We start from the raw sequence: 57,671 nt of genomic DNA, 5'->3' as shown, positions 1-57,671 counted from the left end.
TGAATACCTCTCTACCATTCATTACGATGTAATCTTCTTGGTAAAGATGCTTTCCACCTGTACCGTCAGCTCCAAGCTCAAAAGAAAGTATACCTCTGCCTTCCGTTACTTTCCCCATCACTACTGCACCGGCACCATCGCCAAACAATACAGCTGTATTCCGGTCTTGCCAATCCGTAATTTTTGATAATTTCTCAACACCAACTACTAACACATATTTATAGCTGTCGCTCTCAATAAATTGCTTAGCGGTAATCATTCCGTACATAAATCCTGCACATGCTGCACTTATGTCCATTGCTGCAGCATTAATTGCACCTAATTTTTCCTGTAAGATACAAGCGACTGATGGAAACGGCTGATCTGGTGTAACGGTCGCAACTAAGATTAACCCAATTTCCTCAGGTGAAATATTTGCATTTTCAATCGCCTTTTTGGCAGCTTCGAAGCCTAAATCAGATGTATTGACATCTTTTTCAGCTATTCTTCTTTCTTCAATACCTGTTCTTGTGCGAATCCATTCATCCGAGGTGTCGACTATTTTTTCTAAATCCGCGTTTGTTAACACTTTATCAGGAAGACATCTACCGATACCGATAATTCCTGCATTCATGCTTTCCAGCTCCTTTATATAACTAACTTTATTATCAATTATTATGACTTGGTACTAAAATTTTAACAGTAGTTTCCCGTTTTATCAATCTTTTTATCCTATTTATATAGATTCCACCTTATCGTCCATACATTCTATATTTCTTTTCATAATTATATTAATAAGGGTGAAAGGAGGTAAGAATGATGCCGAATAAAGAAGAAGAAAGAGATCCCTTCTCTGCACTAATGTTTCCGTCCAGAAGGGAACGAAACCAAGAAACTGAGCATAAAGAAAGTGCTGAAGGAATATCTGAGCATGAGTGGCTTTTTGGAAAGCGACGCCCTCATCAAAAAGAGGAACCGTTGAATGATAGCCCTAAAAACCAGTCTGCCATTGAAAAAGCAGTAAACAATGTGAATATTCCCGAGCTCATGAATCATTTTGACACCTTAATGACATCTGCTCAAAATCTGAAACCTTTATATAAACAAATTAAGCCTGTCATTTCATCATTTTTAAACTCCAAGAAATAAATAAAATAAGGCTGATATCTCTTTTGTTAGAGAATCAGCCTTGTTCCTATTCTTCTTGTTTTGCATCTTGGACGCCTAGATCATAAGCTTCCTGCATAACTTTTGTAAACAACGTCATAAATGGCTGGATGAGCTCCATTGATAATTCAATCCCAGCACTTTCTAATTGCTCCTTAGCCTCCGGTAAATATTTCATAGCAATACCCATAAACTCCATTGTTTTGTCTTGTGACATGTTAGATCCTCCTATTGGTTTGGCAGTTCACCAGTTTCTTTATACTTTGTAATTAAAGCCGTTATCTCTTCTTCGAATGCCTCATCAACATCGGGACTGAACTTCCCTAACGAGATGACACCATCTTGAAAATCAAAGGAAAGGTTACCTGATTCCAACACGTTCTTGCTGTATTTTTCAGCAACTAGTTCATATAGTCTATCAACATGCTGAACCGTGCTAGTCAAAACGGTTGATTCTCCTAAATCAGACTGATCAGAGATAAAGCCAATGGCGTATAACCCATTTTCTTTTATTTTCTCTATAACTGGCACATTGTATCCGTCACCAGCTGGATAGATTACATCCACCTTTTTCTTCACCATATGATCCAAAAAGCTTAACGCCTTTTCATCGTCATCCCAATGTCCGACATAATCTATTTGGACATCTACATCTTTATTTTGGAACAAAGCTCCCTCAAGGAATCCTTTTACCTCAGGCTGCCATTCGTAAGCAGCAATGATCCCTATTTCATTGGTTTTTGTCATCTTCCCTGCTACCATCCCACCAAAGAACCCCATTGCATATGCTTCAAAGTTTAAGCTAGTCGTATTTTCCTTTTGTGCATCACTGTTAAAACTCACAAAATGAATCTCAGGGTACTTATCAGCAAGTTTGTTGAAATAAGGTCCATACTCATTCCCATGTCCAAAAATGAGATTGACTCCTTTTTGATCAAACTCCTTTACCGCTCTTTCAACGATTGCCTCTGAGTTCATGTCCTCTTTATAATAAACGTCCACTTTAAATCGAGATTGAATTTTTAGCATTCCTTTATAACCTTTCGTCCCCCAAACCTGATCATTGATTGTTTCTGGCACCAATAATCCGACCTTTTTCAGTTCGCCAGAAGACATAGGTTGTCCACAGCTTGTCAGGAAGGTAAGGCTTAAAAGAAGGAACACCCCAACCCGAACAAACATCTTTCGCATTCTCTTTTCCGCCTTTCAAAGGACACTCAAATAAAATATGAAAGTCCGTATCTCTTACTATTTATCTATTACATTCTACCTTTAACATATAAAAAATGAAAAGTTTTTTTTGCTTTATTGTAAATCAACTACATCTAAGATTGCCTTAAATATAGATGGAAACTCGTTTCGATCATATGACAAGGGTACAAAAAAACTCATGGTATTCCCCGCATATTGCTTCTTACTCCGTATCTCCCATTCAGAAAAGGGATAGATGAATATGATTGAATAATCAGGGTTGTTAGAAATAGTTTCTAACTTCCCTTTTAGCTCTCTATTTTCCATCCAAACACGCTTGACGTTTTCATCAAAGCCATTTACAAATAAAAACATTGATGATTCGGTGAAATCATCCTGTTTTAACCACTCATTCAGATCCACTTCTTCAAAATTAGCATTCCTACCTATCTCCATCCTTCTAAGGTTATATTTTGTTTCGTTTCCTATTTCAAGATGAATGCCACTAACTTCATAGCCTTCTTCTAGTAAACTAGCGGTCATTTCAAACCCTAGCTCCTCCAAAGCGCCAAGTACAAGTACCTTGTCCATAAAAAAAAGCCTCCCTGCTACTCGATATACCAGTATATGCACAGGGAAGCCTCACTATTCTTAGATGTTTATCATAGTACTTTTTCATGCTGTTTCAAAAATTTGGTTACTTGTTGAGCGATTTGCTGCTTTTTCTCTGGCAACATATAACAAACAGTTACAGGTGCATTCATATCCTCCCACCTCACTGACAGTTCTTTTAGTAAATTGGATTGTTTATATGCTCGATTTCCAGACAGGACATGAATGATTTTGGTAGGGGTCTTCGGTTTCACATGTCGTTCATGCTCACTGATGAGTAACTCGACAATTTGATGTTGCTCTTGTTCGTAGGATTGAGACAGTTCTTTCATAAGCTTCTTATAAAAGAATTTATGCTCCTTTTCCTGCTCTAAATGGTCTCTTAAAGAAAGAACAGGGTTTATAAGTACCGTTGAACGGATATTTTCCTCCATCATATCAATTAGCTTTAAGGCAACAAGTGCTCCCATCCCTTCAGCTAAAATATGAATACTCTCATTAATTATTTCCGTACGGATAATATACTCATAGAGTCTTTTCGCTAGCTTAACTGCCTTGTCACTCCCCCAATTCTTCCCGTAAAGGTTGGAATAAAAGATCGTGTAGCCTGATTCTCTAAGCTTTTGGATAAGTGTCCATTTCCCTTCATTTTGAGTCCAGAAACTACTTTTCTCATCAACAAAATGTCTTTCGTCACCAATAACTAAGATACCGAAACCGCGTGGTTTTTCGGGATAATGAATCATATTCCATTCGGTATCCAATTTAAAGTTTCGGTTCTCCATACTAAAAACTCCTTCAACGTCATTTTGCTCATAATAATGTATGAAGTATTACTTAAAATGAAAGGGAGATTAGCCTAAATTCGTGAGATTGACTTATAATTTTGTTCCTTGTTTTGTCAATATTCATTTATTATTTGATAGCTATATGGTAAGATGAATGAAGATTTCAATATGTAAGAGGTGAAAAAAATGAGTTACTTTTGGACATTTTTCTGGACGTTCTTATTAGTACAAATGCTTTCATACGTAGTATCGTCCATGATCGGAGCTGCGTTTCATTTTGAAACCGGTGCCATTGTTGGTGTGATTGTTACGGTACTAATTTTTGTAATTGGTGCTGTCTTACCAAATGAACCAAGTGGTCATGAAACACATTAATTCTTACTAAATATGTTTGAAAAAAGTCATCCAACATTTAAAGGATGACTTTTTAATTTCTCAAAGAATATTTAGTTTTATTTTACCGTCTACCAATTCAATCTGTACAGTGTTTTTCTCCTTTACCTTCCCTGAAATGATCTCCCTTGCTAAAAGCGTCTCTATATTCCTCTGAATGTACCTCTTTAAGGGTCTGGCACCGTAAACAGGATCAAATCCATGAGTAGCAATATATTCTCTTGCAGAATCTGAAATTTCCACGTAAATATTTTGCTCCTTCACCCGTCTGCTAAGGTCATTTACTAATTTGCTAACAATTTCTTTAATCGCTGATATATCTAGAGGGTTAAAGGTAATAATTTCATCAATTCGATTTAAAAATTCCGGGCGGAAATGACTTCTTAATAACTCAAGGACTCTTTCCTTCCCTTCTTCCTTATTCGATTGATTTTCTAATAAAAAATGAGAACCGAGGTTGGATGTCATGATAATAATCGTATTTTTAAAGTCTACCGCTCTTCCTTGAGAATCTGTTATTCTTCCATCATCTAACATTTGTAATAAAATATTAAACACTTCAGGATGAGCCTTCTCTATTTCATCTAGAAGAATGACTGAATAAGGCTTTCTTCTTACTGCTTCTGTTAGTTGTCCACCTTCTTCATAACCGACATATCCAGGAGGAGCTCCCACTAGTCTAGAAACAGCATGCTTTTCCATATATTCAGACATATCAATTCGAATGATTTGATCCTCACTATCAAATAAGGCTTGCGCAAGGGTTTTCGCTAACTCCGTTTTTCCCACTCCTGTTGGTCCAAGGAAAATAAACGAGCCAATTGGACGATTGGGGTCCTTGATTCCTGCCCGCGCTCGTAAAACAGCATCTGAAACGAGCTCGACCGCCTCAGGTTGTCCAACTACCCTTTGTTGCAGTATGCTTTCTAACCGAAGGAGCTTCTCTCTTTCTCCCTCAACTAACTTTGCAACAGGAATACCTGTCCAACGCGATACAATATTTGCGATTTCCTCTTCTGTCACTTCTTCACGGAGCAAACGGTCTTCTTGTTTCGAATTCATCTCTTCTTCTAACATGTGAAGCTCTTTTTCCACTGTCGGAATCCTGCCATGTCTCAGCTCAGCAGCTCGGTTTAAATCATAATTATTCTCTGCATCCTCAAGCTCTCTTCTTAATTTTTCTATTAGCTCCCGTTTTTCTTGGACTTTTTGAATTGCTTCTTTTTCTGTAAGCCACTTCGCCTTCATTGTGGAGACTTTTTCTCTTAAATCTGCCAGTTCCTTCTGCAAATGGTGAAGTCGTTCTTTACTCTGACTATCTTCTTCCTTCACTAGAGCAGCCTCTTCTATTTCTAATTGCATAACTCTCCTTGATACTTCATCTAATTCAGTCGGCATTGAATCAATTTCGGTACGAATTAACGCACAAGCTTCATCAATTAAGTCAATCGCTTTATCTGGCAAAAAGCGTTCGGTTATATAGCGATCAGACAGGATGGCTGATGCGACGATTGCTCGATCATGTATATTTACTCCATGGTGGATTTCAAACCGTTCCTTTAACCCTCGTAAAATGGAAATGGTATCCTCTACATTCGGTTCCTGAACGATTACCTGTTGGAAGCGGCGCTCTAATGCTGGGTCTTTTTCAATGTATTTCCGGTGCTCATCGAGTGTGGTAGCACCTATACAGTGAAGTTCGCCTCGAGCTAGCATTGGCTTTAACATATTACCGGCATCCATTGCTCCTTCTGTTTTACCTGCTCCCACAATTGTATGAAGTTCGTCGATAAACAGAAGGATACGACCATCACTTTTCTTCACTTCATTTAATACTGCTTTCAGACGTTCCTCAAATTCTCCACGGAATTTTGCACCAGCAATTAAAGCACTCATATCAAGCGAGAAAACGGTTTTATCCTTTAGCCCTTCTGGAACATCCTTTCTTACGATTCGCTGGGCAAGTCCCTCAACAATTGCCGTTTTTCCTACTCCTGGTTCTCCGATTAAAACAGGATTGTTTTTTGTTTTTCGAGACAAAATCCGAATAACATTTCGTATCTCCGCATCTCGTCCAATTACAGGATCGAGTTTACCCTTTTTCACCTCTTCTACTAAGTCACGTCCATATTTATTTAATACATCGTACGTTGATTCCGGATTTTGTGAAGTCACCTTTTGATTCCCCCTAATCTCATAAATAACTTCAGATAATCTTTCTTTACTAATTTTACGTTTCTTCAAATATTTACAAAATGTTGTTTCATCTAGTCTGGCTGCTGCTAACAATAAATGTTCAACAGACATATATTGATCCTCTAGTGCATCCTTCTCTTTTTCTGCTTCAAGGAGAAGTTTTTGTAGTAGTGATGTTATATATATATTGGATTGTGTATTGCCGCCTAATACCTCAGGCCTTCTCTTTCTTATTTGCTCGAGCTCTTCTAGGAATGGTTCCACTGGTAGGTGTAGGCGTTCCATAATGATAGCAGCTAAACTATTGTGTTCTTTGAAAAGAGAAATAAATAGGTGAGCTTCATCAATTTCTTGATGGTTTGATTTTCTAGCTAGCGCTTGAGCCTCCGAAAACGCCACCTGCACTCGTTCAGTCATTGATTGAAAATCCATAAGGCTCCTCCTTTGACCTTTTTTGACCTTTATTTAATTTCTATTATAATCCATTTTTCACATAAGTAAAGCCATCCATGTAGGATGGCCTTACTTAGTTATGAGTGTACTTTGGTGCATATGTCCATTGACGCTCGTCATTTGTTGACTCAGGGAAACGTTCCCCTGCTTTTAGCTTAATTTTTTTAGGATTTGTCACATTGGAGCCTGTATCACCAATCTCTATATAGACACCATTGTTTGGTGCCTTATCACCTGAACGAAAACGGTGGTTTTGTCCCATATTCCCACTCCTTTCTAATGTTCGGTTATAGTATTGCCAAAATAAAAAAATCCCTGCGAAATCGCAGGAATCCTTTTTTATCCAAGTAATTCAACTAATAATGCTTTTTGGGCATGAAGTCGGTTTCCTGCTTGATGGAAAACAACTGAATTTTCACCGTCAATTACCTCATGGGAAACTTCTTCCCCACGATGAGCAGGCAAGCAATGCATGAATAGATAGTCAGGTTTTGCATGCTTTACAAGTTCTCCATTCACCTGATAATCTGCAAATGCTTTTAGACGAATTTCGTTTTCTTCCTCTTGCCCCATACTCGTCCATACGTCTGTATATACAACATCCGCTTGATTTGCTGCTTCAACAGCGTTATTCGTAATTGTTACAGACCCACCCGTTTTTTCGGCTATTTCTTTTGAATAAGCCACAATCTCTTCGTTTGGTTCATACCCAACCGGACTTGCGACAGCAATATTCATGCCCATTTTCACCGCACCAATGATGAGAGAATGCGCCACATTATTTCCGTCACCAATATAGGCAATTTTTAAGCCTGTTAATGAGCCTTTGCATTCCAAAATCGTTTGAAGATCCGCAAGCGCTTGACAAGGATGATACAAATCTGTAAGTCCATTTATTACAGGAATTGATGCATGCTTAGCAAGCTCTTCAACCGTGTGATGATAATGAGTACGAATCATAATTCCATCAATATACTCTGATAACACCTTTGCCGTATCAGAAATCGGTTCGCCTCTTCCAATCTGCAAGTCTTTTCCGTTTAAATACATAGCTGATCCACCAAGCTGAATCATTCCAGCCTCGAATGATACACGTGTTCTAGTGGAAGACTTATCAAATATCATTCCTAGTATTTTTCCTTTTAGTGGCGTATATGATTCTCCAAGCTTCATTGCATTCTTAATTTTTATTGCGTTTGATAACAGATCATTAATCTGTTCTGAAGAATAATCCTTTAAGGTTAACATATCCTTTAAGCCAGCTTTTTTCTCATTCGTTTTAACCGAAATCATGTAAGCTTCACCTCTCTTTTCTTTAATAGCCATTCATTAAGTGAATGTACGGTAAATTCCTTTGCTGTCTGCCCAGCTAGAAAAGCTACCAACGTTTCCTCTTCTGTAAAAGTAAGAACACGATTTTTTGTTGCTGTTTCCCTTACTTTTTTGTCCTCTATTCCTTGATCAGGATTGTAATAGGCAATAATTTCTTCTTCCTTTACCAAGCTTGCAGTCAATTCAGAAGCCTCTATAACAGCTTCTTCTTTTACGCCTGCTTTTTTCAAATCTAGAATATAACTTGGTTTGACGGCTACTTTCCCAATAGATCGATCCTTTAATAAGGTGTGGAAGGACTTCTTCATTGCTTCCTCATACGTCATTGCTAAGCTAATTCCTTCTCCCGTTGATCTCATCTCTGGACTCACTTTTGAATCTAGACCTTTTAATGCATAATTTGAAAAGACTGGGTACTTCACACAAATATATGGGAGATCATTTAAATTCATCAACTCGTCATTTTTCGACAACCGGTATTTCCCAAGCAATATTTTTGTCGCAATTTGAACTAATGGTACACCAGTTACCTTACTTATAATCGGTACGGTTCTACTTGCCCGTGGATTTACCTCTAATACATATACATCCTCTTGATCAATAATGAACTGTATATTTAAAAGACCCTTATAGTTTAGATGAGTGGTGATTTTCGTCGCATAGGAAAGCATTTTTTCCTGAACCTTTTTCGATAAAGTGTGAGGTGGTAACACAGATAAACTATCACCGGAATGAACACCCGTTCGTTCAATATGCTCCATCACCACAGGTGCGAGAACACTCTCTCCATCACTGACTAGATCAAGCTCTGCTTCTATTGCTGGTAAAAATTGATCAACAAGGTATGGGAATTGTAAATCTGTCTCTTCAATAAATGCTTGAAGCTCACTTGATTCCTTAATAGTGACCATACCTCTTCCACCGATAACATAAGAAGGTCGAATAAGGATTGGATATCCAATAGAATTGGCTGCTTCAATAAGCTCCTCAACATTGTTTACAAATTGGCCTTCCAGTCTTGGGATCTCTAGTTCATCAAGAAGCTGGTAAAATTTATCTCTTTCTTCTAGTACATCGATAACCTTCGAACCAGTACCTAAAATAGTTACTCCCGCTTGTTCAAGACCTTCCGCTAAGTTTATCGCAGTTTGACCACCTAGTTGAATGATAACCTCATTTGTTTCCTCAGCTTCTAACACATTTAAAATATCTTCCACAGTTAATGGTTCAAAATACAAACGATCAGCTGTAGCAAAGTCCGTACTAACTGTTTCCGGATTATTGTTAATCATGATGGTCTCTATTCCCTCTTCTTTTAAAGCAAACACTCCGTGGACGGAACAGTAATCAAATTCAATGCCTTGGCCAATTCGAATCGGACCACTGCCAACGATGACTACCTTTCTTTTATTTGAAGGAATTTGTTCATTTTTCCCAAAATATGTGGAGTAAAAATAATTCGTTACTGCAGAAAACTCAGCTGCACATGTATCAACCATTTTATAAGCTGGAAGAACCTTGTTTTTCTTACGTGTTTCTCTTAGCTCAGCTTCCGTCACATTCCAAGCTTCAGCAAGAAAACGATCACTAAATCCTTTTTCTTTAAAAAGCTGTAATTGTTCTGTTGTAACATTTTGAATCGTTTCTTCATAAATTTCCTTTTCCAACTGAGCAAGCTTCTTCATATAGAATAAGAAAAAGAAATCGATCTTCGTCAATTCATGCAGGGTATTTACGTCTTCCCCACGTCTCATTAACTCCATTAAGATGAAAAAGCGTTCATCGTTCTGTTTCGCAAGTTCAACATATAATTGGTCTACACTCAAATTCTTTAAAGAAGACATCTCCAAATCCTGAACCTTAATTTCAAGAGAGCGAATGGCTTTTAAAAGTGCTCTTTCAAAATTACGGTCGATCCCCATTACCTCTCCGGTTGCCTTCATTTGTGTACCCAGCTTTCTTTCAATTGTTGGGAACTTATCGAAAGGCCACTTAGGGAATTTTACAACGACATAATCCAATGCTGGCTCAAAGCTTGCAAATGTATCACCTGTTACAGGATTAATTAACTCTGACAACTCATAACCCACTGAAAGCTTGGCAGCCATTCTTGCGATTGGATAACCGGTTGCTTTTGAAGCAAGAGCAGATGAACGACTTACCCGTGGGTTTACTTCAATTAAATAATAGTTCTTACTCAGTGGGTCTAGTGCGAATTGTATATTACATCCACCAACAATACCTAGCGCGGAAATGATCTTAATCGATGCAGATCGGAGCATTTGATACTCTTCATCTGTTAATGTTTGAGAAGGAGCAACAACGATAGAATCACCTGTGTGTATTCCGACTGGGTCTAAATTTTCCATGTTACAAATGATAATGCAAGTATTAGAAGCATCACGCATTACTTCGTACTCAACTTCTTTAAATCCGGCAATACTTTTTTCGATTAAGCATTGATGGATTGGACTTTCCTTTAGTCCTCCTTGGACCAATTGGAGGAATTCCTCCTCATTTGATGCAATTCCTCCACCTGTTCCACCAAGTGTGTATGCAGGTCTAATGATAATCGGGAACCCGATTTCTTTCGAAAAACTGATTGCTTCATCCACGGTATGAACAATCTTACTTTCTGGTACTGGCTCTCCAAGCTCGTTCATTAGCTGACGAAATGCGGAACGATCTTCACCTTTTTTAATTGACTCAATCGAGGTGCCAAGAACCTTTACTCCGTATTTCTCAAGGATTCCATGCTCGGCTAATTGAAACGCAAGATTCAGTCCCGTTTGTCCACCTAGTGTTGCAAGCAACCCATCAGGTTGTTCTTTTTTTATAATTTTTTCAATAACGTCTACTGTAAGTGGCTCGAAATATATAGCATCAGCAAAATGACTATCTGTCATAATGGTAGCCGGATTGTTATTTACTAAAATAACTCGGTACCCTTCTTCTTTTAAGGCCATACAGGCTTGTGTGCCTGCATAATCGAATTCTGCCGCTTGCCCGATGATAATCGGTCCCGAACCGATGACTAATATGGATGTGATTGAATGATCTTTAGGCATATGCAACTTGACTCCCATTATTTTCTTTAATTAGTTGTAAAAATTCGTCAAAGATATATTCACCCTCTGAAGGACCTGGATTTGCTTCTGGATGAAATTGTGTTGTTATTAACTGATAGCTTTCGTGGTAAAAGCCTTCAATTGTTGAATCATGCAAATTATAAAACCGCGTTTTTAGACCAGTACCAGATAAGCTTTTTTCATCCACGTAATAGCTATGATTCTGTGAGGTCATAAATACTGTCTTCGTTTCCTTATCCATTACTGGATGATTTGCACCACGGTGTCCAAACAATAATTTTTTCGTATCTGCCCCTAATGCTAAGCCCGCTAGCTGGTGCCCTAAGCAAATACCTAGAGTTGGATACGCTTTAATGACCTTTGAAATCGTAGGCAATAATTTTTTTAGATGCTTCGGATCTCCAGGTCCATTGGATAATAATATGCCATCCGGATTAAGCTTTTTAATTTCATCATATGAGCTATTGAATGGAACAGTTGTAACCTTACAACCTCTATTTAGGAGCGATTGTTGAATGGATTTTTTATTTCCAAAATCCATTAATACAATGTGAAAATCTCCTCCATGTCCTTCCGTTGAAACCTGTGTACAAGACACTTTAGATACCTTTTCCATATCTCCTAGTTCAAAGGCTTCTGGTTTAATGGAATCCATATTAATGATGGCCGGCATTGATCCCTCGTTACGGATTTGCTTCACTACTTCTCTTGTATCAACATGTTCAATTAATGGAATATCCCATTTTTGTAAATATTCACTTAACGAGAATTTTGCTTGGTAATGAGAGTGATTCATACAAGCCTCATATACAATGACCCCAGCAACATGTGGTTGTTTACTTTCAAAATCTTCAAGGTTAATCCCATAGTTACCGATTAGAGGATACGTAAATACTATGATTTGATCCTTATACGATGGGTCCGTCAAGACTTCCTGATACCCAGTCATTCCTGTATAAAATACAATTTCCCCTGACACTGGTTTATTGTTCGTGTTGACAACCCAGTTTCCTTCAAACGTGTCACCACTTTTTAAATGCACATATGCTTTCATTGTTCCACCCCGTAAATTGTGAATATTTATATCCACGACTTAATTTTTATGCATACTTCTATAAAAAAGAGAGCCTCTCTAGGCTGTAATATATGATTTTTGCAGTACCGTTTTAATTATATTAACGGCTACTTTTATTTGTTCCTCTGTTGCAGTTAATGGAGGCAACAGTCTGAGGACCTTTTCACCAGCTGGTAAAGCTAACAACCCGTTATCTCTTAAGTCCTTTAGAATGGATCCAACCGAATGTTGTAATTCGACACCAATCATTAACCCTGAACCACGAATATCCTTCACAACAGAAAGATCCTTTAGTTCCTGTTCGAGTAAAGTTTGAATGTATTGTCCCTTATGAACAACTGATGCTAAAAATTCAGGGGTAAAAATCTCTTCCATCGTTGCAATTGCAGCACTGATAGAGACTGGATTACCACCAAACGTTGAACCATGACTTCCTGGTCCAAAAAACGATACCAGCTTCTCTGTACCGATTACTGCTCCAATAGGAAATCCACTTCCTAATCCCTTTGCAGAAGTCACAATATCAGGAGATAAATCGTAATGTTGAAAGGCAAACGGCTTTCCTGTTCGGCCTATACCTGTTTGGATCTCGTCAATTACAAATAACGCACCGTATTCTTTACAAAGTTTCTCTACTTCTTTTAGAAACGCTTCTTCACCAACATGAATACCGCCTTCACCTTGAATGACCTCTAGCATTACAGCAGCCACTTGATTAGACATTTCTGCTTTAAGTGATTGGATATCATTAAATGGTACGTAAACAAATGTTTCAAGCATGTTTCCATAACCTTCTTTAATTTTGTCTTGCCCAGTGGCTGACATCGTTGCAAAGGTTCTTCCATGAAACGATTGTTGAAACGTAATAATTTTTGGTCTTCCCGTTGCTTTTCTTGCGAGTTTAATTGCACCCTCATTTGCTTCTGCCCCGCTATTTGCAAAAAACACTGCCTCTAATCCAGCAGCATCGGCAAGCATTTTTGCGGCAGTTACTTGCTTTTCTTGAGGAAATAAATTCGATACATGCCAGAATTGATCAAGCTGATTCATCACAGCCTTCTTCACCGTTTCTGGCTGATGTCCAAGGTTACAAACTCCGATTCCAGAAGTAAAGTCTAAATATTTCTTATTATCTATATCGAATAAGTAGGAACCTACAGCCTTAGCTGGCTCCACTTCCCATCTTGCATATGTTGGAAAAAGACCACTCATTGAAGTATCCCTTCCTTTCTACAAATCTGAGTTCCAAGCCATTGTCCATTTTCAAAAAATCCTTTTTTCCCGTTCACGATCATTACGCTCTTAAGCCCCATGTCTATGGCGGACACTGCAGACTCAACCTTTGGAATCATGCCGCCATATATCGTTCCATTATCTATTAATTCAGTAACTTCCAGTTTATTAAGCTCTCTTTTTACTTGGTTGTTTACGAGAATTCCATCCACATCTGTAACAAATAAACATTGCTCTGCTTCTATTCCAATTGCAACTGCAGCAGCCGCATAATCTGCATTGACGTTAAGCTTGACGTTTTGTTTATTAATTGCAATTGGTGTAATCACAGGTATATGTCCTGCCTCAATCATCAATTGAATGAATTGCCTATTAATGGATTGGACCTTACCAACATAACCAAGGCTATCCTTGTTTAAGTATTCTGCTTGGATTAAGTTAGAATCACTACCATTTAGACCTACAGCTGTCAAACCAAAATCATTTAGTTGTTCGACTAACTTACGATTTGTTTTACCTGTAAGCACCATCTCAGCAATTTGTAAAGTTTCCTTCGTTGTTTTTCTTAGTCCGTTCACAAACTCTGGCATAATATTTAGCTTCTCAAGCATGTCGTTAATGTCTGGTCCCCCACCGTGAACAATCACTACAGAGAAGCCTTTCTTCTTCATCTCTCTAATACTTTCAAAAAAACTAGCTGAAAGCTCATTTAAAACACTTCCACCACATTTAATTACGATCGTTGACAACTTGTGTGTGCCCCCTTACGTTCGATAACTCGCATTAATTTTCACATAATCGTAAGAAAGGTCACAACCCCATGCCTTTCCAACTCCATTTCCGAATTGTAAATCGACGAAAATATGAATCGTATCATTCTCTAAATATTTCTTTGCTTCATCCTCTGAAAATACTTGAGGTACACTATTTAGTAACATCGTTGTTTCACCTAGCTTAATATCTACGGTATCAACATTCACTTCCACACCCGCTTGACCAACAGCACCAATAATACGTCCCCAGTTAGCATCAGCACCGAAAATAGCCGTTTTCACTAGATTTGAACCAACAATTTGCTTTGCAATTTTACGCGCATCTTCATTGGAAGCTGCCCCTTTAACACTCACCTCAATAAGCTTCGTTGCTCCCTCACCGTCACGAGCAATTTGCTTCGCCAAGTCTTGGCTAGTTTGCTTCAATAATTCAATAAAAGATTCCCAATCCTTATGACCTTCATGAAGTTCCTCATTGCCAGCTTCTCCGTTTGCCATTACAAGTACCATATCGTTCGTAGATGTATCTCCATCAACGGTTATTTGATTAAAGGACTTATTCGTTACACTTTTTAGTGCCTTCTGAAGGGACTCAGGAGAAATTGCTGCATCACAGGTAATAAAGCCAAGCATAGTAGCCATATTAGGATGAATCATTCCAGATCCTTTAGCAGCTCCCCCCATCGTAACCTGTTTTCCGTCAATCTCTGTTGTGTAGCAGCTGCTTTTCATGCAAGTATCTGTTGTCAGAATCGCCGTTTGAAATCCTTCAGCATCTTCTTGTGTTTCACCAAATTCTATTTCTGAGATTCCTGCTGCTATTCGATCCATTTGGAGGTATTCGCCGATTACTCCTGTAGAAGCAACCGCTACGAGCGTTTCCTCAAGCTTCAGTTTATCGGCTGTCAGCTTTCTCATGGAGTAAGCATCTTGTAGACCTCTTTCTCCTGTACAAGCATTTGCGCATGCACTATTGACAATTACCGCTTGAAGCTTTCCATTTTCCTGAACACTATGCTGTGTTACCTTAAGCGGTGCGGCTTGAAACTGATTTAAGGTATAAACAGCTGCGCTGCTTGCAGGTACTTCACTATAGATTAATCCAACATCTTTTCTAGAATAACGAAGTCCAGCGTGTACACCACCTGCATAAAACCCCTTTGGTGAGACTACGCTACCACCATTTACTTTTTTTACTTGTGACACTTCCGATAAAACTTCCATCCCTTAACCTCCTATTACGGATACAGTGGCATAAACTTCAAACCTGAATGACTCTCCAAACCAAACATGATGTTTGCATTTTGTACGGCCTGCCCTGCAGCACCCTTCATTAAATTATCTATTACCGATACAATTGTTAATCGATTTGTTCTCTTATCCACGTGTAACCCTATATCACAATAGTTCGAACTTGATACATCCTTGATTGATGGAAAATAGCCCTGTGGCCTTACTCGGACGAACGGCTCATTTTCATAATACGACTGATATAATTCTATAACTCTTTCTGTCTCCCAGTCTTCTAAAAGCTGGACATACATTGTGGTCATAATTCCTCTTGTTAACGGAAGAAGATGTGTACTGAAGGTAATTGGTTGAATATCACTATTCCAGAGTTTTAATTGCTGTTCTATTTCAGGAATATGCTGATGTTCATTCACCTTGTAAATTTTAAAATTCTCATTGATCTCTGCATACAATGTTGCTCGACTAGCTGCCCTTCCTGCTCCAGACGTTCCAGATTTCGCATCAACGATAATGCTCCTTGGATCAATTAACCCGTCCTTTGTTACAGGAGCTAACCCAAGTAAAGTAGCTGTTGGATAGCACCCTGGATTGGCAACCCAATTTGCGGCTTTCACCTGATCCTTGTTCCACTCGGTTAGGCCATATACAGCCTCTTCAACAATAGAATCATTTGCGGGAGTTTTTTTATACCATTCTTGGTATTCAGAAGAATCCTTTAACCTTAGATCCCCTGATAGGTCAATTACCTTAATATCTTTTCCAATGAATTGATCAACGAGACTTGAGGAAACCCCTGATGGAGTAGCAAAAAAGACTAGATCACTTTCCTCAGCAATTTTATCAGCATCGATGCTGCTCATTTTTTTATCAATAATTCCATAAAGATGTGGGTATTCATCTGAAATGGCAATCTCTTCTTTTGTTGAATGAATGGAATGTATGTCGAATTCAGGGTGTGAGTGCAATATACGGAGCAACTCAACTCCACCATATCCAGTTGTTCCGATAATTGATACTTTCATTCCTTACCCCTTCCTGAATAATATTGCATATTTAATCATTCGATTTAATTTTTATAAGTTTTAATGTACCTTATTATAAAAATAGCTAACAATAAAATCAACCAATTTTTTAAACTATTTTCAATTTTTTTAGATTATTTTTAATGTTAGTACTTCTAACAAAAAATCTGTATAAACAATTACTCTTATTAGAAGGTTTTAAGGTTGACGAAATTGATATTTCTTTTTACAGTTAGACTAGTTAATTAAAGTGGCTAGCAAAGCGGTCAGGCAGGTGACATCTCCATGAATACTTCCATACAGCTACAGGACTTTATAAAAGTGGCAAGGTATACACGTAAGATGGAAAAAGGAAATTATTTATTTCAAGAAGGGCAAAATGCGGAGGAGTTATTTGTCGTTCTTAAAGGAAAAATCCAAATAAGCAAAATGGTCCCAGATGGAAGAGAGCTGACCATTCGAATGTGCTCAACTGGTGAGCTTATTGGGGAAATCCCTTTATTTTGTTCTTCACCTAAATACATGTTAGACGCAAAAATTGTAGAAGATGGTGAGGTTGCCGTCATTTATAAAAGTGACTTGGAGGAAAAGCTTAGCAAGGACCATTCCTTATCTTTGCAATTTATGAAATGGCTAAATGGTCAGCACAGGAGAAACCAAACCAAGTTTAGAGACCTTATTCTCCACGGTAAAAAAGGAGCATTATACTCCACACTCATTCGTTTATCTAATAGCTACGGGATTGTTCGTGAACAAGGAATTGTCATTGATCAACCTTTGACTAATCAAGAGATCGCTAATTTCTGTGGAACCTCTAGGGAGGTAGCTAATCGATTGTTAAGCGAGTTACGTAAAAACAACATTATCTCTATTGATAAAGGGATTATTACCATCCATAATCTAATGTTTTTACGAGATGAAATTGATTGTGAAGATTGCCCAATAGACATTTGTAAAATTGATTAAAAGCACCCGGAAGGAAAATACCGAGTGCTTTTATTTATGAGAATAGTAATGCCACTGTCATCATTCCAAAAAACAGAACAGCATTTCCAATTTCTAAGACTCCTACTTTTTTAACTGAATAAGGTTTTCCATAGAAATAATAGGCTCTTAGCAAGCTAGGCAAGATTGCTAAGGCAATCATCCACTGCCCTGCTATTAACCAGAAAGTAAACACTAACAAATGATATCCCCAAGAAATCCATTTGTATATCTCACTCTTCTTCTCACGAATCATTGTTTTTACATAGAATGTACTTCCTGTAAAAAATAGAATAGAAGTGAAAAAGGCAAGCCAGGCTTTGTCACTAACAAATCCTTCCCCTAAAAAGCTACTTGCTAGTCCAGCAATTCCAAATACAACAATAGCACTAAGGTCATTCGAAAGTGCACGATCTCTATTTTTACTAGAAAAATAAGCATTTATGCAAAAAAACGGGATCATGATCAGACCAAAAAAAATAATAAAAGGATTTGTCTCCAAAGGGAATAGCAGAAATAATAAAGCAGGAAGCATGTAGATCATTGTCCATTTTCTATAAAAAGAGATTTTCTTTTTTTTGAATAATAACAACATAGGATATGTCGCCAAATATAGCAATAACCAGCCTATAAAGAAGGGAATATGCTGCCAAAGGAAGTTAGAGGCAATTATACCTAACCAAAAAGGAATAATTAACATCGCCCAAGCACCATGTTGCTTTGGTAAAAATAAGTTCATTGTATCCACTCCTAGTGTTGTAACTATCTATACTATAAAAGAATTTGAAAGGATAGTAAGTGAATTGAATCACAGCACAAAAAACTGCAAAGCACTTTACTCTTTGCAGTTTCTGTCATTTCTCTTTTTATTTATATATTGTACAAGCCAGTTTAAAGTAGAGTCTTCATCCCAAATGGGAACATTCGTATTCACATCTAATGGTTCACGACATACAAACGCACAAATATTCTCTAAACTATTGAGAGCTTCAAAATCTGCTTCATTTCTCAAAAGAACAATTTTCTGATAGGTCGCTTCTTTATGCCCTTCTATTACAATAATATCTGGGCTCATACTACTTAACATATCAATCTTTTCTTGTAAGTGCCATTCATCCTTTTCTACTTGAAGAAGTAGTCTCCCTTCTCCCTCAACTAGTGCTGCAAACGCACCAGAGTGTATATGCTCCGAAGAGTCCTTTTTTTCAACTATGTCAGGTTTCCCACCATGCCCATGATGCTTAATAGTAGCTACCCTTACGTTAAGCTTCGATAATACCTGTAGTAGTTTCTTTACAAATGTTGTTTTCCCGCTGTTTTGAAAACCCACTACTTGTACAAGTAATGGCTTTACCATGGCCATTCGCTACCTTCATAATCCTCTAATAATAAGACATCAACAATCGTATTCGCTTCATAGCCTCTTGTTCCACCAGGAAGGATGATAAACGAATTAGCCCCTGCTAGGCTCATCACGATATTTGATTTGTCCACTCCACTAGGTGCAGCAACTAACTTTCCATCAGCGATTGTTACACTACTCCTCACAAAGCGTGTAAAAGGGTTTGCCTTTGGAAAATCCACTTCAAGAATGGCCTTTTCCCTTCTTAAATGTGGCTTCGGAGAAAACAGCATGGTGCGTATAATTGGTCTAGCAAATAACTCGAAGCCTACATAACAAGCAGAAGGGTTGCCAGATAAACCAAATAAAATTTTCCCATCTAAATGCGCGACAGTCGTCACACTTCCTGGTCTCATAGCCACTTTATTAAAAAGTACTTCTGCCCCTAGCTTCTTATAAATTTGTGGTAAATAATCAAAATCTCCAACTGAAACACCACCAGTCGTGACCAATAGGTCAACCTCATCTATGGCGTGTCTAATCGACTCATAGCATAAATCAAAATCATCAGGCAGCTTTCCGAAATATTTAACTGCGGCTCCTGAACGCTCGATTTGAGCAATGATCATATGAGTATTAGAATTTCGAATTTTCCCTGGCTGTAATTCATCGCCTACTTCTAGAAGCTCTGTACCTGTGGCAAATAGACCAATCACCGGCTTTTTAGCTACGGCTACATCCTTATAACCAAATGTTGCAAGCATCGCTTGAATACCGGGATTGATTTTTGTACCTTTTTTTATAAGAACTTCTCCTTTTTTTGCATCCTCTCCAGCGAAAGATACATTATCTCCAGGCTTAAAAGCTCTCTTAATTGACATATATGCCTTCCCGTTTTTTTCGCTAGTTTTTGCAAGTTCTAACATGACAACTGCGTCACAATTGGTTGGCATTTGTGCACCTGTCATGATTCGAACGGCCTCAAATTCACCAATCTCCTTATTGGAAACATATCCAGCACCAATATGGTCAACCACTTCAAATTCAACAGGGTTGGTGAGCGAAGCATTTACTGAGTCAACCGAACGTATAGCAAAACCATCATAGGGAGAACGATTAAAATGAGGAACGTCTGACGTGGATATTAAATCCTCTGATAGGTATCGGCCATAGCTTTCATTTATGGAAACTAGCTCTTTTTTGCCATGTATAGAATATGTCATCACTTTTTTTACTGCTTCACTAATTTTTATTGGTGTTCTTTTTTCAACCAACTATATCAACTCCTATATAAAAAGGATCCTCTGTTTACCTGTGTTTATTATAAACTTCCATAAAACGATCCAACAGGACAAACATCACTTACTAATTTATTTTAACGTACTTCCATTAATGATTTGAAGAAAATATGAAACATTCATTAAAGTGTGATTCACATCACCTTAAAAGAATACGAAATGATTTATTCTTAATTTGTAAATAAAAAGTATTTTTGGAGGGCTAATTAAATGACATATCCATTTCAAACTGACTCATTAGTAAAAGATATAGTAAATGAATTCCCAAAGGCTGCAGACGTATTTAAAAGAAACCGAATTGATTTTTGCTGTGGCGGGAATATTCCTTTAGACCAAGCCGCTTCCGAAAAATCGGTAGATGCTAGTGCAATCATCCAAGAGCTTCAACAGCTTTTTGATACGTATGAAGGATCGAAAGAAGATGTAGCCGTATGGACAGATTCAGCATCTGACGTAATTATTAACCATGTAATTGAACATTACCACCGTCCATTAGAAGAAGAACTAGCTAATTTAAGTCCTTACGTTACAAAGGTGGCAAAGGTTCATGGTGGCCATCGTCCAGAATTATTAAAGGTGTACGAATTATTTTATGAACTAAAAAAGGAATTGCTTGAACATACAGCAAAAGAAGAAGAACTTGTATTTCCAATGCTTCAAAAGCTCGACTCTACCACTGGCGAAACCCGTACCGAAATGATTAAAGAAATAACTGAGCTAGAAAAAGAGCATGATCATGCTGGTGCCATTTTGAAGGAATTAAGAGATATTACATCAGACTTCCAACCACCAATGGATGCATGTGGTACGTACCGTTTAGTATACAAAAGACTTGAACTATTAGAAGAACATACATTTATGCATGTCCATCTAGAAAATAATATCTTGTTCCCAAGATATATCTAATAGGATAGGAAAAATAAACTACTTCTGTCAAAGAAGCAATGTCGACAAAAGGCAGTGGGAAGCTCTTCTCACTGCCTTTTGTCATTTTTTTGTTTGAGAATGGTGGGAAAAAGGCTGATTTTTATCTATATTTTAAAATAAAAAAGACCATAGGCATACTCGAAATCCCTCGAGTTTGTCTACAGTCTGAGACTACTTCGTAGTTTTTGTTACCCACCTATATAAGACATTTCGATTTTCTTTCTATTTGCTCTTGTTTCTTCCGTTCGCTCATCGGAATAACGATCATTTCTTCCATTCCAAATGTCTGTTATTCTTTGTTCAATCTCCAAATCAGAGACACCACTTCTCATAAAGTCACGAATATCGTGTCCGTTTCCATTAAACAAACAAGTAAAGATTTGACCATTAGCAGAAAGCCTAGAACGAGTGCAGCTAGAGCAAAACGACTCAGAAACGGAAGTAATAAATCCGACATCTACGTTTGAGCCCTCGTACCGATATCTTTTTGCCACTTCTCCAAAATAATCCGGATCAACAGGCTCTAGCAAATAATGCTCATTCAATCGTTCATAGATTTCTTTTTTGGTCACAACATCATCCATCTTCCACCCATTTGTACTCCCTACATCCATATACTCAATAAAACGTAGTTGAAGTCCATTATCTTTACAAAACTGGGCCATAGGAACAATCTCTTGATCATTTAAACCTTTTTTAACAACCATATTCAGTTTGACACCTAATCCTGCTTTTTGAGCGGCTAAGACCCCTTCAATCACAGGTCCTGTTTTAACCCCACGACCGTTAATTTCACCAAAAAGCTCGTCATTTAAGCTATCAAGACTGACATTTACCCTCTTAAGACCAGCAGATTTTAACTCCTCGGCATACTTTGGTAGAAGAACACCGTTCGTTGTTAACCCTATATCTTTTAAACCCTCTATTTTAGAGAGCTTTTCTACTAATAACGGGAGCTGTTTTCGAAGCAGAGGCTCCCCACCTGTTAGGCGTATTTTTTCCACTCCAAGTCCAACAAAAATGTGAGCCAAACGCTCAATTTCCTCATAACTTAGCAATTCATTTCTTGGTAAAAAGGCAAAATCAGGACCAAACACCTCCGCAGGCATGCAATACTGGCACCGAAAATTGCATCGATCAATAACTGATATTCTTAAATCACGTAACGGACGGTTTAATTGATCAGTAATTTTTTTCATTATATTCAACTCCATAGCAAGAGTATCTTGCATGCATTGTAGTTTATTTTATTACAATGGGTACCCCTTTTACAACATAACTATTTTATTAAACGTGAACATATTGTTACATCACACGTGAAGTTATTGACAACAATTCTTATTACCCTCATTCTAGATGATAGAATCATTTATGTCTAAAAAAGGGTGAACGAAAGATGGCAGCAGCTATGAAAGAAACTCATTCAATAGAGATTAAAGAACTTCTTCATTTGGCTGATCGCCGCTTTATTGGAGAAAAAAATACATTTATCTTTCAAGAAGGTATGGAAGCAGAGGAAATGTACGTCATCCTGTCAGGGAAAGTACAGATTAGTAAAATTACATCGGATGGCAGAGAGCTTTCTTTACGGATTTGTGGTAAAAACGACATATGCGGAGAGCTAACACTTTTTACTCATTCCCCTAAATATCTGCTTAGCGCCAGAGTACTTGAAGATGCAGAAATTGCTGCAATCAATAAAGATGTGCTCGAGAAAGAAATATTTCAAAACAGTTCTCTTGCTCTAGAGTTCTTAAAATGGATGAGCGATCACTTCAGAAAAACACAAACGAAGTTCCGTGACCTCGTGTTAAACGGAAAGAAAGGCGCCTTATACTCTACTCTTATCCGCATGACTAACAGTTATGGTGTAGAGGTTCAAAACGGTATTCTTATTGATCTTCCACTAACGAATCAGGAGCTTGCAAACTTTTGTGGAACTTCCCGTGAAAGCACAAATCGCATCTTAAATGAACTAAAAGCAGAGCAAATTATTTCCATAAAAAAGAGCAAAATCACCGTTCACAACCTTCAATATTTGAAAGATGAAATTGGTTGTGAAAATTGTCCAAAGGTATATTGCAGTATTGATTAATCATAGAGTGCAGCGGCTACTGCACTCTTATATTATTTTGTTCTTAAAGCCTTTGGCACATAAACACAAAACGGTTCACTTTCTAAGTAATCCCCTGTCATTGCATATGCTCTTGAGCGTGAGCCACCACATACATATCTAAACTCACATACTCCACATTTCCCTTTATATTTATCAGGATTCCTTAAGTCTTTAAAAATAGGTGACTCCCTGTAAATCTCTGCTAGCGGTTGCTCCCGTACATTCCCTGCTTTTATTGGTAAAAGTCCACTTGGATACACATCTCCGATATGAGAAATAAAGACAAAGCCGTTTCCGTCATTTACTCCCTTTGGAGCTCTTCCTAATCCATCAATACTTCCTGTTAAGCCCTGACTAGTTAAGGCATCTAAGTAGGAGATATTCTCTTTTTTCTTCTCTTCTTTCATTTTTTGCTGAATAAAGACACGTCGATAATGCTGGGCCGCTGTTGTTTTTATATCAAAAGGCACACGTTTGCTCAGCTCTTGAAGCCAAATGAATACTTTTTCATGCTCCACTGGGGATATCATATCTTTTTCTTGTCCTCTTCCAGTTGGTACTAAAAAAAAGACACTCCACAATACACATTCTAGCCTTTCAACTAATTCAGCCATCTCGTCAAGATATTCGTAATTGTAGCGAGAGATTACCGTGTTGATTTGAATCGGTATTTCAAGCTCATGGAGGTACTGAATTCTTTCAATCGTTAAGTCAAATGAGCCTGCTGTACCGCGAAAATGATCATGTATTTCAGCAGTCGGACCGTCTAAGCTAAAAGCCCAACGAGAAAGACCCACCTCTTTTGCTCTTTCAATTGATTTTTTCGTTACATTGGGTGTAGCACTCGGTGTCATTGAAACGCGAACACCTTTTTTTACTGCATATTCAGCAATATCAAACACATCATTCCTCAAGAGTGGATCCCCGCCTGTAAAAACGAGCATTGGATTATTCATCTCATGTATTTGATCTATTAATTGTTTACCTTCTTCAAAGGTTAGTTCCCTTGGATCTGTTTTGTACTGAGCTTCTGCACGACAGTGAAGACATTTTAGCTGACAAGCTCTTGTTAATTCCCAAATAACAATAAACGGATCTTTGTTAAAGTCTCGAACGACATTCATGATAAGAGCCTCCTGACAAAGCACTATTACATCTATTGTATGGGTATCCTGACTTTTTTTAAGTGAAATAGCTCACACTCTTATATATTTTTAGGGTAAATGAATAGAAAAAAGCTAACCGATTAAGCGGTTAGCTAATGTCCTATCGAATTCCAAGTGCAATTTTCGCGTATCTTGACATTCTCTCTTTTGACCATGGTGGGTTCCAGACGATATTTACTTCTGTCTTTTTCACTTCTGGAATATCACTTAGAGCTTCCTTCACGTTTTCCACAATAGTACCTGCTAACGGACAACCCATAGAGGTTAACGTCATTGTAACAGTTGCTGTACCTTCCTCATCCATCTCAATATCATAAACAAGGCCAAGGTTCACAATATCGACTCCAAGCTCTGGGTCAACAACCAATTCCAATGCCCCCATAATACTATCTTTTAAATCTTGATCCATTATAATCACTCCTTAAAATTGAACTCTATTTACATGATAACAAAATGGTTTACATAAGTTATAATATAATGATTATTTTTCGGCTGAAGTGACGTATATCATACTCGGTATAAGCAAATGCTTTTCAAACCATTCAACGGTTTTAAACACTCCATCTCTTGTCACCTTATGATCTGCTTTTTCATCACTTATAAACTCTAGAAGCTGAGGGGTTTGATGATAATATTGTTTAATGCTATCGTAGTATTCATACGCATACGAAAATGGAACAACATTGTCTCTTTTCCCGTGCCAAAATAATAGGGGTCTTCCCACTAATTTTTCGGGTTGTAGACTCAGATCCCTTTCTCGAAGACGATCAAGTAGGTCTTCTAACACTGACTTCTCAAACGGGAGTTCTTTTCCCTGTTTCTGTAGCTCAGCAATTTGTGCCTTAGCAAGCTTTTCGTAATAAGGCATACCCATCAGACTAACAGCAGTATATATCCACGGATACTTTGTTAATGCACCTAGAGTAACAATGCCACCCATTGATGTGCCAACAACACCAATTTTTTCCGAGTCGATCAACTGGCTATCTTCAAAATGTTCTTTAATATCATTTAGCTCCAATATCGTTTGTAAAACAATTTCCCAAAAATGAAATTGCAATTGAGATTTCGTTTCTTCGGTCTGTCTCTCTCCGTGATAAAGACAATCCGGAAGTACTACACGAAATCCTTTTTGAGCAAGTAAATAGGCATAATGTAAATTATGTTCTTTTGCACTAGTAAACCCATGAATAAAGATAATGAGAGGGAGCTTCTCATGAAAAATATTTGTCTGAGCCAAATGTAATAATGGAATCTCCCCTATTTGTTTATTTTCAACAGAAATCAAAAAGTAAACCTCCAATAATAAGTTGAATATTTTTACAGAAGGGAAGCAGTATTGGTAACATAAGAATATGTACAATATTCTTTTATTAAGAATTTCTATATTTTAGTGTATCATGTGGACAAGTATTTTCCCAAAGGTTTACACTTAACCTACTACGAGGAATCGAGGGATAGACATGAAAGAAAAACATTTAATTGCTTTAGACCTTGATGGTACTTTGTTAAAAGACGATAAGACCATTTCAGAAAAAACGAAAAAAGTCCTAAACTCTGCGAGAGAGCAAGGGCATGAGATTATGATTGCAACAGGAAGACCATATCGCTCGAGTGAAATGTATTACCATGAATTAAACCTTACCACTCCAATTGTAAATTTTAACGGTGCATTTATTCATCATCCCCGTTCTAATCAATGGGGAACGTACCATACGCCTTTAGATATAGAAGTGGCAAAGGATATTGTAGAGGCACTGGACTCTTTTTCCTTTCACAATATTATTGCTGAGGTTATTGATGATGTGTATTTTCATTACCACGATGAAAAACTTCTGGATATATTCGGTTTAGGAAAACCGAATATAACAACAGGGGATTTACGAAGATTCTTAAAGGAATCACCAACTAGTATGCTCATACACGCCGAAGAAGAGCAGGTACAGGACATTCGAAAGCATTTATCAGATGTTCATGCAGAGGTTATTGATCACCGTCGTTGGGCTGATCCATGGCACGTAATAGAAATTGTGAAATCAGGTTTAAGCAAAGCAGTGGGACTGAAAAAAGTATCCGAGTTCCTACATATTCCAAAGGAAAGAATCATTGCGTTCGGCGACGAGGACAATGACTTTGAGATGATTGAGTACGCTGGTCGTGGAGTTGCTATGGGAAATGGCATTGATCAACTTAAAACCATTGCTAATGAGGTAACACTGACAAATGAAGAAGATGGAATTGCGATCTACCTCAATGATTGTTTAAACTTAAAGGCATTGTAACAATATATACAAACCCTCCCATTTTTTCCTCTAGTAAGCGAGCGTGTATGTGAGCATACTAACACTTGAGGTAGCAAGCCTGCTACTTCAAATAGCTCGGATATGGAGGGATTTGCAATGGGTAAACGCAATAAATCAAAACGCTTTGTACAACAAGGTGTTGATGCAGTATCCAAGCATGATGAACGTATCCCATATCATACAACGTATGCAGAAGCAGAAGCACAAAAAATGGAAAATGTAAAAGAATCATCACTTGGTGGAATATAATGGGGAACAGACTATTTATCGAAGCCAGACGAGCAGTTGACCTTGCTAAAAACGCAACGGGCAGCGGCCAGTATGAAGCGATTGCAAGAGCCAAAAATGCTTTATCTTCTGCATATGCAAACTCCACTGTGGCTGAACAAGCACAGCTGCGAGAAATGCAAAACGAGCTAGATATATAAAAAAGAGAAGGCTGACGCATTTGTCAGCCTTCTTTTTTGAATCATCCTGCATTTCCTACTCTAATGACTTGGTAGCGTTTATTTGTTACTCATTGATGTCATAAACTTCTTTTTATGACGTGTATCCTTCACTTTTTCTGTGGCCACGCGCCATAAACTTCCTCTTATGACGTGTACCCTTCCCTTCTTCCAAGTACTTACGTCATAAACTCCTTTTTATGACACGAACTCACCTCTTGAAACACATTCTCGCGTCATAAACTTATTCAAACACTTCCAACACGACTGGGTGGGCTTGGGTTATTACACCCTTATCCGTTTTCGAGTAAAGATTCATAATCAAGGTACTGTTTTTGGGAAGTTTCTTTTTTGGAATAGAAATGGTAATCACAAAAGGATATGCCTCACCAAAAGCTTTTCCCGTTTGTATTTTTGTTTCCTCAATATACTGTGTATGCCCATCTTCAACGGAATAATAAAAATAGTCTTTCCCTATGTGAGCATCCCCTCGTACTTTATAATTCCCGCCTTCCCCGTCCACAACAATGTTCTTAAAATCAGATTCCTCTTTTGCATAGCCCATTGTTGTTGGAATGAGCATGAAAAAGATAGTGATAATAAAGAGTACTTTTTTCATTATGTTCCCTCCTATTAGTTATTCCTTTCTGAAAAAGCCAAAAATCCCTGCAGTTTGAACGATATTGGTAAATGCATTGGGATCAACTGACTTAATAATTCGTTCGAGATCAAACAATTCGTAACGAGTAATGACCGTTATTAGCATTTCTTTATTTTCATTGGTAAATGCACCCTTTGCCGGTACAGTAGTAATTCCTCGAACAAGCTTAGAATGAATTGCCTGTTTCATTTCCTCCGACTTTTTTGTGATTATCATTGCTGTAAGCTTTTCATGACGAGTGTGGATCGTGTCAATTACCCTTGTAGAAACGTATAAAGTGACTAATGTATATAGAGCCTTTTCCCACCCATATAAAAAACCCGCGGTAACAATGATTGCACCATTTAAAATAAAGAAATAGGTTCCGACTGGTTTATCCTTCATTCTAGATAAAACCATCGCTACAATATCCATCCCCCCTGTAGAAGCTCCCCACTTTAAGGTGATTCCTGTTCCAACTGCCGCAATCACTCCTCCAAATACCGCATTCAGTAAGATGTCCTCTGAAACATTAATGATTGGGACGATTTCTAAGAAAAAAGACATGAGGAATACACTGATAAAACTATACACCGTAAAAGAACGACCAACTTTTTTCCAGGCTAATATGGTAACAGGAAGGTTTAGGATAAATAACCAAACTCCTGTAGACATAAAATTCCCTAGTACACCCGATAATAGCTGTGCCACTCCTACAAAACCACTAGAGTAAACATTAGCCGGAATTAAGAAAAAATTCATTGCCACTGCATTTAATATAGCTCCGATGGTCACGATTATTATTTTTTTCGTATGCAGATAAATCAATGACTTTTCCCTCCTCGAAAACTCTATTTTTCCTATTATGAGCAAACTCTCCTCCATTTAATTGTAATTCACCTATAATTTCTTTAAACTAAAGATAAGATTACAAAGTTATTGGAGTGTGATAGGCATGTCGATCAAATTAATGGCTGACTCTGCTAGCGATTTGCCGCTTAACTTTTTTGCTGAAAATAACGTAACGATGCTCCCTCTAAAGGTACATGTAAAGGACCAGGAGTTCGAAGATTTGTTGACGATTAATCCTGAAACTGTTTATGAGAGCATTCGAAACGGAGATTTACCAAAAACATCTCAGGTCTCTCCTGCTGTTTTTGAAAAATATTTTACGGAACTAGCCCAAAATAACGAATCTGGTTTATACATAGCTTTTTCATCAGAATTATCTGGAACGTATTCAACAGCGGTGATGATACGTGACCAAGTCAAAGAACAATATCCTGATCTTGATTTAACCATTATTGATTCAAAATGTGCTTCTCTTGGATGTGGATTGGTTGTTAGAAAGGTTGCGAAACTCCTGAAGGATGGTGCAACAAAGGAGCAAGTCACCAGGGCCGCTGAGTTTAATTGTAAGCATATGGAGCATCTCTTTTCAGTTGATGATTTAGATCATTTAGCGAAAGGTGGCAGGGTTTCTAAAGCGTCTGCTTTCGTTGGAGGTCTACTAAATATTAAACCTCTTCTAAATGTAGAAGATGGTAAGCTTGTCCCTATTGAGAAAATTCGAGGTAAGAAAAAGTTAATGCGTCGAATCATTGAAGTCATGAAAGAGCGAGGAGACTCTTTACAAGAACAAGTTATCGGAATTAGTCATGCAGATGATAAAGAAACCGCTGAAGAAATGAAAAATATGATCATCGAAGAGTTCAAACCACAAGAGGTTTATATATCTGATATTGGAGCCGCAATTGGATCACATACAGGTCCAGGTACAATTGCCATATTCTTTCTAAATAAGCTTCAGTCGTAACTTGCATACTTCCCTTTATCCGACAGAAACTAGTAGAAGCCTTGTACTTTAAGGTAGTTTGTTTTATCGAGGAAAGGGGATTATTATGCCACATACTTCTGATAATGATAAAAAAGCACAAGATAAAAACGCCATGAGACATGAAAAAAACATGTTAGCTGAAAAGAACCGAAAAGCAGGAAAGCATTCGTATTCCAAGAAAACGGATCATCTATAAGAAAAAAATGACGTGGTTACTCCACGTCATTTTTTTCTTCTTTTTTATATGTCCAGAATTCTTCTTGATACACTAACCCATTCTTCATCAATTTACCTAATGCACGCTTAAATGCAGCTTTACTAAGTCCAAATCGTTCCTGAATGTCTTCTGGCATACTTTTATCACTATAAGGCATTGCACCGTTTCTAAGGAGAAGATACTCATAAATTTTATTTGAATCTTCATCAAGAGCTTCTTGCTTACGAGGAACTAAAGAGATATTTACAGTTCCATCCTCTTTCACATCGATGATTCGCCCTTCTACTTTTTCACCTAGTCTAGGCTCGACTTTCCTTTGCGACTCATGAACAAAGCCTTTAAATCCTTCTACGGTATATACCCAAGTTCCTACCTTAGCTGTTCTGTAGACATGACCTTGAATATTTTTATTAAAATCCTTTGACGTAGCCTTAATACTTATATCTGTAATGATGGGGTCTGTTGCGGCTTTTACATATATTCGGTTATTTTTATTTACCCGAAGAGTGATATATAAAAGATCATCAATAGCTGGCCAAACAGATGTGTGGACAGGAAGATCCTCTTCTCCTAATAACACATCCTTTTTTATACCTATATCAATAAACACACCAATTCCCGGCTTTACTTCAACTACCTTTGCCCATCCGTACTTCCCTACTTGAACTTCTGGTATGTATGTGGTTGCTGTGATACGATCGCGAGAGTCGATATAAAGAAATACCTCAACCTCTTGATCCTCAGTTAATTCCTCTTTTTCAACCATTTCATTTTCATGTAAAAGAACATCTTCTTCTCCATCCGTTAAAAAGTATCCAAATGCAGCCTGTCTCGCTACCGTAAGTGTGGTAACCTGTCCAATGTACTCAGTTAGTGACATACACTACCTCCTAAAATTTATCTTTATCTATACATTAACCTTATCTATCGTTTATAAAACGTTGAGAAAGTTGTTTGAACTGCTATATTTTACTATAATGAACCCATAAAGGGAAACTGAATAAAAGCTACATAAAAATATTTTGATTATATTGGAGGATCATATGTCTAAAGAAAGTTCATTTGATATTGTATCGAAGGTTGATTTTTCAGAGGTAACAAATGCGATTACACAGACAATGAAGGAAATATCTACTCGCTATGACTTTAAGGGAAGTAAAAGTGAAGTATCACTAGACAAGGAAGAATTGGTACTTATTTCTGATGACGAGTATAAGCTAGATCAGCTTAAAGATGTATTACTAAGTAAATTAATTAAGCGTGGAGTTCCAATTGGAAATCTCGATTACGGGAAGCTTGAAGGAGCTTCTGGAGGTACAGTTAGACAACGTGCCAAGCTTGTTCAAGGAATTGATAAAGAAAATGCCAAAAAAATAAATACAATTATTAAAAATAGTGGCGTAAAGGTAAAAAGCCAAGTCCAGGACGACCAAGTTCGCGTAACTGGAAAGAATCGCGACGATCTCCAAAAAATTATTGCTCTTATGAAAGATGCAGACTTAACTGTAGAAGTACAATTTACAAACTATCGATAATATAGAAAAATCTGCCTAACTCTTGGGCAGATTTTTTTTCATATGTTATAGCCTACTTAAACTAAAAAAAGTTGTATACTACATATAAGAATTTGTTTTGGAGGCTCTTCAATTGAATTACAAAAAGATTAAACCCAAAAAAATATATGAAGAAGTTGCTGATACCATACACGATATGATTAAGGAAGGACAATTTAAGCCTGGGGATAAGCTCGATTCAGTCCAGCAACTAGCGGAAAACTTTCAGGTTGGACGCTCGACCATTAGAGAAGCATTAACCGCTTTACGAGCGATGGGGTTAATAGAAATTAAGCAAGGCGAAGGAACATACGTTAAGGAGTTTGAATCTGAGCAAGTAAGTCTTCCCCTTTCTACTGCTATATTAATGAATTTACAGGATACTCAAAATTTACTCGAGGTCCGAAAAATTCTAGAAGCGGGAACATGTTTCACAGCGTCACAAAAAAGAACAGAGCAAGATCTACAAACCATTGAAACCGCCCTTAAGGAAATGCAACTTGCTAGCGGGAATGAAGAGCTTAATGAAAAAGCGGACCTTGCCTTCCATATGTCAATTGCCGAAGCTACTCAAAATCCTTTACTTGTAAATTTAATGAACCATGTATCCGGATTAATCGGTGAAACGATTAGGGAGACTCGCCGTCTCTGGCTCTTTTCTGAGCAAATCTCCGTTGACCGACTTTATGAAGAACATTACAAAATTTATTTAGCTATTAAAGATAAAGACGGAGAAAAGGCACGAGCACTTATGCTAGATCATCTTGAAAAGGTAGAAAGTGTCCTTTATAAATATTTAAAATAAAATGCACTTTATTAAGAGATGAAGTGCATTTTTAGAAAATTTCTTGTAATCCCTTTCAAGAAATACTATAAATATAGTATTATTGTTATTAATTAATCTTTTTTTGAACAGGTCATCAGATGACCTGACTTTAAATAGGATAGGAGAAAAAAATTCATGAAAGTTACCCTTTTTGCCACATGCCTTGTAGATATGTTCCAGAGCAATGTAGGAAAAGCAACTGTTGAATTGCTAGAGCATTTGGGCTGTGAAATTGATTTCCCAACCGCTCAAGTTTGCTGTGGTCAGCCCTCATATAATAGCGGATATGTAAATGAATCGAAGGAAGCAATGAAAACGATGATTAATACGTTTTCACATGCTGATTACATTGTCTCTCCTTCAGGCTCATGCGTTACGATGTTTCATGAGTATGAGCATATTTTCAAAGACGATCCGATTTGGGGTCCAAAAGCAAAAGACCTTGCTTCTAAATCCTACGAATTAACACAATTTATTGTTGATGTACTAAAAATAGAGGATGTTGGTGCCCGCTTTAAGGGAAAAGTGACTTATCATACTTCCTGCCATATGACTAGATTACTAGGAGTAAAAAAAGCTCCCATGATCCTTCTATCAAATGTAAAAGATTTAGAGTTCACGGAATTACCGGGAAAAGAGCAATGCTGTGGATTCGGAGGGACATTTTCTGTAAAAATGGCACAAATCTCCGAACAAATGGTGGACGAAAAGGTAGCTCACGTGGAAGAAACCGGAGCGGATTATTTAATCGGTGCAGATGCTGGTTGTTTAATGAACATCGGCGGGCGTATTGAACGAAACTTAAAACCAATTAAGGTATTACATATTGCCGAAGTATTAAATAGCCGCTAATGAGCTGGGAACTTGGGGAGGGATAACAATGTCAATGAAAATTAGCACATCTGATTTTAAAGAGCGCGTAGATAAAGGAATTCATGACTCCTTCATGCGAGGAGCTGTAGTTGGCGCACAAGAACGAATGGGTACGCGAAGACTAGACGCAACGAACGAACTAGGAAACTGGGAAGAATGGCGCAAGCATGGTGAGGAGATTAGAAAGCATGTACTGGAGCATCTTGATTACTACTTGAAAGAGCTAAGTGACAATGTTTCCAAGCGAGGCGGACATGTATTTTTCGCTCAGACTGCTGAACAAGCCAATGAATATATTCGTGGCGTGATTAAAGAAAAAAATGCCAAAAAAGTAGTTAAAGCAAAATCGATGGTTACAGAGGAAATCCATCTTAATCAATGTCTGGAAGAAGCAGGTTGTGAAGTGATAGAAACGGATCTCGGTGAGTATATACTGCAAGTTGATGACCATGATCCTCCTTCACATATCGTCGTCCCTGCTCTTCATAAAAATAAAGAGCAAATCCGTGATGTATTTACTGAAAAGTTAAACTATCAAAAAACGGAAAAACCAGAAGAACTTGCCTGGCATGCTAGGGATATGCTTCGTCAGGAGTACTTAACAGCGGATGTAGGAATCACTGGTTGTAATTTTGCCGTTGCAGAAACAGGATCGATTAGTTTAGTCACCAATGAAGGAAACGCAGATCTTGTTACCTCCCTTCCGAAAACACAAATCACCGTAATGGGCATGGAAAGACTAGTTCCAACATTTGAGGAAATGGAAGTTCTTGTTAGTCTCCTAACTAGAAGTGCGGTTGGGCAGAAACTGACTAGCTACATTACTGTCTTAACTGGTCCAAGTGAAGAGCTTGATGTGGATGGCCCGGAAGACTTCCATCTAGTTATCGTAGACAATGGACGTTCAAGTATACTCGGTGGTGAATTTCAATCAATCCTGCAATGCATTCGCTGTGCAGCCTGTATAAATGTTTGTCCTGTTTATCGACATGTTGGTGGTCATTCATACGGGTCTATCTATTCTGGGCCGATTGGTGCTGTATTATCACCTTTATTAGGTGGGTACGATGACTATAAGGAATTACCATACGCATCAACACTTTGTGGTGCTTGCACAGAGGTTTGTCCTGTAAAAATACCTTTACATGAATTGTTGCATAAGCACCGACAAACAATTGTTGAAAAAGAAGGAAAAGCACCGATTTCTGAAAAATTAGCCATGAAGGCATTTGGTTTGGGTGCTGCCTCTCCTTCCCTTTACAATCTTGGTTCTAAGTTCGCACCAACTGCTATGCTGCCTTTCACTTCAGGTGACAAAATATCCAAAGGGGTCGGTCCTTTAAAGGCATGGACAGAAATTCGTGAATTCCCTGCGCCAAACAAAGAAAGATTTAGAGATTGGTTTAAAAATAGGGATAAAGGTGGGGATCAATCATGACAGGTTCAATTCAAAATCGTGATGAGTTTTTAACTCAAATTGCTACCTCGCTTGGTCGGGATAGTTGGATGAAAAACGCACCTGTTCGCAACTGGCAGCATCAGCCCCAACATCTTGTTTTAAAGGATGCAACAGTTGATGAATTGGTAGACGTTCTGAGGTTACAATGTGAAAAAATTCATACGACTCTCGTTGAAACGAATTCCAAGGAATTAGAAAAGACACTTAAAGAAACGGTTGCCAATCATGGTGGCGGACCCATTGTATCTTGGAAGGATGAACGTTTTTCAAAATGGGGTCTCTCTCCTCTGATAAATGAAATTTGGCCAAATGAAGGTATTTCTTTTCATGAGTGGGATTATACAAAAGAAATGGAAAATATCTCTTTTGCTGAGAAAGCAAACGTAGGTATCACAATTAGTGAAATTACTCTTGCAGAATCAGGTACCGTTGTTTTACTAAGTGACAAGGATAAGGGGCGAACAGTTAGCTTTCTCCCTGCTACTCTCATCGTCTTAGTTCCCAAAAGCACACTGGTACCAAGAATGACTCAAGCAGCACAAAAGCTTCGTTCAATCCATGAACAAGGGAATCTGGTTGCTTCTTGTGTAAATTTTATTACTGGCCCAAGTAATTCTGCTGATATTGAGTTAAATTTAGTAGTTGGAGTTCATGGTCCTGTTAAGGCGAGCTATATCCTAATAGATGATTTATAGGATCTCTAAAAACGGCATCTTAGGCTCTTACCGTAAAGACAATCATCTCCGCATAGCATAAAACCCGCTGTAATATTGGCGGGTTTTACTGGTTATTATATATTCTTATTGAACTATCCCACCCATTTGTTTAAGGACATTTATTCACATTACTATTTATCAATAACAATCGATAATTTATAGTTTGCATGCTTGTTTAACCCTTCTAAAAATTCACTCATTCGTTCATTGGAAGGAAATTTACATTCAAGAAGATAACAACCATCTCCACTGATTTTATAGTTATGTATAAGATATTGTTCCTGCGTTTTGAGGAACGATAAATACGGCTGATGGTTAGTGCTCTGTGTAATGATAGTTAGATAAGCATGTATATAAAATCCCAATTTGACTTGGTTAACTTTAATTGTATATCCCTCAATAACTCCTCTATCCTCTAATTTTGCCACTCTCGCTGAAGTAGCTGGTCCAGTCAAATGGACTTTTTCTCCCAATTCTTTCATCGTAATCCGACTATTCTTGGATAGTTCATCCAGGATAAGAATATCCGTGTTATCCAACATTTTATTTAACTCCTTTCATAAATAAAGTAAAACCACCAAAACACTTTATTTAATCTATGTATCCGTCATTAGGTCCTAGTTTAGAATATACATTGTTCGAAAGAGATTACAACAAAAAGGAGCTAATAAATATGAATATACAACAAATTCGTAATGCAACAACAGTTGTTGAATACGCTGGGAAGAAGTTTTTAATTGATCCTATGTTAGCAGAAAAAGGTGCTTATCCTCCTATGCCAAATCCAGCTTCACAAGCACCACAAGGCGACCAAAACTTTCCTTTAGAAAACTTACCAACATCCATTAACAATATTGTCAACGTAGATGCAGTCATCGTGACTCATACTCATCCTGACCATTGGGATAAAGCAGCTAAAGAAATATTACCAAAAGAGATCAAAATATTTGTTCAAAATGAAGAGGATGCAACCAAGATTCGAAATGCTGGTTTCCACAACGTAGAAGTCATACTAAAGGGTACAGCCTTTGAAAGTATTCAATTAATAAAAACTAAAGGCGAGCATGGAAGAGGCGAAATCCTTAAACTTGCTGGTGAAGTGTGCGGTGTTGTATTCAAACACCCAACTGAAAAAACAGTATATATTGCTGGCGATACTGTGTGGTATGAAGGAGTTCAAGAAGAAATCGACACACATAAACCAGATGTCATTGTTGTAAATGCTGGAGATAATCAATTCATTCAAGGTGGTTCGTTAGTCATGGGGAAAGAAGATGTCTTTGAAGTATATAAGGCTGCTCCTAACGCTAAAATTATTGCTGTCCATATGGAGGCTGTTAATCATTGGACATTATCGAGGAAAGAATTAAAAAGTTTTGCTAAAGAAAAAGGAATCTCCCTTAATGTTTTAGTACCAGATGATGGGGAATCATACACATTTTAAGTAATAATGGATAAACATAAACGAGAGATATCCGTTCGCTTGAGGCTATATAGAAATAGTTTGTCGTTTGTACGAAACAATAGACAAGAAAACGATGAAGCACTAAAAAACTTCTGTCATTTCCAAAAATAAATAGATGGTTCTTAGACAAGAGACTCTTTAAGGGTCTCTTGTCATCCTCCCTGCTTATCGGCTGGTTTTGTACTACAATACTCAGATTTCTTGATAAACTAACCTCCCTCAATAAACATAGTGAAAACCTCCTTTTTACAATAAGGAATCCCGTAGCAAAAGGTATTATCCTTAGAATCAATCCCCCTATTTTAGAAACAAATTCTACTTATTAGGTATGTAAGATTTATTTTTGTTTGTGTTATAATTTTAGCTCATGATTATGACGAAATAGAAATACAAATACTAAATAATCATGTAAAATTAAACTTTACATGTATTTTTATGTTAAGAGTAATAGGAGTAACCTTGTATGATTATTGGATTATTGGTTTGCGCTATTGGAATAATCCCTATTGTGTTGGCGCTTAGTGTTAATAAAATTTATAAAGAGGCGAATCTAACACTAGGGATCAACTTGTTTATGGTGATGATATCGGGTTGGCAACAAGGGATAGGTGTACTTTACTTCACGGCTCTGTTTGACGAACAGACAGCTTTTTGGTTATTTAGAATTTTAAGGTTTGCTCCAACCTTCTCCGTACCAGCTATATTTTTCGTTGCCTATTGTACGATAAGAAGTTTTTCGGTTACCTTAAAAAACGACTCTATCTTAAATAGAGTAGTCAACTATATATTTACTATGAAAATGTTGATTGCTTTGATTATATGGACTTCTTTTGTTTATTTCATTAGTTGTTGGACAGACTTTGGAATGAAAGGCTTGGAAAAAAGGAGTATTTCCGATTCGACTATTGAGTTTTATTTTCCTGTATACGGTGAATGGTCTGGGCTTTATATTGTTCATATGGCTAATTTAATTATATTTTTGCTCTTTTTATTTTATATCTCTACAAAGATTCGCAACAAAAACATTAGCACTTTCTTAAAACATTTCTCCCTTTACACATTACTGTTGTTTCTACTCGGGTTGTTTAACTTTAATCCTGAAACAGGAATTATCATGGGGAGTTTAGGAGTAATTATTTTTTCAATAATGGTTATATTTGAATTCATTAAATTGAACGCCATTATTGAAGTTAATTATTACCAACTTAGGGAAAGGCAAAAAAAGTTGGATTTTACGGGTAACTTTGTTGGTAGTCTTATCCATGAGATGAAAAATACATCGACCATTATCAGAGGTTTCTCTAAGCTTATCAAGGAAGATAAAGAGTTGACTGAGATGCAGCAGGGGTCCCTGGATATGATATATAAAGCGACGGAACAATTAGAACAGCTCTCATTCAATTTTAACGAATATATTATTCATTCTAAAATGAGCTTTCAAGCGGAGAACATTGTCTCTATCATTAGAGATTCGATTGAATTGTCTACGGAATTTACCAATCAAAACAATATCGAAATTAAGTTAGTTGACTCCTATCAATCTCTAATGGCCTTTGTGAATAAATCGTATTTGCAGCAAGTGTTTATCAATCTAATTAAAAATAGTTCAGAAGCGATTCCCCCAGATAGAGAAGAACGAAAAATAACGATTCTTACAAGTATTAATGAAGATTATATTCTGATTGACTTTTTCGATACGGGAAAAGGAATCTCGGAATCTGATTGGGACCGTATTTTTGATCCCTTTGTATCGTCAAAAGATAATGGAACAGGAATGGGACTTCCGTTTGTAAAAAAAATCATCTTTGAACACCGTGGAGATATTGTTGTTGTGAATAGTACATCGTTAGGAACCCACTTTAAAATTATCATCCCTCAATTAGGAAGTGACATATAGCTAGAGGTTAATTCACATAATTGTTTAAAATCTTGAATTAAAGAAAAAAGCCGGACTCCTTTGCCTTACTTGGATGTTCGGCATTTCCTATAACTTTGTGAAGGAATTCCTCACATTTTTTTTAGACCCAAAGTATCACAGAATTTGATGACCTTATCATGATGTATTAAAATCCATGAAACTCTTCGTGCAGCCTTACGAATATATTTCTTTACTATGTCAATAGAGTCGACCCCGTCCCAATAGCGGCCAAGAAAATGGACAAACACATCTAAACTTCGTAGCTGGATTAGAAGCGGGAGGGCATTAATTTCTTCTTCTGTCAGCCTAATCTTACTGCCATATCCCGTTAAGAAGGAAGCAATCTTTTTTAAAATAATGGTCTCATCCTCTTTATCGTCTATAAAATCGGAAATACAAACCGCAACTTCCATTACTCGTAAATCATTGGTAACAAATTCAAAATCAAGAATGGCAGAAATCTTTCCATCTCCAGCCGAAAGAATGTTGGAAGCATTTAAATCTCCATGGACGAGCTGATGAGGAAGTCTTTTTAAAAATGGGATTCTGTGTTGAAATGAAACTAGTTGTTTGTAGATAATTAATAATTCTTGAGCTACTTCAACAAAGTCCTTCGGTGGATTTAGGGAAAAATCTTTAATCTGATCAATAGAACATCTGGGGTGTGTACTATCCATATCATAATACGGTCTATATACCGGCAGTTGATTTACACTGACCTCGGCAAGCTCTGCAGTAAGTTGGCCAGCCGCCTTACCAAATGAATATATTTCTTCAAAGTCCTCTAGTGCAGGATTCGCCCCATCGATAAATTGAAACACTCCTGTAAGTGATCCGGATGGAGTTTTGACAATGGTTTTCCCATCTTTTGTTCTCATCGGAACTGGTGTGGATAAGGACATAGGCCGTTCTTTTAATGCGAGTAATACAGCATGTTCAAAGTTTACCTTGTCTTCATCTTGATGAGTTTCATAAAATCTCAGTACGTATTTCTCATTGTTTGCCAGAATAAATACAGTTGTATTGTTTACCCCACTTGGCCCGGGGACAATCTCCCAGTTCTCAAATGGGAAGTATAAAGGGACTATTTCTTGAATATATGATTTATATTTTTTCATTTTACTTCAAAAATCCTTTTTAAAAAGAATCTATCACGTAAGAGAAAAAGAAGATAGTATTTTTGATAAGAAAAATTATCCTGCCCCTTTTGTTCAATATGCAGATAAATAACCATGAAGTATATATTGTTAAAAGTATCAAAAACTAAAAAAACTACATATATGAAGAGGTTGATAAATTTGGAACAAGAAGAAAAATTGAAAACTACTGCAACAGCAATGGTGAGTGATTTCAAGGTACAAACTTTTGGAGGTGCTGAACAAACGACCGATACTGTGGTTGCTATGGACAATGTTGAAAGTATTATAAATGATTGGAGCTCTATGTCTAAAAAGGTAGCAAACCTTACAATCGCCCAATATGGTCCTCCAAACGAAGCAACTCAGAGTAGATTAATCTGGTATAACAATGGATAATGGAAACGTACAATTGTTTATCGTGATGAAATTCCACACGATTTTCCACAACCCCATACCGATGTTATTGAGAACTATATTAACTACTCTGTTCCACCTGAAATGTTTAGCGAACTTGCTAAATTTGATGGAAGTGTCATTGTCGAAAGAACAAGAGGAGAAGTATCATCCCGATGCGATATGGAAGCCGCTAATATCCTTGCCCTTAATTTGATGAACGACATTGTTACAGGAAAGTTAAACGTTGAAGAAGCGCGTGATAAATATTGTGAGGTGACTTCTGCCTTTATGATGAATAGACGAGCTCCTTACGCTGAAAAACTGCAATTTAATGTATCGAAAGAAGAAATGTATGATACGGACATTGTAATGATTGCTGATGAAATGGTGGAACAAGCCATAAAAAAAGTTAACGATATAGTTGATGATAGTATAGCTAATAACAGGATTCATTAACAATACGATAATTATCAAAAAACTGTCTGTAAGGACAGTTTTTTTTTGGAACAAACCTCCCCTGCCTCGTTTGTTTATAAAGCAGATAGACTTCAATTGAATAGCCATTAAACAATATCCCTTAACTTGAATTGTTTTAAGAAATGGTGTTATCGACTTGACTCATTAAAAATATTCCTGTTATTCTTAGTCCATTCTATGAATACATAGCAACTTTCCCCTATTGGAGGATTACATGAAATTGATAAGAAATACCATTAAAGGGTTAACATTTAAGCAAATACTATTGTTTTCTATTACCATTATTTCTTTTCTTGCCTCAATTCTTTTTGTTTATCATAATGATTCCTTTTATGATCGGACAATCGCAAAGGTTGTTGATACACAGCTAAAAGAGAAAATAGAAGTAGTAGATTCTCAGAATAATAAAGACCAGCTTTTTACTCAAAGTATCATTGCGGAAATAAAGAACGGAGAACTAAAAGGAGAACGCATCTACTTAATGAATGAGTATTCGGCTTCTGGAGCTTTTGATCAAGACTATGAAGTCGGAAATGAGGTATTCATTTCAATAGATAAAGACAGGAAAGAGTCCTACTTAACTGGAACCATTTATGATCTCAAACGGGATAAATATATCGTATGGATGACATGGATCTTTATTTTTATCTTAGTAGTAGTAGGAAAAATGCAAGGAGTATTTTCAATTGTCAGTCTAGCGGTTAATGCTGTTTTATTATCCTATGCATTAGATGTTTACTTACATACATCTACGATTAGTTTGCTTTTATCATGCGGCATTGCTGCGGTCTTGTTCACGGTAATTTCTTTGCTACTAGTAAACGGGGTTAATGAAAAAACATACGCTGCGATCATCGCTACCTTACTAGGAACATTTATATCTTTTCTCATCACCTCTCTTGTAATGTGGATTACAAAAGAGGAAGGTCTTCATTATGAAGAAATGCAATTTTTAACGCGTCCTCCACAAATGGTGTTTATGGCAGGTATGTTAGTTGGTTCTCTAGGTGCTGTTATGGACGTGGCGATTACGATGTCTTCTTCTATATTTACTCTTTATGAGCAAAACCCTCAGATCTCCATGAAAGCGCTGAAAACATCAGCAATGGACATCGGGAGAGATATTATGGGAACCATGACGAATATTTTATTTTTCGCTTACGTTAGTGGGTCCATTCCAATGCTCATATTGTATATGAAAAATGGAAACCTCATGGGGTACACCCTATCGATGAATCTTTCATTAGAACTGGCGCGAGCTTTCGCAGGAGGAATTGGCATTGTTTTAGCAATTCCATTTGGCTTGTATACCTCTATTCTCTTCATCAATCGAAAGAGGGCAAAACAATGAACACCTTAGTTTGTCTTGGTGGTATTTTATTTTTGTTAATGGTACTCGTTGGTGGTAAAAAAGGAGCAAGGTCTTTTATTGCCATCTTCCTTAATTTTTGCGTCATCCTGTTTACAATTTTTATGATGACAGACCCACTCGCCAATCCTGTAATCCTAGCGTTAATTGCCTGTACGGTTATTAGTTGTATCACTCTTTTTTATATTAATGAGGTAAATAGGAAAACCGTAACGGCTTTTCTCTCAACTATGATTACTTTTACGATTCTTATTCTGTTTATCGTCGTCATAACTGATCAAGCCAAAATTCAAGGCTTTGGCGAAGAAGAGACAGAAGAATTGACTGCTTTTTCTCTTTACTTAGGAGTAGATTTTGTTAAAATAGCTGCCGCTATGATGATTATGAGTACAATCGGTGCGATCACAGACGTGGCCATTTCCATTTCTTCCCCCATGCAAGAGATGAAAAACCATAACCCAACTATTAATAGAAAAGAGTTATTCACGTTCGGACTAAGTATAGGAAGAGATATACTAGGAACCAATACGAATACATTGTTTTTCGCTTTTTTTGGTGGATATTTAGCGATGCTCATATGGTTTAAAGATTTATCTTATTCTCTTGGCACTATTGTAAATTCAAAGGTTTTTAGTGGAGAAATGATCAATATTTTATGTGCCGGTATTGGTGTAGCCTTAATTATCCCTATAACATCCTGGATTACAGCCTTCTTTTTGGATAAAGAAAAGAAAAAGAAATGAATGTGAAAGAGATACTCCTTCTAGAGGAAGTATCTCTCAGACTTTTTAGACCATTTGATGAAAAACAAAATATACGGGAATACTCAGGACTGAAATGAGACTTTAGATTGGTTCTCTTTATATAGCACAATATTGTTTTCTATCATACTCCGTTTAACATCAATTATTCGTTGATTGCTGCTCCCTTTAAACAACAGACTAATATCCCTATTCTGCATTTCAAACTTCCCATCAACTAATATATCAATAGATGATAATAACTTCCTATAGCTTGGGTTGGGAATAAGGCTTTCATATAAAAATCCTGTATAGCACCATATGTTCTTTCCTGCTTGCTTTATTTTTCTAGCAAGCACCTCTACTTCTTTAGCCTGTAAGAAAGGTTCCCCACCACTAAGTGTTACTTGTGTTAACTCGTTCCCCATTATTGCCAGTAGAATTTCGTCCATACTCATTTCTCTTCCACTAGAAATATTCCACGACTCGGGATTGTGACATCCTTGACAGAAATGCGGACATCCGGCAAAGAAAATAACGGTACGTAAACCCTCTCCATCTACTATACTGTCATGAAGGATATTCATTACTCTCACTTTTTAGCCTTCTTTCAATCTATTTGAAATTAACTATGTCTCAATCTAGCTTTTTCTTCACTTCGCTTTGAATTATTCCATTTATCTAGACTACCAACTAGGTATCCCGTGATACGTCGAATACGTTCAATTCTTGATTCCTCATGATTTCCACACTTTGGACATGTGTGATCTATGATGCCCTTATGATTACAAACTAAACATCGATCAACAGGGTGATTAATACTTCCGTAACCTACACCGTACTTTTGCATAGCTCTCACCAAGATATCAAGCGCATCAATATTCTTACTAGCATCTCCGTCTAGCTCAATGTATGTGATGTGTCCTGCGTTTGTTAGTTCATGGAAAGGGGCTTCTTTTTGAATCTTTTCGATAGCTCGAATAGGGTAATAAACTGGAATGTGGAAACTATTCGTAAAATACTCTCTGTCAGTGACTCGCTCAATGATTCCATGTTTACTTTGACATTTACGAAGAGCCTTACCCGCAAAAGATTCGGCAGGAGTTGCAAGTAATGTGTAGTTTAAACCATATGTTTCAGTTGCAAGATCCATTTTGTTTCTCATAAACGATACAATGTCATATCCTAACTGAAAGGCCTCCTCACTTTCTCCATGGTGTGTACCAATCAGTTGAACCAATGTCTCTGCTAATCCAACAAAACCTACCGACAAGGTTCCTTGTTTGAGAATCTCCGCTAGATTTTGATTCGGATCGAGCTCTTCCCCATTCGAAAACACACCTTGTCCATAAAGAAACTTAAATTGAGAAGCCTTCTTCTGTGCTTGATATAGATATCGTTCATATAATTGTCTAACGGAAAGGTCTACATAATGGTTAAGGTTCCCCATGAATTCTTCTACACTATTAGACTCTATTGCTAAAAGTGGGAGATTAACGGTTGTAAATGATAAATTCCCTCTCCCTACAGGAGTTTCCTGTCCATTTACATTTGAAATCGTTCTTGTGCGGCACCCCATAGTTGCTATTTCACTCTCTGGGGTTCCGTTATAATATTGTAGGTTAAACGGAGCATCAATGAACAAATAGTTCGGAAATAACCGTCTAGAGGTTGTTTCTAGAGATAAACGGTATAAATCATAGTTTGGATCACCCTCGTTAAAGTTCACTCCGTTTTTCACCTTAAACACAATAATGGGAAAGATAGGCGTTTCTCCGTCACCAAGTCCTTTCTGTGTTGCCAATAGGATATTCTTCGTAATCATTCTTCCTTCTTTAGAAGTATCGGTTCCTAAGTTTATTGAGATAAAAGGGACTTGTGCTCCACCACGCGAATGCATGGAATTTGAATTATGTATAAATGCTTCACAAGCTTGGAAGACCTCTCTCTCTGTTAGTTCCCATGCTTTTTCCACCAGTTTCTCTTCCAGGTTGTCGCCTAACAGCATTACTTCCCTAATGAGTTTTTTGTAATTTTCAAAGGTTAGACGTACATATCGGGCAAGATCATAATCAAATGTTGGAATAGATTGTCCACCATGTTGATTGTTTTGATTTGACTGAAAAACAATGCTAGTTAAAGCGAGGGCGCTAGTAATGCTTTTAGGTTCCCTCATATGACCATGACCTGTATTAAAGCCATTTTTCAGGATCTTTGCTAAAGGAATTTGACAGCATGTAGTCGTACCACTTGCGTAAAAGTCGAGGTCATGAATATGGATATATCCGTCGTTATACGCTTTCTTTACATCCTCAGTCAATAAATGATCAATCGTGTATGCCTTTGATGATGCAGAAGCAAAGAGTAACATCATTCCCATTGGTGACATCCCGTCAACATTAGCATTTTCTTGAACTATGTCTTTATTGCTGCTTTCAACAATTTCTTCTAATTCACAATATAGTTTCTTAATAACCCTTCCTCCTTAACACAACATATAGAAATCACTTAGAAATATTAACACGACATATAGATTATATCTGTGACAATTGTTTGTGTTTTGAATTAATAAATTGGCAATTTTTATTTGATATTTTTATCTTTTGATTGGTAATGTGTACTCCGTGGTGTATGGTAGTATCTCTAATTTCTTTAACAAAGAGTGGAATAAAGTTTCTCGAACAGGACGCAATTATCAAACTGATTCCTGCAGCCTAGTACAATTAACTTCAAATTGTTTTATAACAAAAATAAAAAGCTCGGAGAAGGTACCGACCCCCGAACCGAGCTTTTACTTTTGTTTATAGTATGTAATGGCCAACGCAAATGCTAAAACCGTTCCCTTTACGATGTCCATTGCGAAATAAGGAACAGACATCATCACGAGGCCATTTGCTAATATCCCGATCAATACTGCACCTACGAAGGTTCCAAATGCATTGGGCTTACCGGCACCTAAAACAGAAAATCCGATAAATGCTGCTGCTACAGAATCCATTAAGTAAGGCGCGCCTGAGTTGATTTCAGATGTCATCACCCGTGAAGCTAAGACAATCCCGCCAATTGCTGCAAAAAGTGCCGAAAGCAGGTAGGCTGCTACTTTGTATTTATTAACCGGAATTCCTGATAATCTTGCTGCTTCCGTATTCCCCCCAATCACATACATGTATCTTCCGTGTTTTGTATACGTTAAAAAGATATGAACCACTACTACGACAACGACCATGATCAGAATAATCCAAGGTACCTGACCGATTTTTGAGAAAAACGGACTAATCAGACCTTCAGCCATCTTCCCATCGGGCATCACCATGTTTTGTGAGACCGTCGCTCCCTTTGTATAGGTCAATGCTGTTCCCTGGATAATAAACATCGTCGCAAGGGTCAATAACATATCAGGAATCCGCATTTTTACAATCATAATGGAGTTCAATATCCCTACAATTAACGCTGCTGCCATTGCCGAGATAATGGCTACAAAGGTATTTTGCGAAAACCAGACAAACATGGAAATAACGACCGCGTTTGATAAGGATGCCACCGATCCAACGGAAAGATCGAATCCATTAACGGTTAAGCTAATTGTAATTCCGATTGCAATGATTGTGACAATTGATATAGATCGCAAGATATTGACAATATTATTTCCCTGTATAAAAGATGGATTGGCCAACGAAAATAGGATAATGAGTGCAATGATCGTAATAATCGTTCCATATTTATATAAAAATTGGAAGAGATCAAAAGACATTTTTGTTGGGGTCTTTTTCTTTGCTGATATGTTTGCCTCCATCTTACCTGCCCCCTGTTGAATAGAATAATAGTTCTTCTTCATTTGTTGAGTTTGTTTCTAGTTCCTTCACTGACTTTCCATCATAAAGAATGTAGACCCGATTGGTAATTCCCATGATCTCTGAAGCTTCAGATGATGCATAAATAATAGCTTTTCCACGGCTTGCCAGCTCGACAATGAGATTAAAAATATCCTTTTTGGCGCCAACATCTACACCTTTAGTCGGCTCATCAAAGATATATACATCTGCCTCAGCTACCAGCCATTTTCCAATCGCAACCTTTTGTTGATTACCTCCAGAAAGATTTTGAACTTTTGTTTCTTCTGACGGTGTCTTGATTCCCAGACGGTTGATCAATGCTTTTGCAACTAACTTTTCTTTTTTCCGATCTAGAAAGCTTAATTCTTTTGAAAAACGTCCTAAATTCACAACAGATAAATTTGATTCAACCGATTCATTTACAAGAATACCTTCTTTTCGGCGCTCTTCAGGGACCAAGGCAAGTCCATTCTTAACAGCTTCATACGGATTCTTAACGCTAACCCTTTTTCCGTTCACCTTGATTTCACCCGCCACTAATTTGCCTTCAGCCCCAAACAGGGCTTTACAGAATTCAGTCTTACCGGCACCTACAAGCCCGGCAATTCCCACAATCTCTCCTGCTCTGACTTGCATGCTGAAACCTTTAATTTTCTCTCTATCTGTAAGTCCTTTTACCTCAAGGACCGTATTTCCAAAGGTTATAGATCTTTCAGGAAATTGTTCACCTAGTTCTTGGCCAAGCATATGCTCCACTACTTTGTTTTGAGTGGTATCCGAGACTCTCTGTCTCTCGACAACTTCCCCATTTCGCATAATCGTAATCTCATCACAAATCTTAAAAATCTCAGGAAGTCGATGTGATATAAAAATAATTCCAACATTACGTCTTTTTAATTCTAGTACTATACGAAATAATTCATTCGTTTCTGTATGACTAAGTGGTGCTGTCGGTTCATCCAAAATGAGAAATTTACATTCTTTCGATACTGCTCTAGCGATTAAAACCATTTGTTTTTCTGCCAATGTCAATTCACTTACTAGTTTTTTTGTATTCAGAGTCAAATTTATTTCCGATAGGATGGTGGCCGCTTTCGAATGCATTTGCTTCCAATTAACCCATTGTTTTTTTCCCATGTTATGTACCGTGTCCATTAACATGATATTTTCAGCTACCGTTAAATATGGGATTAGAGCTGTATCCACTTCCTGATAGACAATTTGAATTCCTGAATCCATAGCACTTTTGGGGGAACGAATGGAAAGTGCCTGTCCATCCATTAAAATTTCACCAGTATAGTGGTCATATGCCCCTGAAAGAACCTTCATTAGTGTCGATTTTCCAGCACCATTAGCTCCGATTAAGGCATGGGTTTTCCCGCTTTCAACCGAAAAATCTACCCCATTTAAGGCTTTTACTCCAGGAAATTCAATTGAGACATTCTTCATCTCTAGAGTAGTCATGATGTCACCGTCCTTTCAAAGAAACACTCTCTTAATCTTGTGAAAAAGAGAGTGTTTATCAATAAGTCCCTTACTTCTTATAGTGTTCCTTTAGCGTCGTCATCCAGTCTTCTTCAAATTCTGTTGATTGGCCCCATCCTTCAATGATTTCAGTTAGATTAACCATATTAACAGGATCTTTTGATTTCTGAAGGTCTTCTTGGGAGATAAGTGAAGCCTGCAAATCATAAGTTTGTGGTGTTTCCTCGCCTGCTAATTTCTTTGCGAGTATTCTCATATTTACAGCACCGATCAACTTAGGATCAACAGCTGCCGTATATCTCCAAGCACTGCCTTCTCTTTGGATTTCCTGCAAATCAGCATTTGAAACATCGATTCCATAGATTTTAACTTCTTCTCTACCCGCTTCTTTTAACGCACGAGCAGCACCGATCGCAAAAGCATCCCATGTTGCGAAAATCGCATCTAGTTCACCCTTAGGATATTTATTCAACATTGCTGCAACAGCATTTTGGGTTTGAACACTCGTATCTGCTGCTGCTACCCCAAAGCGCTCTACTTCTTTAATGCCAGGATTTTTCGCTAAAACATCTTCATAAACTTTATTTCGTCTAACCATTGGCGGGAAACCATCAACCCATAAGTATGCAATATTCGCTTCCCCTTTTGTTTCCTTTACTAATTGATCCAATGACAGAGTAGCTAACGCTTCATCATCTTGTGATACAAGCGTGACACCGTCAACACTTGTTAAGTTTGCATTCGAATCAAAGGCGACTACGCTCTTTCCTGCATCTACAATCTTTTCTACGTCTCTAACGGTTGCGTCGTCATCACCGTGCGAAATAATAAATCCATCATAATCTTGGTTTAATGCTTGGTTAATTGCATCATGAAATTTCGCCGTATCTCCATTTGCAGTAAACACATCCACTTGGAACCCAAGTGCTTCACCTTCTTGTTTTGCACCAGCTAAAAATTGAGCTGTGTGATCATCCCCACCAATTTTACGAATTACTTTGATCTTAGGCTGGTCCCCGTTAGCAAAACGTTCAGGTACACCTTCAATAGGAGTATTCGTTCCTGTTGCTTTCTTTGTTTCTCCCCCTGATGCACAGCCTGTAAGCAAAAGTGTGGCCGCGATTGCTGATACAAATGTACTTCTTAAAAAATTCCTCTTCATGTTGATTTCTCCCCTTTTTTTGTCTTTTTGCCTTTTTACCAACGTTGCTCTTAGGAGAGTTTTAATATACTAAATATAAAAAAACCTCTCCAGAAAAGAGAGGTTTCATCACAAATTAAGGACTACTCCTCTCTTATCTCTCAAAACAATTTCTTGTTTTGCAGGATTTAGCACCAATTCCATACGGAACGGTTGCTGGGCGTCATCGGGCCAGTCCCTCTGCCACTCTTGATAAGAGAACGTATTATTCATTTACTTTAGTAAAGTATTAAACATAATTTAATATTCTATTAACAAATTGTCAATAGTATTTTCTAAATATTTAATAAAATCGTTTTTCCGGAATCATTCAGAACATTCTTCTACTTCTGGTAACCCTCTAGGCAGATAAGGATAAATATCCTTCTTCCACCCGTACAATGAATCAGATAACATTTAAGGAGGTTGGAGATTACTATCTCTCTAGAAAGTTACTAGTGAATGATATTTTCTATACTTACTTTGTTCTGTCTATGATTCTGACCATGTAATAGTAGGTCACCTTAGTTTAGGAACCATTACCTATTTTTGAATAATCTTCCAACTTGTGCTTTATTTACAATATCATATACCTTATATATCATTTATACAAGGTTTTTATTTTATATAAAGAACAGTAAAAGAGCTTAATAAGTAGGGGTTTTTCTACTTTTCCATATTCTTTTGGTATAGTGTAATACATTGGGGGTTGATAGGATGTTTTTCTCGGGAAAGTTCCAACCTGTAGAAGTTTTAATGGTGGCACTACTGATTATACTTATGGTTTATTTAATTCGTAAATCAATTAAGCTTTTCTTTGACAAAACAAGCTTCTTAGATGAACCGCGGGAAGAGACATTGATGCATTTCGCTAATCAGGTGACAAAGGCATTGGGACTAGTGTTCTTCTTTATTTATATGCTTAGCCACTTCATTGAACTGTCAAGACTTTTCACTGGTTCAGTCGTGGTAGCCGGTGCCTTGGCATTGATCTTTCAACATATCATCCGCGATTACATTATGGGGCTAACATACTTATTCGAGCGCCAGATCTATCACGGTGATTATGTCATCATCAATGGAAACCATCAGGGGAAAATCGAGGAAATCAGCATTCGCCACCTCAAAATCCGCCAGTTTGACGGATTCCTCTATTCAGTCTCCTATAGTAATATCACAGAACTTCAAAACGGGAGCCGGGGAAGGCGCCGGGTGAACGAAAGCCTTGTCCTTAACTTTAGACAAAACCCGGACGATGCCTTCAAGGTGATGGAGGAAGTGGCACAAACATGCAACGAGAAATACGGGGAATACCTGTTGAAGGATGAGCACGGCGTTCCCGTGGAGAGTTTCAAATTCAACCAAATCACCGAAATGAACGTTGATTTCAGGGGTCACCGTTATTCATTATCAGGTCTTGTGAAGGAAGCGGATTACGTGGAAGTGAGCAAAAAGGTGAGGTATGAACTAGCGATGGCTGCCTACCAGAACAATTTGGAGATGGCGGAGAGCCTCAACACAACCCCTTAGAAATCAAAAAGCAAGGAGTTAAATCTAAAGGGGTTCGGTTTTGGTTATTTGGACAGAACTAGATAAAAATGGCACATGGTAGTCCAAATCCAAGGGCTATTTGGACAGAACTAGATAGAATTTGTACTTAGGAGTCCGAATCCAGTGGTACTACGAACGGTTATGTTAATTGCTCCTCATTTTATAATTCTCATTCCACAAGAAAAAAGCTGTCAAAATGACAGCTTTTTTCAAAATAATCCTACTCTCACTCTAGGGTTAATGTAGCTTCGGGTGTTGTTACTTTGTCATAAAAATCTACAAATTTATCTCTATCTGAGCTATCACGGTATGCCATAGCAATACGGGGATGTTCATTGAGTACACCAGAGATCATATAAGGGATAATATAACCCCATTCCCACCTTTTACGCATTTCTAACATATGCTTTTCAATCACGCCTAGAACTGGCTTAAGCTCATAGCTTGGTTTTTGAATGTAACTAACGAGAAGCTCTGTATTACAGTTACCCGCCGCACGACCCATTCCATAAACAGACGAATCAAGGTATGTAACCCCATTTTGGAACGCTGTTAACGTATTGGCGAATGCCAGTTGCATATTATTATGAGTATGGATTCCAAGCTGTTTGTTAGGGATTAGACCTTGGAATTTCTTTACTTGGTGTGCAATATCCGCAGGATCTAAGCTTCCGAATGAGTCAACGATATATACGACATCTACCGGACTCTCTTTTACCAAGTCAAACGCTTTTATTAACTGTTGCTCTGGAACACTAGATAACGCCATTATGTTGAGAGAAGTCTCATAGCCTAAATCATGGAACAGTTGTACAAGTTCCAGTCCCTTATCCACTTCACGAACATAGCATGCAACCCGAATCATATCCAAGATACTTTGCTCACGAGGAAGGATGTCATTAGGGTCTACTCGTCCAATATCCACTAAAGCAGAAAGCTTCGTGAATTTTTTCACTGGAATAATCTCTTTTAGGAAGTTATCGTCAAGAAATCTCCATGGGTTAGGCTCTTGTACGTTCAAAAGCTTGGCTGAATTTTTGTATCCAATTTCCATATATTCAACCCCAGCATCACTTAGTCCATTATACAAGTCCTGAACAAATTCGACGCTAAAATCCCAATTGTTGACTAAGCCTCCATCTCTGATGGTACAGTCCAATATCTTACTACGATGTTCCATAAGTCACTTCCTCCACATGATTTCCTTCTTCAGAAAATATTTGTAATATTATTGCTTATATCACAATTCATACAAATCCGTCAAATTTAATTCGAATCTATATCATTATGTTTGCATATAAATCCCCTTTTTTATCCTATACTACAGAAATGACAAAGATACTTTGAAAGGATGATATGCTTGTCTCAGAATAACAAACAAACTTTCCCACCTCAACACCAAAATCAACAACCTGGTGTAGAAGAAGAAATGAAACCTATTCCTATTCACGTCGATGAAGCGTACAAAGGTTCAAATAAGTTAAAAGATAAAGTAGCTATTATAACAGGTGGAGACAGCGGAATCGGTAAATCGGTTGCCATCTCTTTTGCTAAAGAAGGTGCTGACGTAGTTGTTTCCTATTTAAATGAAACAAAGGATGCTGAGGACACAAAAAAACAAGTAGAGTCAGAAGGCAGACGTTGTTTACTCGTGGCAGGAGATATTGGTAGTGAAGAAATTTGTAAACAAATAGTAGAAGATACCATTAAAGAATTTGGCAAAATTGATATAGTAGTTAATAATGCTGCTGAACAGCATCCACAGAAAAGCTTACTAGATATAACGTCCGAACAGCTGGAACGAACGTTTCGTACAAATATCTTCTCTTATTTTTATTTGACAAAGGCCGCTCTTCCTCATCTTAAGAAAGGAAGTTCGATTATTAATACCGCATCTATAACAGCCTATCAAGGGAACGAGCAACTCCTTGACTATTCTGCTACAAAAGGAGCAATTGTTACGTTTACTAGATCTCTTTCAAAGTCACTTGCCATGGATGGAATTCGGGTTAATGGAGTCGCTCCAGGACCTATTTGGACTCCTCTCATTCCTTCCACCTTCCCAGCCGATCAGGTAGCAGAATTCGGATCAAATACACCGATGGGGAGAGCAGGTCAGCCTTATGAACTTGCTGCTAGTTATGTTTTTCTCGCTTCTAATGACTCATCTTATGTCAGCGGTCAAATGATTCATGTGAATGGTGGAACAGTCATTAATGGATAAAAAAAGAAAAGGGACTTTTCAACTGAAAGTCCCTTTTGGAGGTAATAAAACTCTTTCTTCATTAGGATATGAACAAGAGAAACGCTTGACAATTTGATGGGGAATAATAATTCTCTTGATTGGTTCCTTTGGATTTTCTATCTTTTGAATCAAGCTACGTGCTGCTTCAAATCCCAGGTCAAAAATATTAATATCCACACTTGTTAGAGGCGGTCTGGACATCTCTGATACTAATACATTATTGAAACTGATGATGGAGATATCTTCAGGTACTTTAATTCCCATTTCATCCAGTGTATTAAGAACCCCTAAAGCCATTAAATCATCGGCTACAACTAAAGCTGTTGGCGGTACATTTAAAGAAAGCAATTCTCTAACAGCTTCTTGTCCACCTTCTCTAAGAAATTCTTCATGTACAATATAATCATCGTCTAACGGTATTCCTGCTTCACGAAGCGCCTTCTCGTATCCAAGTAAACGCTCCACTGTAACAACTAGGTTTAAATTCCCACCTACAAAGGCAATATGATCATGCCCGAGCTGTATAAGATATTCAGTTACTTCTTTTGTTGCTCGAAAATTATCATTATCAACATGAGTTATTTCCTCTACATGCTTAAAGGGTTTACCAATAACCACAAATGGAATGCCTCTTTCCTGAAGATACATTAATACTTTATCTTCAATTTTTGAGTAAAGCAGGACCACTCCATCAACGCGTCCCCCCTGAACCATCTGAGTAACTCCATCTAAAATTTCGTTGTCAGTCTTACCTGTTGTCATATATAATGCGTAGTGTTTTTCATGAGCTCCTTCACTTAGTCCTCTAAGTACAGTAGGAAAAAAAGGATTCTGAAATACCACGTCAGTAGAGCTTGGCATTACTAAACCAATCGCCTGTGTGCTTTGACTAGCTAAACTTCTAGCAATAAAGTTAGGATGATACCCTAACTCATCCATTGCTTCTCTAACCTTTTTCTTCGTCTTTTCACTTATACGAGGATTATTTGCAATTACACGTGATACGGTAGATGGTGCGACCTTTGCTAACTTAGCAACATCCTTTATTGTAATAGCCACCTTACCCACCTCATTTCCTAATAACTACATTTCTGAATGGTCCTATCTAGAATCATTCAGCTTTCTATATTCCTTATTCTACCCTAACTATCCAATACTTTTGTAGTATATTTTTATCATTGATTCGGGAGTTTTTTCCTTTTCGATCTTTTCCATAATAAATAGATAAATATGATAAACGCTAAGTATACGGCTCCCATGATAACCAAATAAGGAATATTTAAGCCTGTTTTCGGTCCAAGCGTATATATTTGTGCTTGATCACGGTCGAGCACAATCGTATATTCCTTGCCTTTTGAACGGACAATCTCATCACTTAGAACTCCTCGAAGCTCTTTATCCTCTTCAAGTCCTTCTGTAATGGTTGCCGTTTGTGTTTTTGTTGTATTGTTAATTGCTATTACTGTTGTTTCTCCCTCATACTCCCGTTTGTATATAGCCATTCCCTTCTCTTCATGAAGAAACTCAAATGTACCACGGGTTAGGGATGGAAGCGCTTGTCTAGCAGCTCCAATTTGCGAGATATATTCGACCAATTCTTTATCGGTTCGGAAGTCCATTTGTCTACGGTTATCAGGATCTTCTCCACCATCAAGAGCAATCTCGCTGCCGTAATAGACAATCGGGATGCCTGGTGTTGTGTACAAATAAGTAAGTGCCAGCTTCCAGCGTGGACCAGGATGCTCATTGTTTTGTACTGCATCTCTTGTAAAGCGCGGGGTGTCATGATTGTCCATAAATGTACCCATTAAATAAGGATCTTCGTAAATAGTTTTGTTTCGGTCAGCGGTTGTAAACAACCAATAAAGAGATTGATCTGGTTTGGCAAAAGCGGTACGCAAATGTTCGTTTAAAGGATAATCTACAAAACCATCAATGCCAGCTTTATCATACTGAGCTATATAATTTGGATCGTTATCCCAAACCTCACCGAGTAAGTAGAAATCATCCTTCACACTTTTTACTTCGCTTGAAAATGTTTCCCAAAAATCTACAGGTACATGTCGAACGGTATCTAGACGGTATCCATCAATGTCTGTTTCAGTGATCCACCACTTTGCTGCATCTAAAAGATAATCAGAAACTTCTGGATTCTCCGTATTTAAATCAGGTAAACCATAAATCCACCCATTATTGAGTTCTTCTTGATCTTCCCAATTTAAAATTTCTTTATTTTCATGAAACCAATCCTTTTTATCATTGTCTGTAAGCCACTGATGCTCTGGTGATACATGGTTGACGACAAAGTCAAGGACGATTTTTATGTCTCGTTTATGCGCCTCTTTTACTAATGCTTTAAACTCTTCTATTGTTCCAAAATGTTCTTCCGTATTGTAAAAGTCAGTTATCCAATACCCATGGTAGCCCATATCTGAATTTTCAAAAACCGGGGTAAGCCAAATAGCGGTGAACCCCATGTCTTTTATATAATCCAATTGATCGATTATACCTTGAAAGTCACCGCCGTGATATGCTTTTGGATCATCCATGTTTACTTTAAAATCGTTGCTGAAATCGCTATTATTAAAGCGATCGATCATAATAAAATAAAAAGTCTCATCCTGCCATTTTCGCTCTTCTTTTTCCACTGCACCTACCGGTAGGGAGTAAAAAAGAAGAAACGGGATTAAGATGAAAGAAAGCCATTTCTTTTTCATCTCCGCTCCTCCTTTTCCTGTTAAAAATCCTTCCCTACAAGATTATCCTTTTGTTCCTCCAGCCGTCAAACCAGAGACAAAATATCTTTGGAAAACTAAGAATAATGCAGCGATTGGTATAGCGATTAATACGGAACCTGCAGCAAACTTTGTAAATTCGTTCCCGAACTGCTTGGCAACTAGTTCATATAGTCCAACTAATAAAGTAAATTTATCTTCTGATCGTAATAAAATACGAGCTAGAATAAAGTCACCAAATGGAGCGATAAATGAGAATAAAGCAACCACTGCTAATATAGGCTTAGCGAGAGGCATAACAATTTGGAAGAAAATTCGTAAGTGTCCCGCTCCGTCCATTTTCGCAGATTCATCAAGCTCTTTCGGAATCGTATCTAAGTATCCTTTCATTAAATACGTATTCATTGGAATTTGACCACCGACATACACAAGAATTAATCCCAAGTGCGTATCAATTAATCCTGTACGGTTAGCTAAAACAAAGATGGCAATCAGTGCTGCAAAGTTTGGAATCATTTGCAGGATTAAGAACGTAATTAGTCCATTCTTACGTCCAACAAAACGATATCTTGAAAAAGAGTATGCGGTTAATGACACACTTGCAACAGTTAGAACCATAGTGATAATACTAATCTTTAAAGAGTTTTTATACCAAATAATATAGTCACTTTTATCCGCATCAAACAGATGCTTATAATGTGCTAGTGTAGGATTCTCAGGAAACATCGTCGATCCCGAAAGACTATTACCTGGATTAAACGATGATCCAATAATCCATAGCAATGGATAGATAACAATAACTGCCATGATCGCAATCACAAAGTATGACAGTGTAAGTCTTATGATTTTATTCGTTTTCATACTCATATTACATCATATCCTCTTCTTGGAATGATTTTGTCTTTCTGAATTGCCATAAAGCCACTGCAATAATAATAACAGATAGAATCATCGTAATTGCTGCAGCTTTTCCATATTGTGCAGAGGTCATTGTCAATCGATAAATCCATGATATTAAGATATCTGTTCCCCATGCCGTTTGCCCTGGCACAGCCGGTCCCCCGTTGTTAAAAAGGAAGATAACATTAAAGTTGTTAAAGTTAAAAGTATACTGTGTAATCATAATCGGTGCAGTAGCAAACAATACTAGTGGTAAAGTAATTTTCGTGAACTTTTGCCAAATACTTGCACCGTCTACCGTAGCTGCCTCATATAAATCTTCTGGAATAGACTGGAGCACTCCGGTTACCATTGCAAAAATAAATGGGAAACCTAACCAACCTTGAATGAGGATCAGCGCAAGACGCGTCCAGTTTGCTTCTGTCATCCATGGCTGTGCTTCTAAACCTAAAGCAGGTAATATCATTTTGTTAACCGCACCAAACGTCTCATTAAACATTCCTGAAAAAATCATGATGGAGACAAATGCTGGTACCGCCCAAGGTAAAATTAGTATGGTACGGATAATGGCTTTCCCTTTTAAATCTTTTTGGTTGACTACAATGGCCAGGAACATCCCTAAAGCAATTTGGAACGTTGTCGCACCAAATGTCCAAACAATTGTCCAACCTAATACTTTAAAGAAAGTATTTCTCCAGATATCAATTTTAAAAATATCTATAAAGTTCTGTATCCCGATCCAATCTACTAATTTAGCTGGTGGTGAATGGTATAAATCGTAGTTTGTAAATGCTAATAAGATAACAAAAATAATTGGAAAGATTACCACAAAAATCAATAACAAGAACCCTGGTGAAATCATTAAATATGGAAAACCACCATCAATTAAGTTGTGGTATTGTTCTCTAACTGAATTTAGATGTAAACCTAGATCTCGTTTTTTTCCATTTGAGTGTGCATCGTAAAGGTTAAATGCATACA

59 protein-coding genes and 1 riboswitch (2 of these 60 cut by a window edge) are annotated in these 57,671 nt (G+C 37.5%); of the genes, 23 read left to right on the top strand and 36 right to left on the bottom strand.

Annotated features, from left to right (window positions below; genetic code table 11):
• A protein-coding gene (locus BKO01S_RS13650; protein WP_066054797.1) for a beta-ketoacyl-ACP synthase III crosses the window boundary here: on the bottom strand, window positions 1-613 show its 5' portion. It extends 320 nt beyond the left edge of the window; 613 of the gene's 933 nt are visible here — the first part of the coding sequence; the start codon lies at window positions 611-613; its stop codon lies beyond the left edge, outside the window.
• A 185-nt stretch (window positions 614-798) separates the two neighbouring features.
• Between BKO01S_RS13650 and BKO01S_RS13645 the strand changes: the two genes are divergently transcribed.
• Window positions 799-1,128: a hypothetical protein gene (locus BKO01S_RS13645; protein ID WP_066054794.1), complete on the top strand. Its 330-nt coding sequence runs from the start codon at window positions 799-801 to the stop codon at window positions 1,126-1,128.
• 46 nt (window positions 1,129-1,174) lie between these two features.
• Here the strand turns inward: BKO01S_RS13645 and BKO01S_RS13640 are convergent, their stop codons facing one another.
• From BKO01S_RS13640 to BKO01S_RS13625, 4 genes are all read right to left on the bottom strand, one after another.
• Window positions 1,175-1,363, bottom strand: coding sequence for a ComZ family protein (locus BKO01S_RS13640; RefSeq protein WP_066054791.1), 189 nt, complete (start codon window positions 1,361-1,363; stop codon window positions 1,175-1,177).
• An 11-nt stretch (window positions 1,364-1,374) separates the two neighbouring features.
• A complete protein-coding gene (locus tag BKO01S_RS13635) occupies window positions 1,375-2,337 on the bottom strand; it encodes a BMP family ABC transporter substrate-binding protein (protein ID WP_066054788.1) in 963 nt (320 codons plus the stop codon).
• Window positions 2,338-2,451: 114 nt separating this feature from the next.
• Entirely contained in the window at window positions 2,452-2,928 is a 477-nt protein-coding gene (locus BKO01S_RS13630) for a hypothetical protein (protein ID WP_066054785.1), read from the bottom strand.
• Window positions 2,929-2,999: 71 nt separating this feature from the next.
• Window positions 3,000-3,734 (bottom strand): hydrolase, encoded by a 735-nt coding sequence (locus BKO01S_RS13625; RefSeq protein ID WP_066054782.1) that lies wholly within the window; start codon window positions 3,732-3,734, stop codon window positions 3,000-3,002.
• A 189-nt stretch (window positions 3,735-3,923) separates the two neighbouring features.
• Between BKO01S_RS13625 and BKO01S_RS13620 the strand changes: the two genes are divergently transcribed.
• Complete coding sequence (locus tag BKO01S_RS13620) at window positions 3,924-4,112, top strand: YjzD family protein (protein WP_066054779.1); 189 nt, start codon at window positions 3,924-3,926, stop codon at window positions 4,110-4,112.
• 60 nt (window positions 4,113-4,172) lie between these two features.
• On the opposite strand, the gene clpB is transcribed toward BKO01S_RS13620, so the two are convergent.
• The 9 genes from clpB to argC form a co-directional block, all read right to left on the bottom strand.
• Window positions 4,173-6,758, bottom strand: coding sequence for an ATP-dependent chaperone ClpB (gene clpB / locus BKO01S_RS13615; protein ID WP_066054776.1), 2,586 nt, complete (start codon window positions 6,756-6,758; stop codon window positions 4,173-4,175).
• A 94-nt stretch (window positions 6,759-6,852) separates the two neighbouring features.
• A complete protein-coding gene (locus tag BKO01S_RS13610) occupies window positions 6,853-7,041 on the bottom strand; it encodes a YjzC family protein (protein WP_066054773.1) in 189 nt (62 codons plus the stop codon).
• A 77-nt stretch (window positions 7,042-7,118) separates the two neighbouring features.
• A complete protein-coding gene (gene argF, locus BKO01S_RS13605; protein WP_066054770.1) occupies window positions 7,119-8,072 on the bottom strand; it encodes an ornithine carbamoyltransferase in 954 nt (317 codons plus the stop codon).
• Window positions 8,069-11,179 (bottom strand): carbamoyl-phosphate synthase (glutamine-hydrolyzing) large subunit, encoded by a 3,111-nt coding sequence (gene carB, locus BKO01S_RS13600; protein ID WP_066054767.1) that lies wholly within the window; start codon window positions 11,177-11,179, stop codon window positions 8,069-8,071. Before carB ends, argF begins: the two co-directional genes overlap by 4 nt.
• Window positions 11,172-12,254: a carbamoyl phosphate synthase small subunit gene (locus BKO01S_RS13595; protein ID WP_066054764.1), complete on the bottom strand. Its 1,083-nt coding sequence runs from the start codon at window positions 12,252-12,254 to the stop codon at window positions 11,172-11,174. Before BKO01S_RS13595 ends, carB begins: the two co-directional genes overlap by 8 nt.
• A gap of 78 nt (window positions 12,255-12,332) precedes the next feature.
• Window positions 12,333-13,487: an acetylornithine transaminase gene (argD, locus tag BKO01S_RS13590; RefSeq protein ID WP_066054761.1), complete on the bottom strand. Its 1,155-nt coding sequence runs from the start codon at window positions 13,485-13,487 to the stop codon at window positions 12,333-12,335.
• Window positions 13,484-14,257, bottom strand: a complete 774-nt coding sequence (argB, locus tag BKO01S_RS13585; RefSeq protein ID WP_066054758.1) for an acetylglutamate kinase — start codon at window positions 14,255-14,257, stop codon at window positions 13,484-13,486. Before argB ends, argD begins: the two co-directional genes overlap by 4 nt.
• Before the next feature lie 15 nt (window positions 14,258-14,272).
• Window positions 14,273-15,505 (bottom strand): bifunctional ornithine acetyltransferase/N-acetylglutamate synthase, encoded by a 1,233-nt coding sequence (gene argJ / locus BKO01S_RS13580; RefSeq protein ID WP_066054755.1) that lies wholly within the window; start codon window positions 15,503-15,505, stop codon window positions 14,273-14,275.
• Window positions 15,506-15,519: 14 nt separating this feature from the next.
• Window positions 15,520-16,554 (bottom strand): N-acetyl-gamma-glutamyl-phosphate reductase, encoded by a 1,035-nt coding sequence (gene argC / locus BKO01S_RS13575; RefSeq protein WP_066054751.1) that lies wholly within the window; start codon window positions 16,552-16,554, stop codon window positions 15,520-15,522.
• A 285-nt stretch (window positions 16,555-16,839) separates the two neighbouring features.
• Here argC and BKO01S_RS13570 point away from each other — a divergent pair, with 285 nt between their 5' ends.
• Entirely contained in the window at window positions 16,840-17,520 is a 681-nt protein-coding gene (locus BKO01S_RS13570) for a Crp/Fnr family transcriptional regulator (protein ID WP_066054749.1), read from the top strand.
• Between the two features lie 34 nt (window positions 17,521-17,554).
• On the opposite strand, the gene BKO01S_RS13565 is transcribed toward BKO01S_RS13570, so the two are convergent.
• From BKO01S_RS13565 to BKO01S_RS13555, 3 genes are all read right to left on the bottom strand, one after another.
• Complete coding sequence (locus tag BKO01S_RS13565) at window positions 17,555-18,277, bottom strand: YwiC-like family protein (protein ID WP_066054746.1); 723 nt, start codon at window positions 18,275-18,277, stop codon at window positions 17,555-17,557.
• 96 nt (window positions 18,278-18,373) lie between these two features.
• Window positions 18,374-18,901 carry a molybdopterin-guanine dinucleotide biosynthesis protein B gene (gene mobB, locus BKO01S_RS13560; protein WP_232311240.1) on the bottom strand — a complete coding sequence of 176 codons (528 nt, stop codon included), beginning with the start codon at window positions 18,899-18,901 and terminating at the stop codon, window positions 18,374-18,376.
• Entirely contained in the window at window positions 18,889-20,154 is a 1,266-nt protein-coding gene (locus BKO01S_RS13555) for a molybdopterin molybdotransferase MoeA (RefSeq protein WP_066054740.1), read from the bottom strand. The genes mobB and BKO01S_RS13555 overlap by 13 nt, the downstream gene beginning before the upstream one ends.
• A 234-nt stretch (window positions 20,155-20,388) precedes the next feature.
• On the opposite strand from BKO01S_RS13555, the gene ric reads away from it, so the two are divergent.
• A complete protein-coding gene (ric, locus tag BKO01S_RS13550) occupies window positions 20,389-21,084 on the top strand; it encodes an iron-sulfur cluster repair di-iron protein (protein ID WP_066054733.1) in 696 nt (231 codons plus the stop codon).
• A gap of 209 nt (window positions 21,085-21,293) precedes the next feature.
• Here the strand turns inward: ric and moaA are convergent, their stop codons facing one another.
• Window positions 21,294-22,304, bottom strand: coding sequence for a GTP 3',8-cyclase MoaA (moaA, locus tag BKO01S_RS13545; protein ID WP_066054726.1), 1,011 nt, complete (start codon window positions 22,302-22,304; stop codon window positions 21,294-21,296).
• Between the two features lie 197 nt (window positions 22,305-22,501).
• Here moaA and BKO01S_RS13540 point away from each other — a divergent pair, with 197 nt between their 5' ends.
• Window positions 22,502-23,200, top strand: coding sequence for a Crp/Fnr family transcriptional regulator (locus tag BKO01S_RS13540; protein ID WP_066054722.1), 699 nt, complete (start codon window positions 22,502-22,504; stop codon window positions 23,198-23,200).
• A 32-nt stretch (window positions 23,201-23,232) separates the two neighbouring features.
• On the opposite strand, the gene BKO01S_RS13535 is transcribed toward BKO01S_RS13540, so the two are convergent.
• The 3 genes from BKO01S_RS13535 to BKO01S_RS13525 all read right to left on the bottom strand — a co-directional run bounded on the left by BKO01S_RS13535 (window position 23,233) and on the right by BKO01S_RS13525 (window position 25,675).
• Complete coding sequence (locus BKO01S_RS13535) at window positions 23,233-24,345, bottom strand: TIGR04053 family radical SAM/SPASM domain-containing protein (protein ID WP_066054719.1); 1,113 nt, start codon at window positions 24,343-24,345, stop codon at window positions 23,233-23,235.
• Window positions 24,346-24,487: 142 nt separating this feature from the next.
• Window positions 24,488-24,796, bottom strand: coding sequence for a metal-sulfur cluster assembly factor (locus BKO01S_RS13530; RefSeq protein ID WP_066054715.1), 309 nt, complete (start codon window positions 24,794-24,796; stop codon window positions 24,488-24,490).
• 72 nt (window positions 24,797-24,868) lie between these two features.
• Entirely contained in the window at window positions 24,869-25,675 is an 807-nt protein-coding gene (locus tag BKO01S_RS13525; RefSeq protein ID WP_066054710.1) for an alpha/beta fold hydrolase, read from the bottom strand.
• A 175-nt stretch (window positions 25,676-25,850) separates the two neighbouring features.
• Between BKO01S_RS13525 and BKO01S_RS13520 the strand changes: the two genes are divergently transcribed.
• From BKO01S_RS13520 to BKO01S_RS13515, 3 genes are all read left to right on the top strand, one after another.
• Complete coding sequence (locus BKO01S_RS13520; protein WP_066054707.1) at window positions 25,851-26,669, top strand: Cof-type HAD-IIB family hydrolase; 819 nt, start codon at window positions 25,851-25,853, stop codon at window positions 26,667-26,669.
• A 117-nt stretch (window positions 26,670-26,786) separates the two neighbouring features.
• Window positions 26,787-26,939, top strand: a complete 153-nt coding sequence (locus BKO01S_RS24660) for a hypothetical protein (RefSeq protein ID WP_198158817.1) — start codon at window positions 26,787-26,789, stop codon at window positions 26,937-26,939.
• Window positions 26,939-27,118, top strand: coding sequence for a DUF3813 domain-containing protein (locus tag BKO01S_RS13515; protein WP_066054704.1), 180 nt, complete (start codon window positions 26,939-26,941; stop codon window positions 27,116-27,118). The genes BKO01S_RS24660 and BKO01S_RS13515 overlap by 1 nt, the downstream gene beginning before the upstream one ends.
• A gap of 262 nt (window positions 27,119-27,380) precedes the next feature.
• Here the strand turns inward: BKO01S_RS13515 and BKO01S_RS13510 are convergent, their stop codons facing one another.
• A complete protein-coding gene (locus BKO01S_RS13510) occupies window positions 27,381-27,755 on the bottom strand; it encodes a hypothetical protein (protein WP_066054698.1) in 375 nt (124 codons plus the stop codon).
• Between the two features lie 18 nt (window positions 27,756-27,773).
• Complete coding sequence (locus BKO01S_RS13505) at window positions 27,774-28,604, bottom strand: YitT family protein (RefSeq protein ID WP_066054695.1); 831 nt, start codon at window positions 28,602-28,604, stop codon at window positions 27,774-27,776.
• A gap of 127 nt (window positions 28,605-28,731) precedes the next feature.
• Here BKO01S_RS13505 and BKO01S_RS13500 point away from each other — a divergent pair, with 127 nt between their 5' ends.
• Together BKO01S_RS13500 and BKO01S_RS23965 are read left to right on the top strand one after the other, a co-directional pair.
• Window positions 28,732-29,592 carry a DegV family protein gene (locus BKO01S_RS13500; RefSeq protein ID WP_066054693.1) on the top strand — a complete coding sequence of 287 codons (861 nt, stop codon included), beginning with the start codon at window positions 28,732-28,734 and terminating at the stop codon, window positions 29,590-29,592.
• Window positions 29,593-29,677: 85 nt separating this feature from the next.
• Window positions 29,678-29,809, top strand: coding sequence for a DUF3941 domain-containing protein (locus tag BKO01S_RS23965; RefSeq protein WP_084362074.1), 132 nt, complete (start codon window positions 29,678-29,680; stop codon window positions 29,807-29,809).
• Window positions 29,810-29,825: 16 nt separating this feature from the next.
• Here the strand turns inward: BKO01S_RS23965 and BKO01S_RS13495 are convergent, their stop codons facing one another.
• A complete protein-coding gene (locus tag BKO01S_RS13495; RefSeq protein WP_066054690.1) occupies window positions 29,826-30,710 on the bottom strand; it encodes a CvfB family protein in 885 nt (294 codons plus the stop codon).
• A 163-nt stretch (window positions 30,711-30,873) separates the two neighbouring features.
• Here BKO01S_RS13495 and BKO01S_RS13490 point away from each other — a divergent pair, with 163 nt between their 5' ends.
• The 5 genes from BKO01S_RS13490 to BKO01S_RS13470 all read left to right on the top strand — a co-directional run bounded on the left by BKO01S_RS13490 (window position 30,874) and on the right by BKO01S_RS13470 (window position 35,236).
• Window positions 30,874-31,365 carry a YajQ family cyclic di-GMP-binding protein gene (locus BKO01S_RS13490; protein ID WP_066054687.1) on the top strand — a complete coding sequence of 164 codons (492 nt, stop codon included), beginning with the start codon at window positions 30,874-30,876 and terminating at the stop codon, window positions 31,363-31,365.
• 112 nt (window positions 31,366-31,477) lie between these two features.
• Window positions 31,478-32,188, top strand: a complete 711-nt coding sequence (locus tag BKO01S_RS13485) for a FadR/GntR family transcriptional regulator (protein WP_066054682.1) — start codon at window positions 31,478-31,480, stop codon at window positions 32,186-32,188.
• Window positions 32,189-32,344: 156 nt separating this feature from the next.
• Window positions 32,345-33,061, top strand: a complete 717-nt coding sequence (locus BKO01S_RS13480; protein WP_066054679.1) for a (Fe-S)-binding protein — start codon at window positions 32,345-32,347, stop codon at window positions 33,059-33,061.
• 28 nt (window positions 33,062-33,089) lie between these two features.
• Window positions 33,090-34,520, top strand: coding sequence for a LutB/LldF family L-lactate oxidation iron-sulfur protein (locus BKO01S_RS13475; protein WP_066054676.1), 1,431 nt, complete (start codon window positions 33,090-33,092; stop codon window positions 34,518-34,520).
• A complete protein-coding gene (locus BKO01S_RS13470; protein WP_066054673.1) occupies window positions 34,517-35,236 on the top strand; it encodes a LutC/YkgG family protein in 720 nt (239 codons plus the stop codon). The genes BKO01S_RS13475 and BKO01S_RS13470 overlap by 4 nt, the downstream gene beginning before the upstream one ends.
• Before the next feature lie 152 nt (window positions 35,237-35,388).
• Here BKO01S_RS13470 and BKO01S_RS13465 read toward each other — a convergent pair whose 3' ends face one another.
• Window positions 35,389-35,799 (bottom strand): Lrp/AsnC family transcriptional regulator, encoded by a 411-nt coding sequence (locus BKO01S_RS13465; protein ID WP_066054670.1) that lies wholly within the window; start codon window positions 35,797-35,799, stop codon window positions 35,389-35,391.
• Window positions 35,800-35,930: 131 nt separating this feature from the next.
• Between BKO01S_RS13465 and BKO01S_RS13460 the strand changes: the two genes are divergently transcribed.
• Both BKO01S_RS13460 and BKO01S_RS13455 read left to right on the top strand, forming a co-directional pair.
• Window positions 35,931-36,701 (top strand): MBL fold metallo-hydrolase, encoded by a 771-nt coding sequence (locus BKO01S_RS13460; RefSeq protein ID WP_066054667.1) that lies wholly within the window; start codon window positions 35,931-35,933, stop codon window positions 36,699-36,701.
• Between the two features lie 484 nt (window positions 36,702-37,185).
• Complete coding sequence (locus tag BKO01S_RS13455; protein ID WP_066054664.1) at window positions 37,186-38,619, top strand: sensor histidine kinase; 1,434 nt, start codon at window positions 37,186-37,188, stop codon at window positions 38,617-38,619.
• Between the two features lie 110 nt (window positions 38,620-38,729).
• Here the strand turns inward: BKO01S_RS13455 and BKO01S_RS13450 are convergent, their stop codons facing one another.
• Window positions 38,730-39,758, bottom strand: a complete 1,029-nt coding sequence (locus BKO01S_RS13450; protein ID WP_066054660.1) for a phosphotransferase — start codon at window positions 39,756-39,758, stop codon at window positions 38,730-38,732.
• Window positions 39,759-39,938: 180 nt separating this feature from the next.
• On the opposite strand from BKO01S_RS13450, the gene BKO01S_RS13445 reads away from it, so the two are divergent.
• The 4 genes from BKO01S_RS13445 to BKO01S_RS13430 all read left to right on the top strand — a co-directional run bounded on the left by BKO01S_RS13445 (window position 39,939) and on the right by BKO01S_RS13430 (window position 42,764).
• Complete coding sequence (locus BKO01S_RS13445; RefSeq protein ID WP_066054657.1) at window positions 39,939-40,175, top strand: hypothetical protein; 237 nt, start codon at window positions 39,939-39,941, stop codon at window positions 40,173-40,175.
• A 102-nt stretch (window positions 40,176-40,277) separates the two neighbouring features.
• The gene (locus BKO01S_RS13440) at window positions 40,278-40,631 is read left to right on the top strand and encodes a hypothetical protein (RefSeq protein ID WP_157077372.1); all 354 of its coding nucleotides are present in this window, start codon (window positions 40,278-40,280) and stop codon (window positions 40,629-40,631) included.
• 235 nt (window positions 40,632-40,866) lie between these two features.
• Entirely contained in the window at window positions 40,867-42,003 is a 1,137-nt protein-coding gene (locus tag BKO01S_RS13435) for a YibE/F family protein (protein ID WP_066054652.1), read from the top strand.
• Window positions 42,000-42,764: a YibE/F family protein gene (locus BKO01S_RS13430; RefSeq protein ID WP_066054648.1), complete on the top strand. Its 765-nt coding sequence runs from the start codon at window positions 42,000-42,002 to the stop codon at window positions 42,762-42,764. Before BKO01S_RS13435 ends, BKO01S_RS13430 begins: the two co-directional genes overlap by 4 nt.
• Window positions 42,765-42,847: 83 nt before the next feature.
• Here the strand turns inward: BKO01S_RS13430 and nrdG are convergent, their stop codons facing one another.
• The 5 genes from nrdG to BKO01S_RS13405 form a co-directional block, all read right to left on the bottom strand.
• Entirely contained in the window at window positions 42,848-43,357 is a 510-nt protein-coding gene (nrdG, locus tag BKO01S_RS13425) for an anaerobic ribonucleoside-triphosphate reductase activating protein (RefSeq protein WP_066054643.1), read from the bottom strand.
• Between the two features lie 29 nt (window positions 43,358-43,386).
• Window positions 43,387-45,234 carry an anaerobic ribonucleoside triphosphate reductase gene (locus BKO01S_RS13420; RefSeq protein ID WP_066054640.1) on the bottom strand — a complete coding sequence of 616 codons (1,848 nt, stop codon included), beginning with the start codon at window positions 45,232-45,234 and terminating at the stop codon, window positions 43,387-43,389.
• Window positions 45,235-45,552: 318 nt separating this feature from the next.
• A complete protein-coding gene (locus BKO01S_RS13415) occupies window positions 45,553-46,554 on the bottom strand; it encodes an ABC transporter permease (RefSeq protein WP_066054637.1) in 1,002 nt (333 codons plus the stop codon).
• Window position 46,555: 1 nt separating this feature from the next.
• Window positions 46,556-48,058: a sugar ABC transporter ATP-binding protein gene (locus BKO01S_RS13410; RefSeq protein WP_066054635.1), complete on the bottom strand. Its 1,503-nt coding sequence runs from the start codon at window positions 48,056-48,058 to the stop codon at window positions 46,556-46,558.
• Window positions 48,059-48,128: 70 nt separating this feature from the next.
• Window positions 48,129-49,241 (bottom strand): sugar ABC transporter substrate-binding protein, encoded by a 1,113-nt coding sequence (locus BKO01S_RS13405; protein ID WP_066054631.1) that lies wholly within the window; start codon window positions 49,239-49,241, stop codon window positions 48,129-48,131.
• Between the two features lie 130 nt (window positions 49,242-49,371).
• A riboswitch (SAM riboswitch) is annotated at window positions 49,372-49,479 on the bottom strand.
• A 497-nt stretch (window positions 49,480-49,976) separates the two neighbouring features.
• On the opposite strand from BKO01S_RS13405, the gene BKO01S_RS13400 reads away from it, so the two are divergent.
• Window positions 49,977-50,789 carry a mechanosensitive ion channel family protein gene (locus tag BKO01S_RS13400; protein WP_066054628.1) on the top strand — a complete coding sequence of 271 codons (813 nt, stop codon included), beginning with the start codon at window positions 49,977-49,979 and terminating at the stop codon, window positions 50,787-50,789.
• Between the two features lie 247 nt (window positions 50,790-51,036).
• On the opposite strand, the gene BKO01S_RS13395 is transcribed toward BKO01S_RS13400, so the two are convergent.
• A complete protein-coding gene (locus tag BKO01S_RS13395) occupies window positions 51,037-51,990 on the bottom strand; it encodes an aldolase catalytic domain-containing protein (protein WP_066054625.1) in 954 nt (317 codons plus the stop codon).
• Window positions 51,991-52,161: 171 nt separating this feature from the next.
• Here BKO01S_RS13395 and BKO01S_RS13390 point away from each other — a divergent pair, with 171 nt between their 5' ends.
• On the top strand, window positions 52,162-53,034 hold the full coding sequence (locus BKO01S_RS13390) for an SDR family oxidoreductase (RefSeq protein ID WP_066054622.1): 873 nt from the start codon (window positions 52,162-52,164) through the stop codon (window positions 53,032-53,034).
• 18 nt (window positions 53,035-53,052) lie between these two features.
• On the opposite strand, the gene BKO01S_RS13385 is transcribed toward BKO01S_RS13390, so the two are convergent.
• The 4 genes from BKO01S_RS13385 to BKO01S_RS13370 all read right to left on the bottom strand — a co-directional run.
• The gene (locus BKO01S_RS13385; protein ID WP_066054619.1) at window positions 53,053-54,114 is read right to left on the bottom strand and encodes a LacI family DNA-binding transcriptional regulator; all 1,062 of its coding nucleotides are present in this window, start codon (window positions 54,112-54,114) and stop codon (window positions 53,053-53,055) included.
• A 116-nt stretch (window positions 54,115-54,230) separates the two neighbouring features.
• Entirely contained in the window at window positions 54,231-55,772 is a 1,542-nt protein-coding gene (locus tag BKO01S_RS13380; RefSeq protein WP_066054617.1) for an alpha-amylase family glycosyl hydrolase, read from the bottom strand.
• A gap of 42 nt (window positions 55,773-55,814) precedes the next feature.
• The gene (locus BKO01S_RS13375) at window positions 55,815-56,657 is read right to left on the bottom strand and encodes a sugar ABC transporter permease (RefSeq protein WP_066054614.1); all 843 of its coding nucleotides are present in this window, start codon (window positions 56,655-56,657) and stop codon (window positions 55,815-55,817) included.
• Between the two features lies 1 nt (window position 56,658).
• On the bottom strand, window positions 56,659-57,671 hold the 3' portion of the coding sequence (locus BKO01S_RS13370; protein WP_066054609.1) for a carbohydrate ABC transporter permease. 274 nt of this gene lie beyond the right edge of the window; only the last 1,013 of its 1,287 coding nucleotides appear in the window; its start codon lies beyond the right edge, outside the window; the stop codon is at window positions 56,659-56,661.

The sequence above is a fragment of the Robertmurraya korlensis NBRC 107688 genome (assembly GCF_001591645.1).
Lineage (GTDB): Bacteria > Bacillota > Bacilli > Bacillales > Cytobacillaceae > Robertmurraya_A.
The sequence above is the reverse complement of the archived record's forward strand: the minus strand, read 5'-3'. Positions and strand labels throughout refer to the sequence as shown.

What these genes read in the sequence shown, in the direction of transcription:
- BKO01S_RS13410 (WP_066054635.1), bottom strand. Translation starts at nt 48,058, where the DNA reads ATGACTACTCTAGAGATGAAGAATGTCTCAATTGAATTTCCTGGAGTA.
- BKO01S_RS13510 (WP_066054698.1), bottom strand. Translation starts at nt 27,755, where the DNA reads ATGAAAAAAGTACTCTTTATTATCACTATCTTTTTCATGCTCATTCCA.
- BKO01S_RS13570 (WP_066054749.1), top strand. Translation starts at nt 16,840, where the DNA reads ATGAATACTTCCATACAGCTACAGGACTTTATAAAAGTGGCAAGGTAT.
- BKO01S_RS13400 (WP_066054628.1), top strand. Translation starts at nt 49,977, where the DNA reads ATGTTTTTCTCGGGAAAGTTCCAACCTGTAGAAGTTTTAATGGTGGCA.
- BKO01S_RS13490 (WP_066054687.1), top strand. Translation starts at nt 30,874, where the DNA reads ATGTCTAAAGAAAGTTCATTTGATATTGTATCGAAGGTTGATTTTTCA.
- BKO01S_RS13380 (WP_066054617.1), bottom strand. Translation starts at nt 55,772, where the DNA reads ATGAAAAAGAAATGGCTTTCTTTCATCTTAATCCCGTTTCTTCTTTTT.
- BKO01S_RS13435 (WP_066054652.1), top strand. Translation starts at nt 40,867, where the DNA reads ATGAAATTGATAAGAAATACCATTAAAGGGTTAACATTTAAGCAAATA.
- BKO01S_RS13625 (WP_066054782.1), bottom strand. Translation starts at nt 3,734, where the DNA reads ATGGAGAACCGAAACTTTAAATTGGATACCGAATGGAATATGATTCAT.
- BKO01S_RS13475 (WP_066054676.1), top strand. Translation starts at nt 33,090, where the DNA reads ATGTCAATGAAAATTAGCACATCTGATTTTAAAGAGCGCGTAGATAAA.
- BKO01S_RS13635 (WP_066054788.1), bottom strand. Translation starts at nt 2,337, where the DNA reads ATGCGAAAGATGTTTGTTCGGGTTGGGGTGTTCCTTCTTTTAAGCCTT.
- argC (WP_066054751.1), bottom strand. Translation starts at nt 16,554, where the DNA reads ATGAAAGTATCAATTATCGGAACAACTGGATATGGTGGAGTTGAGTTG.
- argJ (WP_066054755.1), bottom strand. Translation starts at nt 15,505, where the DNA reads ATGGAAGTTTTATCGGAAGTGTCACAAGTAAAAAAAGTAAATGGTGGT.
- BKO01S_RS13565 (WP_066054746.1), bottom strand. Translation starts at nt 18,277, where the DNA reads ATGAACTTATTTTTACCAAAGCAACATGGTGCTTGGGCGATGTTAATT.
- BKO01S_RS13430 (WP_066054648.1), top strand. Translation starts at nt 42,000, where the DNA reads ATGAACACCTTAGTTTGTCTTGGTGGTATTTTATTTTTGTTAATGGTA.
- BKO01S_RS13610 (WP_066054773.1), bottom strand. Translation starts at nt 7,041, where the DNA reads ATGGGACAAAACCACCGTTTTCGTTCAGGTGATAAGGCACCAAACAAT.
- BKO01S_RS13390 (WP_066054622.1), top strand. Translation starts at nt 52,162, where the DNA reads ATGATATGCTTGTCTCAGAATAACAAACAAACTTTCCCACCTCAACAC.
- BKO01S_RS13465 (WP_066054670.1), bottom strand. Translation starts at nt 35,799, where the DNA reads ATGTTGGATAACACGGATATTCTTATCCTGGATGAACTATCCAAGAAT.
- BKO01S_RS13470 (WP_066054673.1), top strand. Translation starts at nt 34,517, where the DNA reads ATGACAGGTTCAATTCAAAATCGTGATGAGTTTTTAACTCAAATTGCT.
- BKO01S_RS24660 (WP_198158817.1), top strand. Translation starts at nt 26,787, where the DNA reads ATGGGTAAACGCAATAAATCAAAACGCTTTGTACAACAAGGTGTTGAT.
- BKO01S_RS13440 (WP_157077372.1), top strand. Translation starts at nt 40,278, where the DNA reads ATGTTTAGCGAACTTGCTAAATTTGATGGAAGTGTCATTGTCGAAAGA.
- BKO01S_RS13460 (WP_066054667.1), top strand. Translation starts at nt 35,931, where the DNA reads ATGAATATACAACAAATTCGTAATGCAACAACAGTTGTTGAATACGCT.
- BKO01S_RS23965 (WP_084362074.1), top strand. Translation starts at nt 29,678, where the DNA reads ATGCCACATACTTCTGATAATGATAAAAAAGCACAAGATAAAAACGCC.
- BKO01S_RS13515 (WP_066054704.1), top strand. Translation starts at nt 26,939, where the DNA reads ATGGGGAACAGACTATTTATCGAAGCCAGACGAGCAGTTGACCTTGCT.
- BKO01S_RS13620 (WP_066054779.1), top strand. Translation starts at nt 3,924, where the DNA reads ATGAGTTACTTTTGGACATTTTTCTGGACGTTCTTATTAGTACAAATG.
- BKO01S_RS13375 (WP_066054614.1), bottom strand. Translation starts at nt 56,657, where the DNA reads ATGAGTATGAAAACGAATAAAATCATAAGACTTACACTGTCATACTTT.
- BKO01S_RS13500 (WP_066054693.1), top strand. Translation starts at nt 28,732, where the DNA reads ATGTCGATCAAATTAATGGCTGACTCTGCTAGCGATTTGCCGCTTAAC.
- BKO01S_RS13645 (WP_066054794.1), top strand. Translation starts at nt 799, where the DNA reads ATGCCGAATAAAGAAGAAGAAAGAGATCCCTTCTCTGCACTAATGTTT.
- carB (WP_066054767.1), bottom strand. Translation starts at nt 11,179, where the DNA reads ATGCCTAAAGATCATTCAATCACATCCATATTAGTCATCGGTTCGGGA.
- argD (WP_066054761.1), bottom strand. Translation starts at nt 13,487, where the DNA reads ATGAGTGGTCTTTTTCCAACATATGCAAGATGGGAAGTGGAGCCAGCT.
- clpB (WP_066054776.1), bottom strand. Translation starts at nt 6,758, where the DNA reads ATGGATTTTCAATCAATGACTGAACGAGTGCAGGTGGCGTTTTCGGAG.
- BKO01S_RS13450 (WP_066054660.1), bottom strand. Translation starts at nt 39,758, where the DNA reads ATGAAAAAATATAAATCATATATTCAAGAAATAGTCCCTTTATACTTC.
- BKO01S_RS13455 (WP_066054664.1), top strand. Translation starts at nt 37,186, where the DNA reads ATGATTATTGGATTATTGGTTTGCGCTATTGGAATAATCCCTATTGTG.
- mobB (WP_232311240.1), bottom strand. Translation starts at nt 18,901, where the DNA reads ATGGCCATGGTAAAGCCATTACTTGTACAAGTAGTGGGTTTTCAAAAC.
- BKO01S_RS13530 (WP_066054715.1), bottom strand. Translation starts at nt 24,796, where the DNA reads ATGGATCAAGATTTAAAAGATAGTATTATGGGGGCATTGGAATTGGTT.
- BKO01S_RS13535 (WP_066054719.1), bottom strand. Translation starts at nt 24,345, where the DNA reads ATGAATGTCGTTCGAGACTTTAACAAAGATCCGTTTATTGTTATTTGG.
- BKO01S_RS13395 (WP_066054625.1), bottom strand. Translation starts at nt 51,990, where the DNA reads ATGGAACATCGTAGTAAGATATTGGACTGTACCATCAGAGATGGAGGC.
- BKO01S_RS13640 (WP_066054791.1), bottom strand. Translation starts at nt 1,363, where the DNA reads ATGTCACAAGACAAAACAATGGAGTTTATGGGTATTGCTATGAAATAT.
- BKO01S_RS13495 (WP_066054690.1), bottom strand. Translation starts at nt 30,710, where the DNA reads ATGTCACTAACTGAGTACATTGGACAGGTTACCACACTTACGGTAGCG.
- ric (WP_066054733.1), top strand. Translation starts at nt 20,389, where the DNA reads ATGACATATCCATTTCAAACTGACTCATTAGTAAAAGATATAGTAAAT.
- BKO01S_RS13520 (WP_066054707.1), top strand. Translation starts at nt 25,851, where the DNA reads ATGAAAGAAAAACATTTAATTGCTTTAGACCTTGATGGTACTTTGTTA.
- BKO01S_RS13405 (WP_066054631.1), bottom strand. Translation starts at nt 49,241, where the DNA reads ATGAAGAGGAATTTTTTAAGAAGTACATTTGTATCAGCAATCGCGGCC.
- argF (WP_066054770.1), bottom strand. Translation starts at nt 8,072, where the DNA reads ATGATTTCGGTTAAAACGAATGAGAAAAAAGCTGGCTTAAAGGATATG.
- BKO01S_RS13595 (WP_066054764.1), bottom strand. Translation starts at nt 12,254, where the DNA reads ATGAAAGCATATGTGCATTTAAAAAGTGGTGACACGTTTGAAGGAAAC.
- moaA (WP_066054726.1), bottom strand. Translation starts at nt 22,304, where the DNA reads ATGAAAAAAATTACTGATCAATTAAACCGTCCGTTACGTGATTTAAGA.
- BKO01S_RS13540 (WP_066054722.1), top strand. Translation starts at nt 22,502, where the DNA reads ATGGCAGCAGCTATGAAAGAAACTCATTCAATAGAGATTAAAGAACTT.
- BKO01S_RS13630 (WP_066054785.1), bottom strand. Translation starts at nt 2,928, where the DNA reads ATGGACAAGGTACTTGTACTTGGCGCTTTGGAGGAGCTAGGGTTTGAA.
- BKO01S_RS13480 (WP_066054679.1), top strand. Translation starts at nt 32,345, where the DNA reads ATGAAAGTTACCCTTTTTGCCACATGCCTTGTAGATATGTTCCAGAGC.
- BKO01S_RS13415 (WP_066054637.1), bottom strand. Translation starts at nt 46,554, where the DNA reads ATGGAGGCAAACATATCAGCAAAGAAAAAGACCCCAACAAAAATGTCT.